This window comes from Amycolatopsis sp. cmx-11-51, assembly GCF_047608665.1.
GTDB lineage: Bacteria > Actinomycetota > Actinomycetes > Mycobacteriales > Pseudonocardiaceae > Amycolatopsis.
Map to the genome: position 1 here is coordinate 227,442 of NZ_JADNQO010000008.1, position 55,174 is coordinate 282,615.

At 67.9% G+C, this 55,174-nt stretch carries 56 protein-coding genes and 1 riboswitch (2 of these 57 only partly in view); of the genes, 34 read left to right on the plus strand and 22 right to left on the minus strand.

The features are described 5' to 3' along the window. On the minus strand, positions 1–910 hold the 5' portion of the coding sequence (locus ACM6LU_RS26065; protein WP_414940387.1) for a P1 family peptidase. The gene continues 155 nt to the left of window position 1, outside the view; 910 of the gene's 1,065 nt are visible here — the first part of the coding sequence; its start codon is at positions 908–910; its stop codon lies off the left edge, out of view. Next, on the minus strand, positions 907–1,518 hold the full coding sequence (locus tag ACM6LU_RS26070) for a TetR/AcrR family transcriptional regulator (protein WP_414940388.1): 612 nt from the start codon (positions 1,516–1,518) through the stop codon (positions 907–909). The genes ACM6LU_RS26065 and ACM6LU_RS26070 overlap by 4 nt, the downstream gene beginning before the upstream one ends. Positions 1,519–1,660: 142 nt before the next feature. Between ACM6LU_RS26070 and ACM6LU_RS26075 the strand changes: the two genes are divergently transcribed. After that, positions 1,661–3,043 (plus strand): APC family permease, encoded by a 1,383-nt coding sequence (locus tag ACM6LU_RS26075; protein WP_414940389.1) that lies wholly within the window; start codon positions 1,661–1,663, stop codon positions 3,041–3,043. Here the strand turns inward: ACM6LU_RS26075 and ACM6LU_RS26080 are convergent. Next, positions 3,040–3,606 (minus strand): helix-turn-helix domain-containing protein, encoded by a 567-nt coding sequence (locus tag ACM6LU_RS26080; RefSeq protein ID WP_414940390.1) that lies wholly within the window; start codon positions 3,604–3,606, stop codon positions 3,040–3,042. The two genes, ACM6LU_RS26075 and ACM6LU_RS26080, sit on opposite strands and share 4 nt — an antisense overlap. A 68-nt stretch (positions 3,607–3,674) precedes the next feature. Here ACM6LU_RS26080 and ACM6LU_RS26085 point away from each other — a divergent pair, with 68 nt between their 5' ends. From ACM6LU_RS26085 to ACM6LU_RS26105, 5 genes are all read left to right on the plus strand, one after another. After that, positions 3,675–4,388, plus strand: a complete 714-nt coding sequence (locus ACM6LU_RS26085) for an AzlC family ABC transporter permease (protein WP_414940391.1) — start codon at positions 3,675–3,677, stop codon at positions 4,386–4,388. Beyond that, positions 4,388–4,708 carry an AzlD domain-containing protein gene (locus ACM6LU_RS26090; protein ID WP_414940392.1) on the plus strand — a complete coding sequence of 107 codons (321 nt, stop codon included), beginning with the start codon at positions 4,388–4,390 and terminating at the stop codon, positions 4,706–4,708. The genes ACM6LU_RS26085 and ACM6LU_RS26090 overlap by 1 nt, the downstream gene beginning before the upstream one ends. 194 nt (positions 4,709–4,902) lie before the next feature. After that, the gene (gene pdxT, locus ACM6LU_RS26095) at positions 4,903–5,532 is read left to right on the plus strand and encodes a pyridoxal 5'-phosphate synthase glutaminase subunit PdxT (RefSeq protein WP_414940393.1); all 630 of its coding nucleotides are present in this window, start codon (positions 4,903–4,905) and stop codon (positions 5,530–5,532) included. 51 nt (positions 5,533–5,583) lie between these two features. Further along, positions 5,584–6,333: a YebC/PmpR family DNA-binding transcriptional regulator gene (locus tag ACM6LU_RS26100; RefSeq protein WP_414940394.1), complete on the plus strand. Its 750-nt coding sequence runs from the start codon at positions 5,584–5,586 to the stop codon at positions 6,331–6,333. A 235-nt stretch (positions 6,334–6,568) separates the two neighbouring features. Then, positions 6,569–7,099, plus strand: coding sequence for a DUF4262 domain-containing protein (locus tag ACM6LU_RS26105; RefSeq protein WP_414940395.1), 531 nt, complete (start codon positions 6,569–6,571; stop codon positions 7,097–7,099). 377 nt (positions 7,100–7,476) lie between these two features. Here the strand turns inward: ACM6LU_RS26105 and ACM6LU_RS26110 are convergent, their stop codons facing one another. Further along, a complete protein-coding gene (locus ACM6LU_RS26110) occupies positions 7,477–7,923 on the minus strand; it encodes a cupin domain-containing protein (RefSeq protein ID WP_414940396.1) in 447 nt (148 codons plus the stop codon). Positions 7,924–8,009: 86 nt separating this feature from the next. Here ACM6LU_RS26110 and ruvC point away from each other — a divergent pair, with 86 nt between their 5' ends. The 9 genes from ruvC to ACM6LU_RS26155 all read left to right on the plus strand — a co-directional run bounded on the left by ruvC (position 8,010) and on the right by ACM6LU_RS26155 (position 18,001). Continuing rightward, on the plus strand, positions 8,010–8,609 hold the full coding sequence (gene ruvC / locus ACM6LU_RS26115) for a crossover junction endodeoxyribonuclease RuvC (RefSeq protein ID WP_414940397.1): 600 nt from the start codon (positions 8,010–8,012) through the stop codon (positions 8,607–8,609). Further along, positions 8,606–9,205 (plus strand): Holliday junction branch migration protein RuvA, encoded by a 600-nt coding sequence (gene ruvA, locus ACM6LU_RS26120; RefSeq protein ID WP_414940398.1) that lies wholly within the window; start codon positions 8,606–8,608, stop codon positions 9,203–9,205. The genes ruvC and ruvA overlap by 4 nt, the downstream gene beginning before the upstream one ends. An 8-nt stretch (positions 9,206–9,213) precedes the next feature. Beyond that, the gene (ruvB, locus tag ACM6LU_RS26125) at positions 9,214–10,290 is read left to right on the plus strand and encodes a Holliday junction branch migration DNA helicase RuvB (protein ID WP_414940399.1); all 1,077 of its coding nucleotides are present in this window, start codon (positions 9,214–9,216) and stop codon (positions 10,288–10,290) included. Between the two features lie 145 nt (positions 10,291–10,435). Continuing rightward, positions 10,436–10,834 carry a preprotein translocase subunit YajC gene (gene yajC / locus ACM6LU_RS26130; protein ID WP_414940400.1) on the plus strand — a complete coding sequence of 133 codons (399 nt, stop codon included), beginning with the start codon at positions 10,436–10,438 and terminating at the stop codon, positions 10,832–10,834. Positions 10,835–11,238: 404 nt separating this feature from the next. Beyond that, the gene (gene secD, locus ACM6LU_RS26135) at positions 11,239–12,939 is read left to right on the plus strand and encodes a protein translocase subunit SecD (RefSeq protein WP_414940401.1); all 1,701 of its coding nucleotides are present in this window, start codon (positions 11,239–11,241) and stop codon (positions 12,937–12,939) included. A gap of 56 nt (positions 12,940–12,995) precedes the next feature. Beyond that, positions 12,996–14,141, plus strand: a complete 1,146-nt coding sequence (gene secF, locus ACM6LU_RS26140; RefSeq protein WP_414940458.1) for a protein translocase subunit SecF — start codon at positions 12,996–12,998, stop codon at positions 14,139–14,141. 112 nt (positions 14,142–14,253) lie between these two features. Continuing rightward, positions 14,254–14,772, plus strand: a complete 519-nt coding sequence (locus tag ACM6LU_RS26145) for an adenine phosphoribosyltransferase (RefSeq protein WP_414940402.1) — start codon at positions 14,254–14,256, stop codon at positions 14,770–14,772. Between the two features lie 78 nt (positions 14,773–14,850). Further along, complete coding sequence (locus ACM6LU_RS26150) at positions 14,851–17,190, plus strand: RelA/SpoT family protein (RefSeq protein ID WP_414940403.1); 2,340 nt, start codon at positions 14,851–14,853, stop codon at positions 17,188–17,190. 31 nt (positions 17,191–17,221) lie between these two features. Continuing rightward, positions 17,222–18,001, plus strand: a complete 780-nt coding sequence (locus ACM6LU_RS26155; protein WP_414940404.1) for an enoyl-CoA hydratase/isomerase family protein — start codon at positions 17,222–17,224, stop codon at positions 17,999–18,001. A 151-nt stretch (positions 18,002–18,152) separates the two neighbouring features. Here ACM6LU_RS26155 and ACM6LU_RS26160 read toward each other — a convergent pair whose 3' ends face one another. Further along, positions 18,153–19,010, minus strand: coding sequence for a peptidylprolyl isomerase (locus ACM6LU_RS26160; protein ID WP_414940405.1), 858 nt, complete (start codon positions 19,008–19,010; stop codon positions 18,153–18,155). A gap of 156 nt (positions 19,011–19,166) precedes the next feature. Here ACM6LU_RS26160 and ACM6LU_RS26165 point away from each other — a divergent pair, with 156 nt between their 5' ends. Further along, positions 19,167–19,775 carry an MBL fold metallo-hydrolase gene (locus ACM6LU_RS26165; protein WP_414940406.1) on the plus strand — a complete coding sequence of 203 codons (609 nt, stop codon included), beginning with the start codon at positions 19,167–19,169 and terminating at the stop codon, positions 19,773–19,775. Next, positions 19,775–20,434 (plus strand): hypothetical protein, encoded by a 660-nt coding sequence (locus tag ACM6LU_RS26170; protein ID WP_414940407.1) that lies wholly within the window; start codon positions 19,775–19,777, stop codon positions 20,432–20,434. The genes ACM6LU_RS26165 and ACM6LU_RS26170 overlap by 1 nt, the downstream gene beginning before the upstream one ends. Before the next feature lie 27 nt (positions 20,435–20,461). On the opposite strand, the gene ACM6LU_RS26175 is transcribed toward ACM6LU_RS26170, so the two are convergent. After that, the gene (locus tag ACM6LU_RS26175; protein WP_414940459.1) at positions 20,462–21,862 is read right to left on the minus strand and encodes a YibE/F family protein; all 1,401 of its coding nucleotides are present in this window, start codon (positions 21,860–21,862) and stop codon (positions 20,462–20,464) included. 41 nt (positions 21,863–21,903) lie between these two features. Then, on the minus strand, positions 21,904–22,881 hold the full coding sequence (locus tag ACM6LU_RS26180) for a GlxA family transcriptional regulator (RefSeq protein WP_414940408.1): 978 nt from the start codon (positions 22,879–22,881) through the stop codon (positions 21,904–21,906). A 98-nt stretch (positions 22,882–22,979) separates the two neighbouring features. Between ACM6LU_RS26180 and ACM6LU_RS26185 the strand changes: the two genes are divergently transcribed. After that, entirely contained in the window at positions 22,980–23,687 is a 708-nt protein-coding gene (locus ACM6LU_RS26185; RefSeq protein ID WP_414940409.1) for a DJ-1/PfpI family protein, read from the plus strand. Positions 23,688–23,773: 86 nt separating this feature from the next. Next, the gene (locus ACM6LU_RS26190) at positions 23,774–26,740 is read left to right on the plus strand and encodes a BTAD domain-containing putative transcriptional regulator (RefSeq protein ID WP_414940410.1); all 2,967 of its coding nucleotides are present in this window, start codon (positions 23,774–23,776) and stop codon (positions 26,738–26,740) included. A 177-nt stretch (positions 26,741–26,917) separates the two neighbouring features. Here the strand turns inward: ACM6LU_RS26190 and ACM6LU_RS26195 are convergent, their stop codons facing one another. Next, positions 26,918–28,036, minus strand: a complete 1,119-nt coding sequence (locus ACM6LU_RS26195; protein WP_414940411.1) for an erythromycin esterase family protein — start codon at positions 28,034–28,036, stop codon at positions 26,918–26,920. 595 nt (positions 28,037–28,631) lie between these two features. On the opposite strand from ACM6LU_RS26195, the gene ACM6LU_RS26200 reads away from it, so the two are divergent. The 3 genes from ACM6LU_RS26200 (at position 28,632) to ACM6LU_RS26210 (ending at position 31,496) form a co-directional block, all read left to right on the plus strand. Further along, positions 28,632–29,489 (plus strand): helix-turn-helix domain-containing protein, encoded by an 858-nt coding sequence (locus ACM6LU_RS26200; protein WP_414940460.1) that lies wholly within the window; start codon positions 28,632–28,634, stop codon positions 29,487–29,489. 68 nt (positions 29,490–29,557) lie between these two features. Continuing rightward, positions 29,558–31,069: a CHAD domain-containing protein gene (locus tag ACM6LU_RS26205; protein WP_414940412.1), complete on the plus strand. Its 1,512-nt coding sequence runs from the start codon at positions 29,558–29,560 to the stop codon at positions 31,067–31,069. Positions 31,070–31,145: 76 nt separating this feature from the next. Next, positions 31,146–31,496, plus strand: coding sequence for an STAS domain-containing protein (locus ACM6LU_RS26210; protein ID WP_414940413.1), 351 nt, complete (start codon positions 31,146–31,148; stop codon positions 31,494–31,496). On the opposite strand, the gene ACM6LU_RS26215 is transcribed toward ACM6LU_RS26210, so the two are convergent. The 4 genes from ACM6LU_RS26215 to ACM6LU_RS26230 all read right to left on the minus strand — a co-directional run bounded on the left by ACM6LU_RS26215 (position 31,493) and on the right by ACM6LU_RS26230 (position 37,494). Beyond that, a complete protein-coding gene (locus ACM6LU_RS26215) occupies positions 31,493–32,947 on the minus strand; it encodes a DNA polymerase ligase N-terminal domain-containing protein (RefSeq protein WP_414940414.1) in 1,455 nt (484 codons plus the stop codon). The two genes, ACM6LU_RS26210 and ACM6LU_RS26215, sit on opposite strands and share 4 nt — an antisense overlap. A gap of 111 nt (positions 32,948–33,058) precedes the next feature. Beyond that, positions 33,059–35,077 carry an ABC transporter ATP-binding protein gene (locus ACM6LU_RS26220; RefSeq protein ID WP_414940415.1) on the minus strand — a complete coding sequence of 673 codons (2,019 nt, stop codon included), beginning with the start codon at positions 35,075–35,077 and terminating at the stop codon, positions 33,059–33,061. After that, a complete protein-coding gene (locus ACM6LU_RS26225) occupies positions 35,077–36,810 on the minus strand; it encodes an ABC transporter ATP-binding protein (protein ID WP_414940416.1) in 1,734 nt (577 codons plus the stop codon). The genes ACM6LU_RS26220 and ACM6LU_RS26225 overlap by 1 nt, the downstream gene beginning before the upstream one ends. Before the next feature lie 30 nt (positions 36,811–36,840). Beyond that, on the minus strand, positions 36,841–37,494 hold the full coding sequence (locus ACM6LU_RS26230; protein ID WP_414940417.1) for a TetR/AcrR family transcriptional regulator: 654 nt from the start codon (positions 37,492–37,494) through the stop codon (positions 36,841–36,843). Between the two features lie 272 nt (positions 37,495–37,766). Here ACM6LU_RS26230 and ACM6LU_RS26235 point away from each other — a divergent pair, with 272 nt between their 5' ends. The 7 genes from ACM6LU_RS26235 to ACM6LU_RS26265 all read left to right on the plus strand — a co-directional run bounded on the left by ACM6LU_RS26235 (position 37,767) and on the right by ACM6LU_RS26265 (position 43,001). Next, the gene (locus tag ACM6LU_RS26235) at positions 37,767–38,993 is read left to right on the plus strand and encodes a sensor histidine kinase (protein ID WP_414940418.1); all 1,227 of its coding nucleotides are present in this window, start codon (positions 37,767–37,769) and stop codon (positions 38,991–38,993) included. Continuing rightward, on the plus strand, positions 38,990–39,424 hold the full coding sequence (locus ACM6LU_RS26240) for a roadblock/LC7 domain-containing protein (RefSeq protein ID WP_005159022.1): 435 nt from the start codon (positions 38,990–38,992) through the stop codon (positions 39,422–39,424). The genes ACM6LU_RS26235 and ACM6LU_RS26240 overlap by 4 nt, the downstream gene beginning before the upstream one ends. A gap of 19 nt (positions 39,425–39,443) precedes the next feature. Beyond that, positions 39,444–39,827: a DUF742 domain-containing protein gene (locus ACM6LU_RS26245; protein WP_076161677.1), complete on the plus strand. Its 384-nt coding sequence runs from the start codon at positions 39,444–39,446 to the stop codon at positions 39,825–39,827. Further along, on the plus strand, positions 39,802–40,416 hold the full coding sequence (locus ACM6LU_RS26250; RefSeq protein ID WP_414940419.1) for a GTP-binding protein: 615 nt from the start codon (positions 39,802–39,804) through the stop codon (positions 40,414–40,416). Before ACM6LU_RS26245 ends, ACM6LU_RS26250 begins: the two co-directional genes overlap by 26 nt. A gap of 23 nt (positions 40,417–40,439) precedes the next feature. Continuing rightward, entirely contained in the window at positions 40,440–41,666 is a 1,227-nt protein-coding gene (locus ACM6LU_RS26255) for a styrene monooxygenase/indole monooxygenase family protein (protein ID WP_414940420.1), read from the plus strand. 119 nt (positions 41,667–41,785) lie between these two features. Beyond that, positions 41,786–42,640, plus strand: a complete 855-nt coding sequence (locus ACM6LU_RS26260; protein ID WP_414940421.1) for a Ku protein — start codon at positions 41,786–41,788, stop codon at positions 42,638–42,640. A gap of 148 nt (positions 42,641–42,788) precedes the next feature. Continuing rightward, on the plus strand, positions 42,789–43,001 hold the full coding sequence (locus ACM6LU_RS26265; RefSeq protein WP_414940422.1) for a hypothetical protein: 213 nt from the start codon (positions 42,789–42,791) through the stop codon (positions 42,999–43,001). A gap of 157 nt (positions 43,002–43,158) precedes the next feature. Here the strand turns inward: ACM6LU_RS26265 and ACM6LU_RS26270 are convergent, their stop codons facing one another. The 6 genes from ACM6LU_RS26270 to ACM6LU_RS26295 form a co-directional block, all read right to left on the minus strand. Beyond that, on the minus strand, positions 43,159–43,383 hold the full coding sequence (locus ACM6LU_RS26270) for a DUF2795 domain-containing protein (RefSeq protein WP_414940423.1): 225 nt from the start codon (positions 43,381–43,383) through the stop codon (positions 43,159–43,161). 148 nt (positions 43,384–43,531) lie between these two features. Further along, positions 43,532–43,687 carry a DUF6131 family protein gene (locus ACM6LU_RS26275; RefSeq protein WP_167480014.1) on the minus strand — a complete coding sequence of 52 codons (156 nt, stop codon included), beginning with the start codon at positions 43,685–43,687 and terminating at the stop codon, positions 43,532–43,534. A gap of 504 nt (positions 43,688–44,191) precedes the next feature. Next, positions 44,192–45,667: an adenosylhomocysteinase gene (ahcY, locus tag ACM6LU_RS26280; RefSeq protein ID WP_414940424.1), complete on the minus strand. Its 1,476-nt coding sequence runs from the start codon at positions 45,665–45,667 to the stop codon at positions 44,192–44,194. A 153-nt stretch (positions 45,668–45,820) separates the two neighbouring features. After that, positions 45,821–45,894, minus strand: a riboswitch (S-adenosyl-L-homocysteine riboswitch). Between the two features lie 31 nt (positions 45,895–45,925). After that, a complete protein-coding gene (locus tag ACM6LU_RS26285) occupies positions 45,926–46,978 on the minus strand; it encodes a DNA polymerase IV (protein ID WP_414940425.1) in 1,053 nt (350 codons plus the stop codon). Between the two features lie 9 nt (positions 46,979–46,987). After that, entirely contained in the window at positions 46,988–47,413 is a 426-nt protein-coding gene (locus ACM6LU_RS26290) for a YciI family protein (RefSeq protein ID WP_414940426.1), read from the minus strand. A gap of 61 nt (positions 47,414–47,474) precedes the next feature. Next, a complete protein-coding gene (locus ACM6LU_RS26295; protein WP_414940427.1) occupies positions 47,475–47,741 on the minus strand; it encodes a DUF3040 domain-containing protein in 267 nt (88 codons plus the stop codon). A 258-nt stretch (positions 47,742–47,999) separates the two neighbouring features. On the opposite strand from ACM6LU_RS26295, the gene ACM6LU_RS26300 reads away from it, so the two are divergent. Then, complete coding sequence (locus ACM6LU_RS26300; protein WP_414940428.1) at positions 48,000–49,058, plus strand: cobalamin-independent methionine synthase II family protein; 1,059 nt, start codon at positions 48,000–48,002, stop codon at positions 49,056–49,058. 23 nt (positions 49,059–49,081) lie between these two features. Here ACM6LU_RS26300 and ACM6LU_RS26305 read toward each other — a convergent pair whose 3' ends face one another. Further along, the gene (locus tag ACM6LU_RS26305) at positions 49,082–49,708 is read right to left on the minus strand and encodes a LysE family translocator (RefSeq protein ID WP_414940429.1); all 627 of its coding nucleotides are present in this window, start codon (positions 49,706–49,708) and stop codon (positions 49,082–49,084) included. Between the two features lie 9 nt (positions 49,709–49,717). Continuing rightward, entirely contained in the window at positions 49,718–50,272 is a 555-nt protein-coding gene (locus ACM6LU_RS26310; protein WP_414940430.1) for a GNAT family N-acetyltransferase, read from the minus strand. 51 nt (positions 50,273–50,323) lie between these two features. Between ACM6LU_RS26310 and ACM6LU_RS26315 the strand changes: the two genes are divergently transcribed. Continuing rightward, complete coding sequence (locus ACM6LU_RS26315) at positions 50,324–50,695, plus strand: alpha/beta fold hydrolase (protein WP_414940431.1); 372 nt, start codon at positions 50,324–50,326, stop codon at positions 50,693–50,695. Between the two features lie 137 nt (positions 50,696–50,832). Then, complete coding sequence (locus ACM6LU_RS26320; protein ID WP_414940432.1) at positions 50,833–51,060, plus strand: alpha/beta fold hydrolase; 228 nt, start codon at positions 50,833–50,835, stop codon at positions 51,058–51,060. Positions 51,061–51,423: 363 nt separating this feature from the next. On the opposite strand, the gene ACM6LU_RS26325 is transcribed toward ACM6LU_RS26320, so the two are convergent. Together ACM6LU_RS26325 and ACM6LU_RS26330 are read right to left on the minus strand one after the other, a co-directional pair. Beyond that, positions 51,424–52,239: a MerR family transcriptional regulator gene (locus ACM6LU_RS26325; RefSeq protein ID WP_414940433.1), complete on the minus strand. Its 816-nt coding sequence runs from the start codon at positions 52,237–52,239 to the stop codon at positions 51,424–51,426. A gap of 45 nt (positions 52,240–52,284) precedes the next feature. Then, the gene (locus ACM6LU_RS26330; protein WP_414940434.1) at positions 52,285–53,439 is read right to left on the minus strand and encodes an epoxide hydrolase family protein; all 1,155 of its coding nucleotides are present in this window, start codon (positions 53,437–53,439) and stop codon (positions 52,285–52,287) included. Positions 53,440–53,572: 133 nt separating this feature from the next. Here ACM6LU_RS26330 and ACM6LU_RS26335 point away from each other — a divergent pair, with 133 nt between their 5' ends. Further along, the gene (locus ACM6LU_RS26335; RefSeq protein WP_414940435.1) at positions 53,573–54,400 is read left to right on the plus strand and encodes a hydroxypyruvate isomerase family protein; all 828 of its coding nucleotides are present in this window, start codon (positions 53,573–53,575) and stop codon (positions 54,398–54,400) included. Then, positions 54,397–55,174, plus strand: partial view of a 2-hydroxy-3-oxopropionate reductase gene (locus tag ACM6LU_RS26340; RefSeq protein WP_414940436.1) — the 5' portion only. Its footprint extends 110 nt past the window's final position; the window shows 778 of its 888 coding nt (coding positions 1–778); its start codon is at positions 54,397–54,399; its stop codon lies beyond the right edge, outside the window. Before ACM6LU_RS26335 ends, ACM6LU_RS26340 begins: the two co-directional genes overlap by 4 nt.

A 55,174-nucleotide genomic window follows, 5' to 3' on the forward strand; every position in this document is an offset into this window, starting at 1 on the left:
GGAGGTTCTCGTACTCGGCTTCCTCGGTCCGGGGGAAGCGGCTGGTGAGCGAGCCAGGGTTCGCCGTGCTGAACGCGAGGAAGAGGTCGCCGGAGAAGTGCGAGCCCGCGGTGCCGGTGCGGGCGAGGCCGAGCGGGACCCGGCGCGCGAGCGAGGTGCATTGGCCCGGCAGCAGGGGAGCGTCGGTCCCCACGATCACGATCACCGACCCCGCGCCCGACGGCGCCGCCCATTCCTCCTCCATCGGGTTGTCCGCGCTCAGTTCGAGTCCGACCGGCTCACCGGCGACGGTGAGTTCGCGACGAGAGCCGAAGTTGGCCTGTACCAACACGCCCACGGTGTACTCGTCGCTCCCGTAGGACACCAGCCGGGAGGCCGTGCCGGTGCCGCCTTTGAAGCCGTAACAGGTCATCCCGGTTCCGCCGCCGACGGAACCCTCGTCGACCGGCCCGGTACGCGCGGCGTCGATCGCGTCGATGGCGTGTCCATTGTGGATGGTCGGCGCGGTGCTGTCGTTCAGGTAGCCGTCCCAGGTTTCGGCGACGACCGGCAGCAGCCACTCGGCCGCCACGTCGGGCCGTTCGCGCACTACCCAGTCGATCACGCCGCGGTGGCAGGCGCCGACCGCGTGGGTCGAGGTGATCAGCACCGGCAACGTCAGCGAACCGGTCTCGGCAAGCCAAGCGGTGCCGGTCATCTCGCCGTTGCCGTTGAGCGCGTACGTCCCGGCCGCGCACGGCACGGCGAAATCCTCGCGACCGCGCGGTAGCACGGCGGTGACGCCGGTGCGCACGGACTCGCCTTCGACGAGCGTCGTGAAGCCGATCTCGACGCCGGGGACGTCGGTGAGCGCGTTGTGCTCGCCGGTCCGGCCGGGCAGGGGGACACCCAGATCGCGGGCGCGGGTCATGAACGTTCCTCCAGGGGGTTCGTGGTGGCGGTACGGGCGTAGGACAGCAACATCGCTTCGGCCGTCGCGGTTTCCAGTGTCGGCACGGCTTGGGTGAGGTGCAGGCCGTAGCCGTCCTCCAGCGCGACGAGGTTCCGCGCGATCGACACCGCGTCCGCGGTCAGGGCGAACTCGCCGGTGGCCGCGCCGGCTTCGAGGATTCCGGTGTAGATCCGCACCTGCTGCTCGTAGAGCGTGATGTGCCGCGCGGCGTATACGGGATCGCGGCGGGCGATCGTGCCGAGTTCGTAGAGCAGCACGCAGAGTTCGTCGTCGGGGCCGGTGGGCAGGCCGCTTCGGATCATCGAGAGCAGTCGCTCGCCAGGGGCCGTCTTCGCGCTCGCGGCCTGTTCCCTCGCCGAGCAGAAGCGTGCCACCGCCTCGCGCTGCACCTCCTGGAGCAGATCGGTGAGGGTGGGGAAGTAGTACAGGACCGAACCCGACGACAATCCCGCGCCCTCGGCGATGTCCCGCAGCCGCAGGTTCAGCACACCGCGTTCGAGGACGGCACGTCTGGCCACCTCGATCAGTTCGGCCCGTCGCTCCGGTGCCTTGCTCGGTCTCGCCATACCCTCATTCTTCGAACCTTCTTCAAAAAACGCAAGGCCTGATCCGGATCAGGCCTTGACGTCACACCGCCAAGAGCCTTTGATGCGTGCTCAACAGTTCTTCGAAGGAGACTCAAAGAACACACCTTCCAGGAGGTCGGCCGTGTCCACTCCCGCCCTACGCCGCGGTCTACGCACCCTCGGCACGCTGCTCATCACGCTTTCCGCGATCAGTCCAGCCTCTTCGGTTTTCATCATCGCGCCGGGGGTGATCTCCGGCGCCGGGACGGGCGCCTTCTACAGCTTCGTGGCCGCCGCCGTCGTTGGCGTGTTCATGGCCTTCGTCTACGCCGAACTCGCGTCGGCCTTCCCGCTGGCGGGCGGGGAATACGCGATCGTCACCCGCACGCTCGGCCGATTGCCGGGGTTCGCCGTACTGGGCCTGATGATCATCACGCAGGTGCTCATCGTGGCGGTGATCGCGCTCGGCGTCGGCACCTACCTCGGCGTGCTCATGCCCGGCGTGCCCGGCCCGGTGATCGCCGCCGTGACCTGCGTGGTCGCGGCCGTCGTCGGGGTGTTCGACATCAAGCTCAACGCCTGGGTGACCGGTGTCTTCCTCGCCATCGAGATCCTCGCGCTGATCGTGGTCAGCGCACTCGGGCTGGTCAATCCGGCGCGGTCGTTCAGCGAACTGCTCGCGCATCCGGTCGCCTCCGACGGGAGCCCGGCGACGGTCGGCGCCATCGCGATCGCCACCTCGATCGCGATCTTCGCCTACAACGGCTACGGCTCGGCCGTGTACTTCGGCGAGGAGACGCAGGACGCTTCCCGCGGGATCGCCCGCGCGATCCTGTTCGCGCTCGGTATCACGGTGCTCGCCGAACTGATCCCGGTGACCGCGGTTCTGCTCGGCGCGCCCGACCTGAACGCGTTGTTCGCCTCGGAGAACATGTTGTCCTACTTCATCGACTCGCGCGGCGGCGGAACGCTCGACACCGTGCTCGGCCTGGCGGTCGCGCTCGCGATCATCAACGCGGTGCTGGCGATCGTGCTGATCAGCTCGCGGATGCTGTTCAGCAGTGGCCGCGACCGCGCGTGGCCGTCGCCGGTCAACCGGGCGCTGGCCGCGGTGCACCCGAAGTTCGGGACGCCGTGGGTGGCCACCGTCGGCACCGGCCTGGTCGCCGCGCTGCTGTGCTTCGTCGACCCGAAACTGCTGCTCGTGGTGACGAGCACGTCGATCGTGGCGGTCTACGCGGCACTGTGCCTCGGTGCGATCGTCGGCCGCCGCACCGGCGCCACCGCCCACGCCAAGTACCGGATGCCCTGGTTCCCGGTCGCGCCGGTGCTGGCGCTCGCCGTGCTGGTGTTCGTCGTCTACCAGAACCTGCTCGACCCGGCGGTGGGACGGCCGAGCCTGATCGTCACGGCCTGCGTCGCCCTGCTGTCGATCGGGTACTACCTCCTGGTGCTGCGGCGAAAGGGTGGTTGGAAACTCGCCGATGTCACCGAAGAGGCCGAGCCCGCTGAGGTGCGTGACTAGGTGTACTCCGCGATCTCGACGCCGTACGTGCCCGGCTCGAGCGCCTCGAAGATGTGCGGGATGTCGCCGGGGTAGCAGATGTAGTCGCCGGGCAGCAGTTCGACCGGGTCGTCCCGCGGCCCGACCCTGGCCCGCCCGGCGCTGAGGATCAGGTGCTCGACGATGCCGCTCATATGCGGATCCGAGAGCCGGGGCTTCCCGGGCTCGGCGCGGATCAGGTAGACGTCGCGCCGGGCTCCGGGCGGACAGGAACTGAGCAGCGTGCACGCGTAGTCGGCGTGTTCGGCGAACACCGTCGGCCCGCTGCCCGAGCGGATGATCTGCACACGGGGGCGCTCGGGCTCGACCACCCGGGAGAACGGGACGTCGAGCGCGACACACAGTGCCCAGATCGTCTCGACGCTCGGGTTGCCTGCCCCGGACTCCAACTGGGAGAGCGTGGACTTCGCGATGCCGGCGCGTTTGGCGACCTCGGTGAGGGACAGCCCGGTGCGGGCGCGTTCCCGGCGCAGTGACGTGGCGATGACGTCCAGTGGTGCGCCTTCGGACGCGGTCGGGGACATGCGTTCGCTCCATCGGTCGTTGCGTTCGCCTTGACGAACGCGGGTACGTTCGTTCATTGTATGATGCTATGCGTTCGATATGGCGAACAACCACCCGTGTCCTGGGGCGCGATCTTCTCCGTGACATCGGACTGGTCTGCCTCGCCGACACCATCGTCGGCGTCTCCTACGGTGCGATCGCCGTGAGCTCCGGCTTCCCGATCTGGGCACCGATGCTGCTTTCGGTGCTGGTCTTCGCCGGTGCCTCGCAGTTCATGTTCGTCGGCATCATCGCCGCCGGTGGCAGCCCGGTCGCGGCCGTCGCGGCCGGGCTGCTGGCCAACGCGCGGCACCTGCCGTTCGGCTTCGCGATCGGCGACGTCCTGGGAAAGCGGTGGTCTTCGAGGGTCGTCGGCAGTCACCTCATGATCGACGAATCGGTCGCGTTCGCGCTGGCCCAGCGTGACGAGGCCCGTCGTCGCACCGCCTACTGGGTGTGCGGGATCGGGCTGTTCGTGTGCTGGAACGTCGGCGTCCTCGCCGGGGCGTTCGCCGGGACCGCGATCAGTGACACGGACGCCTTCGGTCTCGACGCGGCCTTCCCCGCGGTCCTGCTCGCGCTGGTCCTGCCGTCACTGCGCGACCGCGCCACCCGGCTGCCCGTGTTCGTCGGGGTGGCCGTCGCACTGGCCACGACGCCGTTCTTGCCCGCCGGCCTCCCGGTGCTTCTCGCGCTGGTCGGCGTGCTGGCCGGAGTGGCCGCGAAGGAACCCGCCGAACGTGAACCCGAGGGAGTGCGCTGATGGATCCGCTCGAACTGATCATCGCGGGCGGTGTGCTCGCCGTCGGAACCTTCGCCTTCCGGTTCGCGGGACCGGTACTGAAAGCCCGGTTCACCGTGTCGCCCAAGGCCGAGAAACTGATGGCGCGTTCGGCCGTCGTCCTGCTGGCGGCGCTGGTCGCGGTCGCCGCGCTCACCGAGGGGCACGAGTTCGCCGGGTACGCCCGGCCCGCCGGTGTCCTGGTCGGCGGCGTGCTCGCCTGGCGCAAGGCGCCGTTCGCGCTGGTCGTCGTGGCCGCCGCCGCGACCGCCGCCCTGCTGAGGCTCGCCGGGGTCCCCTGACCTGGTTGTTCCCCGGGACTGTTCGCGGTCTTCGCGCCCAGGTGATCCCTGACGGCACGGGCGGATGCGGCCGAGTACGACCCGGTACGAGGCCGATCCGCCCGCACCGTCAGGAACCACCTGGATCACGAAGCCCATCGAACAGCCTTATCGGACACGGCCTAAGCTGGGGGGAAGGTCTTTCGGGAGGTCGGGTGGCGATCGCGACGGGGGCACGGCCGGTGGTCGGCGTGCTCGCACTGCAGGGTGACGTGCGGGAGCACGCCGAGATGGTGGAGCGCGCCGGTGCGCGGGCCCTGCCGGTACGCCGACCGAGCGAACTGTCCGAAGTGGACGGTCTGGTGCTGCCCGGCGGCGAATCGACCACGATGTCGAGGCTGCTGGAGACCTTCGAACTGCTCGAACCCCTGCGCGAGCGCATCGCGGACGGACTGCCCGCGTTCGGCTCCTGCGCCGGGATGATCCTGCTCGCCCGTCAAGCCCTCGACGGACGCCCTGACCAGCGGCAACTTGGCGGGCTCGACGTCGTCGTCCGGCGGAACGCGTTCGGACGGCAGGTCGACTCGTTCGAGGCCGACCTCGACTTCACCGGCATCGAAGGCGGCCCGGTGCACGCTGTGTTCATCCGTGCCCCATGGGTCGAAAAGGCGGGCGAGGGGGTGGAGGTACTCGCCAGCGTCCCCGAAATGCCGGGATCGGACGACACGGCCGCTAGGATCGTCGCGGTCCGGCAGGGGGCGGTACTCGCCACGTCGTTCCACCCCGAACTCACCGGGGACGAGCGCGTGCACGGGCTGTTCGTCGACCTCGTGCGGCAGGCTTAGGCAAAACCGACACTGTGCTCAGCGGCGGGCACAGGAGTAGATGGAGGAGAGATGAGCGGCCACTCCAAGTGGGCCACCACGAAGCACAAGAAGGCCAACCTGGACGCGAAGCGCGGCAAGCTCTTCGCCCGGTTGATCAAGAACATCGAGGTGGCGGGACGGACCGGCGGTGGCGACCCGGATGGCAACCCGACGCTCTACGACGCCATCCAGAAGGCCAAGAAGAACTCGGTCCCGCAGGACAACATCGAGCGCGCGCGCAAACGCGGCGCCGGTGAAGAAGCGGGCGGCGCCGACTGGCAGACCATCACCTACGAAGGCTACGGCCCGAACGGTGTGGCCGTGCTGATCGAATGCCTCACCGACAACAAGAACCGCGCCGCCATGGAGGTCCGGACCGCGCTCACCCGGAACAACGGCTCGCTCGCCGACCCGGGTTCGGTCTCCTACATGTTCAACCGCAAGGGCGTCGTGATCATGCCCAAGGTCGACGCCTCCGAGGACGACGTCCTCATGGCCGTTCTCGACGCGGGCGCCGAAGAGGTGAACGACCTCGACGAGAACTTCGAGATCGTCTCCGAGGCCACGGACCTCGTCCCGGTCCGGAAAGCCTTGCAGGAGGCCGGTTTCGAGTACGAGTCCGCGGATCTCACGTTCCTGCCGTCGGTCAGCGTCCCGCTGGACGTCGAGGGTGCGAAGAAGGTCTTCAAGCTCATCGACGCCCTCGAAGATTGCGACGACGTGCAGAACGTTTACGCGAACTTCGACGTCTCCGACGAGGTCATGGCCGAGGTTGGCTGACGGTTGTTCGTGACGACGTGCGGAACGTTTACGCACTGTGCCGGATTCCGCGTCTCCGACGAGGTCATGGCCGAGGTTGGCTGACGGTTGTTCGTGACGACGTGCGGAACGTTTACGCACTGTGCCGGATTCCGCGTCTCCGACGAGGTCATGGCCGAGGTTGGCTGATCGTTTTTCCCGCCATGCCGCGGAAAATCCGTGCCGGGACTAGGTGCAGACGCGGACGTGGGGCAGAATGTCGCGCGTGACGACCTCCGAAGCCGATGCCCTTACCGCCGAAGAATCCGAACTCATCCAGTGGATCGAGTCGCAGGCGCAGGCGAGAGGGAACGCGGTCATCGCGGTCGAGGGGGACGAGGAGGAAGCTGCCTTCTGTTTCACCGCGTGCGCCTGGGCGCTGCACGGTGTCGCGGAAGCGGTCGTGATCGGCCTGCCCGAGCACATGGGGCCGGTCCTGCTCGACGCTTACGTCGACCGCGCGGCCGCCGGTGAGATCTTCGAGGTCGGCAGGCGCTACGACGATTTCTTCGAGGGCGCGCCGGTGCTTTTCGAACGGGTCGCGAAGGGGCACTATCCCGAGTACTTCGGGAGCGCGTTCCTGATCTACCCGGACGGGGACTTCCCGGCCCTGCAGATGATCGTCGCCACGCCCGACGGGCACTTCCCGTGGCACCCGGACGCGCCGGAGGGCTTCGCGCGGTACCAGCCGGTGCTGACCGAATCCGGTGACCCGGAGAGCTGGACGCCGGGCGTCGACGGTCCCTGAGGTTCGCGGTCCACCTGTCGCGAGTGGCGATTCGGGTGGCTGCCGGCATCGACGGTGGAGGAATGGGAACGTTCAGTGTCCCCATTCCTCCACCGTCGCGAGGCCGCTCCGGTGGCGGAGCTTCGTGAACAGAGGTTCAGGGACATATCCCCCGGCACACGCCCGAGCGGGGAAGATTCCGGACGTTGAACGTCCCAAATCCTCCCCACTCGGCCCCTCGCAGGCACAGGCGATGCCAAGCCCGGACCGCCACCAGCGGCTGCTGGTGCTGCTGGTGCAAAAGTGACGTTTCAAGGCGAGTGGAGGGGAACCTCGAGGGACTCTGGGTCCCTCAAGGAGTCCTTCACGGACTGGCGTGCGACCAGCCGCACGCGGGCTCAAGCAAGCCAGGGCGCCAGGTCCTCGGCGGCCCCCGGCCACTCCGCGGCCAAAGCAGCGGCGGAACGGAACTCCACACAGTCGTCCGTATAGGGCGGCACCACGACCGTCCCGAGCAAGCTCCACTCACCGGTACTCGTGGACGCCTGCCACACCCCGGCGGGCACCACCACCTGCGGACGCTGACCGGCCGCGACGTCCAGCCCCAGCACCGGCCGGGAGATCCGTCCGTCCGGGAACAGCAGCAGCATCCGCACCGGGGCGCCGGTGTGATGGGCGTAGATCTCCAGCCGGTCCAAACGGTGCGGCGCCGAGGTTTCCGGCGGCTCCAACAGATAATAGATCGCGGAAGCGGTCTCGTCGCGCCAGCTCTGTGCCCAGCGGCCACCCTCCACGGGCAGCGGCTGGAGACCCAGATGTGCGGTGATGTCGGCAGGCCTCGGCATGTCTCCATCCTGCCGTCGATCGCTCCGGGTAGCCTCAGGCTCGAACTGATGTTCGCCGTAGCGGCCGGAGCAGCGGAGGGAAACGCGTGCGGGTACTCGGGGTCGACCCCGGTCTGACCAGGTGCGGGTTCGGAGTGGTCGACGGCGGCACGGGTCGCGTCGTCCGCGCCGTGGCCGTCGACGTCGTGCGGACGCCGCCCGATGCCGACCTTTCCGTCCGCCTGCTGGGGATCTCCGACGCCGCCGAGCGGTGGATGGATCGCTACAAGCCCGAGGCCGTCGCGGTGGAACGTGTCTTCGCGCAGCACAACGTGCGCACCGCGATGGGTACCGCGCAGGCGGGCGGTGTCGTCGCGCTCGCCGCGGCCAAACGCGGGTTGCCGGTCGTGTTCCACACGCCGAGTGAGGTCAAAGCGGCCGTCACCGGCTCCGGCCGCGCGGACAAGGCGCAGGTCACCGGTATGGTCATGCGGCTGCTCGGCCTCGAGGTCAAACCGCATCCGGCGGACGCCGCGGACGCGCTCGCGCTCGCCATCTGCCATCTGTGGCGCGAACCGATGCGTGTCCGGCTCGCCGAAGCCGAAGCCAGGGCGGCCGAGCTCGCCAAGAACCACAAGGCCAGGCTCGCCGCCGCGGCACAGCGCGCCAAAAAACACGAAGCCAAAACGCAGGGAGCGGCTCGATGATCTCCTCGGTACGCGGAGGAATCCTTTCCATCAGCCTCGACCACGTCGTGATCGAAGTCGGGGGAGTCGGCTTCGCCGTGCAGGCCACCCCCGCCACCCTCGCGACGCTTCGCCGCGGCGAAGAGGCGATGCTGCACACCGCGCTCGTGGTCCGCGAGGATTCCTTGACGTTGTTCGGTTTCGCCGACGCCGACGCCCGCGAACTGTTCGGCCTGCTGCAGACGGTCTCCGGGATCGGCCCGCGGCTCGCGTTGGCGACGTTGGCCGTCCTCGATCCGGACAAACTGCGGTCCGCGCTGGTCGAAGGCAACATCACCGTGCTCACCCAGGTTCCCGGCATCGGCCGCAAGGGCGCCGAGCGGCTCACGCTCGAACTGCGCGACAAGGTCACCGCGCTCGCCGGCCCCACCGACGGCTCACCGGTGGTCACCGCGCCCGGAGCGCTGCGGGGAGAGGTCATCGAGGCGCTCGCGGGTCTCGGGTTCCCGGCCAAACAGGCCGAACAGGCCGTCGACAAGGTGCTCGGCGAGGGCGACGGGCACACGACGTCTTCCGTGCTGCGCGCCTCGTTGGCCACCCTCGGGCGTAAGCGGTAGCTCGCCACATGGACTATGAGGCCGTGACGGATTTCGAGGCCGACGACGAGACGCTTTCGGCGCTGCCGCAGACCGGCGAACGAGAGGTCGAGACCACGCTGCGTCCGCGCAAACTGGACGAGTTCATCGGTCAGCCGCGGGTGCGTGAACAGCTCGAACTCGTACTGGAGAGTGCGCGACGCCGGGGTGTGCCGCCGGATCACGTCCTGTTTTCGGGCCCGCCAGGACTGGGCAAGACGAGTATGGCGATGATCGTCGCGGCCGAACTCAACGCCGCCATCCGGATCACCTCGGGTCCGGCGCTGGAACGGGCGGGCGACCTCGCCGCGATGCTGTCCAACCTCGCGCCCGGCGATGTCCTGTTCATCGACGAGATTCATCGGATCGCCCGCCCCGCCGAGGAAATGCTGTACCTCGCGATGGAGGACTTCCGCGTGGACGTCGTCGTCGGCAAGGGCCCCGGTGCCACCAGCATCCCGCTGGAGATCGCGCCGTTCACCCTGGTCGGGGCGACCACCAGGTCCGGTTCGCTGACCGGCCCGCTGCGTGACAGGTTCGGGTTCACCGGCCAGATGGAGTTCTACTCCGACAGCGAACTCGAACTCGTCGTCCGCCGGGCGGCGACGATCCTGGAGATCCCCATCGATCGCGATGGCGGCGCCGAGATCGCGCGCCGCTCGCGGGGCACGCCCCGGATCGCGAACCGGCTGCTGCGCCGGGTGCGCGACTACGCCGAGGTCCGCGCCGATGGGCACGCCACCCGCAAGGTCGTGCGCGCCGCGTTGGAGGTCTACGACGTCGACGAACTCGGCCTCGACAGGCTAGACCGCGCGGTGCTGACAGCGCTGGTCCGCTCCTTCGGCGGCGGCCCGGTCGGTGTGTCGACACTGGCCGTCGCGGTCGGGGAAGAACCGACTACCGTCGAAGAGGTGTGTGAGCCCTACCTGGTCCGCGCCGGTATGCTCGCCCGCACTCCTCGCGGCCGGGTCGCCACAGCGGCCGCGTGGGAACACCTCGGCCTCCCGGCCCCGGCCGGTGCCACCCGCGGCGAGCAGGGTGGCCCGAACCTGTTCGACCAGGACTGACCGGACCGGTAACGCCGTACGAGGCCCATGGTGATGACGGGTGGTGGTGGAGTTTCCGCTGGCACCTGGCACACTCGGGTAGAGCACACCCCGCCAAATCGGACATAACAGCGCACCGCGCGGCGTCCGCTCGAAATGGAGAGTCATGAACCAGTTATTGCTGCCGCTGCTCCTGATGCTCGTTGTGGCGATCCCGCTCGTCATGGGCACCCGTAAGCAGAAGAAGGCGGCGGCAAAGCAGCAGGAGCTGCTCTCGAGCCTCGCTCCCGGTGACCGGGTGATGACCACCTCTGGTCTCTACGCGTCCGTCGCCGACGCTTCCGCCGACACCACGATCGATCTCGAGATCGCCCCCGGCGTCGTGACCACCTGGCTCCGCCAGGCCGTTCGCGAGAAGATCGAGCCGGTCGTCGAGACGGACGAGGACATTCTCGACACCGATGAGGTCGTCGAAGTGCCGGTCGTCGAGTCGAAGGACGAAGAGCGCGTCGAGGAGAAGTCCGGCGCGCAGATCGCTCCTCCGCTGGAGCACGGCAAGAAGTAGCACCGGGACATCCGGTGAACCCGCGACCGCGATCGACGTCGCCACGGCGCAGTCTGGACTGTCCGCCCACAGTCGGCGGACAGGGCGCCGTGGCACCGCGATAGCGGGGCCTTCGGCCGGGGCGGGTTCGAGTCCGGTCACTTCTGGTGGGGCCGTTTCAGCTCCGCCGGCAAGGGGCCAAGGCCATCCCCGACACCAGACTTTCGTAGGTGCGGGGGCAACGCCGGGCTCACGCAGCACCGAGTACTGTCTCGGTGCTGCGTGCGTGTCCGTCGTCATAGTCGTGCCCGTTCACCGGGCATCGTCGTCGAGGCAGGTTCGCGGTACCACCGGACTCCCGTCCGGTGAGTGAACAGCCAAGTCCATTGGGGAACACCCAGTCCGTCCGAGGAGACCGAAGCACAGTGGCCGCACCGGCCGGGCATCTCCGCCCGGGACGCTATCTCGCCTTCTTCGCCCTGATCGTGGTCGCGCTGTACGCCCTGGTGTTCTTCACCGGAAGCGGCAAGCCGACGCCGAAGCTCGGCATCGATCTGCAAGGCGGCACGAGGGTCACCCTGTCCGCCCGTAATCCTGACGGCGGCGACCCTCCGCGAGAGTCCCTCGAACAGGCACGCTCGATCATCGAGCGCCGGGTCAACGGTATCGGCGTCAGCGGCACCGAAGTGGTCCTCGACGGCAGCAACGTCGTGATCACCGTTCCCGGTGAACAGGGCGACCAGGCCAAGACCCTGGGCAAGACCGCGAAGCTGGGCTTCCGAAAGGTCGTGACGTCGCAGCCGGTGACCCCGGCCCAGCAGCCGTCGCCCCCGCCCACTTCGGGCGCGCCTTCGTCGGCGCCGCCCGCGTCGTCGGGTGCCCCGGGCGCGAGCGCTCCGCCGAGCAGCCCGGCCAACGGTGGCGGTGGTGCCGCCGGCGCCCCGCAGCAGCCTGGTGATTCCGACGAGCAGACCAAGAAGGAGATCGAGGACGCCCGGAATCTCCGGCAGAGCCCCGATCTGCTGTCGACGGACCAGGCGAAGCAGGCCGCGGCCGCCGAGAAGGCTTTCGCGGCCCTCAACTGTGACCCCAAGGTGTCGGACCCGTTGGTCGGCAACGACCTCGGCGACCGGCCGCTGGTCGCCTGCGGTGACAAGAACACCATGAAGTACCTGCTGGAGCCGGAGTTCCTCCCCGGTACGGAGATCTCCGACGCCTCCTCGGCCTACGACACCCAGAACTCCCAGTGGGTCGTCAACCTGAACTTCAAGGGTGACGGCTCCCGCATCTGGGGCGACTTCACCTCGAAGAACGTCCAGAAGCAGGCGGCGTTCGTCCTCGACACGCAGGTCGTTTCCGCGCCGACCATCCAGTCCGCGATCCTGGGCGGTCAGACCCAGATCACCGGCCGGTTCAGCCAGTCCGAGGCGAAGGACCTGGCGGACGTGCTCAAGTACGGTTCGCTGCCGCTGTCGTTCGAGTCCTCGGACGCGACGACCGTGTCCGCGACGCTGGGTCTCGCGTCGCTGCAGGCGGGCCTCATCGCCGGCGGTATCGGCCTGCTGGCCGTGTTCATCTACTGCATGTTCTACTACCGGCTGCTCGGCGTCCTGACGATCTTGTCGCTCGGCTTGTCGTTCATGATCGTGTACGGGGTCCTGGTGCTTCTGGGGCGGTGGATCGGCTACACCCTCGACCTCGCGGGCGTCGCGGGCCTGATCATCGCGATCGGTATCACCGCGGACTCCTTCGTCATCTACTTCGAACGATTAAAGGACGAGATCCGCGACGGCAGGTCGTTCCGCTCCGCGGTTCCGCGTGGCTGGTCCCGTGCCCAGCGCACGATTCTCGCGGCGGACGCGGTCAGCTTCCTCGCCGCGGCGGTCCTCTACTTGCTGGCCGTCGGTGACGTGAAGGGCTTCGCGTTCACTCTCGGCATGTCGACGGTCCTCGACCTCGTCGTGGTCTACCTGGTGACGCACCCGCTGGTCGTGATGGTGTCGCGGTCGAAGTCGAAGTTCCTGTCCAATCCCAAGAACCTCGGTCTCGGCGCCGTGCAGCAGGTGGGTTCGGACCTCAAGGCCGCTCGCCCCGTCCCCGGCCGTCCGAACGTGAAGGAGGCGTGACCGTGGTCGACGACAAGAACACCACCGCGACCAAGCGCGAGAGCGTCTTCCGCCGCATGTACGTGGGCACCGGCGCGTTCGACGTGGTCGGCGCACGCAAGCGCTGGTATCTGTTCTTCGGCGCACTGGTGCTGGTGTGCATCGCATCGATGGGTGTCAAGGGCTTCAACCTCGGCATCGACTTCGAGGGCGGCACCCAGATTCAGATGCCCGCCAACGGCAAGAACGGGCAGATCTCCGAAGAGCAGGCCAAGGAGGTCTTCGGGGACGCTCTTGGCAAGCCCGCGAACGAGGTGCAGAAGGTCGGAACCGGCGCCGCCTCGACCATTCAGCTCCGGTCGGAGACGTTGGACGCGGCCTCGGTCGGCAAGGTCAAGCAGGCGCTGTTCGAAAAGCTCGGGCCCATCGGCTCCGACGGACAGGCGAGCGTCCGCGCGATCAGCGACAGCGCGGTGAGCGCTTCCTGGGGTGGGGAGATCTCCCGGCAGGCGTTGATCGCGCTCGGCGTGTTCCTGCTGGCGGTCACGTTATTCCTGGCGTTGTACTTCGACCCCCGGATGGCGGCCGCGGCCTTGGTCACCCTGCTGAACGACATCGTGGTGACGGCAGGTGTGTACTCGCTGATCGGCTTCGAAGTCACTCCGGCGACGGTGATCGGTCTGTTGACCATTCTCGGTTTCTCGCTGTACGACACGGTGGTGGTGTTCGACAAGGTCCGCGAGAACACGCGCGGCCTGCTCGGCCTGACCCGCCGGACCTACGGGGAAGCGGCCAACCTGGCGCTGAACCAGACGCTGATGCGGTCGTTCAACACCTCCCTGATCGCGGCACTGCCGATCCTCGGCCTGCTGGTGATCGGCTACCTTCTGCTCGGCACCGGCACGCTGCAGGAACTCGCGCTGGTGCAGCTCACCGGCACCGTGGTCGGCGTGCTGTCGTCGGTCGCGCTGGCGACGCCGCTGCTGGTCGACTTCAAGATGCGTGACCCGAAGTTCCGGCAGCAGGCCGACAGGGTCGCCGCGCGGCGCGCGAACCAGGCCCGCAAGGCCGTCGATCGCGAAGACGCGGACTTCGACCCGAACGACGAGGACGCCCTGTCCGCCGAACTCCGCAAGGAGAAGGCGTACGCCGCCGCGGCGAGCGTCCCGGCGCGGAACCAGAAGGCCCACAAGGGCCGTCCGCAGGGCAAGCGCAAGAGGTAATCGGTCGCCCGGGGCAGGAGATGAACGGGACTTTCCTTGCAAAATTTGCAAGGAAAGTCCCGTTCATCTCGTCCGGGGGCAGGCTGACGAGAACGCGAGAGCAGGGAAGTACATGGAGCTGGACAAGGCACTCGACCTGATCGCCGACGTGCCGGACTTCCCGGAGCCGGGCGTGCTGTTCCGGGACCTGAGTCCGTTGTTCGCCGACGCCGCCGGTTTCAAGGCCGTCACCGACGCGCTGGCGGCCACCGTCGATCCCGAGGTCGACCTGCTGGCAGGCGTGGAAGCGCGCGGGTTCCTGCTGGCCGCCGCCGTCGGGTACTCCCGCGGTCTCGGCGTCGCGGTGATCCGCAAGCCCGGCAAGTTGCCCAGGGTCGCGGGCAGGGTCGACTACAAGCTGGAGTACGGCACGGCGACCGTCGAACTGCCCGAAGGCATCATCGAGCCCGGCCAGCGTGTCGTGGTCCTCGACGACGTGCTCGCCACCGGCGGCACGGTCGCGGCGACGTGCACATTGCTGGAAGATGCGAAAGCGCAGGTCACCGGGGTTTCGGTGGTGATGGAACTCGGCGCGCTCGGTGGTCGTTCCGTGCTTGAAGGGCGTCGTGTGGAGGCCCTCCGGGTGTGTTGAACGGGCATACCAAGTGGGCCGCGAGGGGGAGCGGTTACCCTTGACGTCCGAAGGCCGCACGAAGCGCAGGAGGTGCGGGTGAGCCAAGAGCTCGATGCCGCGGTGTCCTCGAAGGACGGCACTGAGCAGAACGGTGCGGCGCGACAGGGGGCAGCGCCGACGCCATCCGCGACGCGCCGCGTCCGTGCCCGTCTCGCCCGCCGGATCACCGCACAGCGTGCCGCCCCGGTGAAGCAGGTCCTCGAACCGCTCGCCGTCATCCACCGCGAGCTGCATCCCAACGCCGACCTCGCGCTGCTCCAGCGCGCCTACGACGTCGCCGAAGAGCTCCACCGCGAACAGCGGCGCAAGTCCGGCGACCCGTACATCACGCACCCGCTCGCCGTAGCGACCATTCTCGCCGAACTCGGCATGGACACCACGACGCTGGTCGCGGCGCTGCTGCACGACACCGTCGAGGACACCGGATACTCGCTGGAGAGCCTGAAGACGGACTTCGGCGAGAAGGTCGGCGAACTGGTCGACGGCGTCACCAAGCTGGACAAGGTCAAACTCGGTACGGCCGCCGAGGCCGAGACCATCCGCAAGATGGTCATCGCGATGGCGCGTGACCCGCGGGTGCTGGTCATCAAGCTGTCCGACCGGCTGCACAACATGCGCACGATGCGCTTCCTGCCGCCGGAGAAGCAGGCCCGCAAGGCTCGCGAGACCCTGGAGGTCCTCGCCCCGCTGGCGCACCGGCTCGGCATGGCGACGGTCAAATGGGAGCTGGAGGACCTGGCTTTCGCCATCCTGCAGCCGAAGAAGTACGACGAGATCGTCCGCCTGGTCGCTGATCGCGCGCCTTCGCGGGACACGTACCTGCGGTCCGTGATCACCGAGCTGACCGGAAACCTCGAAGGCTCGCGGATCACCGCCAAGGTCGAGGGACGGCCGAAGCACTACTACTCCATCCACCAGAAGATGATCGTCCGCGGGCGCGACCTCGACGACATCCACGACCTGGTCGGCGTACGGATCCTGGTCGAGGACGTCCGCGACTGCTACGCCGCGATGGGCGTCGTCCACGCGCTGTGGCAGCCGGTCCCCGGCCGGTTCAAGGACTACATCGCGCAGCCGCGCTTCGGCGTCTACCAGTCGTTGCACACCACGGTGATCGGCCCGGACGGCAAGCCACTAGAGGTCCAGATCCGCACGTACGAGATGCACCGCACCGCCGAGTACGGCATCGCCGCGCACTGGCGGTACAAGGAAACCCGCGGCACCCACAGCGGCAACGGGGCCAACGCGGTGGACGTCGACGAGATGGCCTGGATGCGCCAGCTCCTCGACTGGCAGCGTGAAGCCGCGGACCCGGGTGACTTCCTCGAATCACTGCGCTACGAACTCGCCTCGCGCGAGATCTTCGTGTTCACGCCCAAGGGTGACGTGATCACGCTGCCAGTCGATTCGACCCCGGTCGACTTCGCCTACGCCGTGCACACGGAGGTCGGCCACCGCTGTATCGGCGCCCGCGTCAACGGCAGGCTCGTCGCGCTCGAGCGCAAGCTGGAGAACGGTGAGGTCATCGAGATCTTCACCTCGAAGGCCGAGACCGCGGGGCCGAGCCGCGACTGGTTGCAGTTCGCCGGTTCACCGAAGGCGCGCGCGAAGATCCGGCAGTGGTTCGCCAAGGAACGCCGCGACGAGGCGATCGAAGGCGGCAAGGAGGCCATCACCAAGGAGGTCCGCAAGGTCGGCCTCCCGATCCAGCGGCTGGTCTCCGCCGAGTCCATGGGCGCGGTCGCCACGGAACTGCGGCATCCCGACATCAGTTCGCTGTACGCCGCCGTCGGCGAGGGTCACACCAGCGCGAGACATGTCGTGCAACGACTGGTCGCGCTCATCGGCGGGGTCGACGAGGCGGAGGAGGAACTCGCCGAGCGCGCGACTCCGTCCACGGTCACCCGTCGCCGCGGCTCGAACGACGTCGGTGTCGTGGTGAAGGGTGCCGGCGACGTCTGGGCCAAACTCGCCCGCTGCTGCACGCCGGTGCCGGGCGACGAGATCCTCGGTTTCGTCACCCGCGGCGGCGGTGTCAGCGTCCACCGGACCGACTGCGCCAACGCCGACGACCTGCGGGCCCAGCCCGAGCGGCTGGTCGAAGTCCAATGGGCACCGTCGGCGTCGTCGGTCTTCCTCGTCGCGATCCAGGTCGAGGCGCTGGACCGGCACCGCCTGCTCTCCGACGTCACCAAGGTGCTCGCGGACGAGAAGGTCAACATCCTGTCCGCGTCGGTGACCACCTCGCGCGACAGGGTCGCGGTCAGCCGGTTCTCCTTCGAGATGGGCGACCCGAAGCATCTTGGCCACGTGCTGAAGGTGGTCCGAGGTGTCGAGGGCGTCTACGACGTGTATCGGGTCACTTCGGCTTCGTGACCTCAGGTGGGGCCCCGCTAGGGTTCGGGTCATGACTGACGGGTTCGATTTCACTCGTGACGGCGAGATCGCGCGGCTGACTTTCACCAGGCCGGAGAAGATGAACGCGATCACCTACGGGATGTGGTCGGCGATCCCGGAAGTGGTCGCGACGGTAGCGGCGGACCCGGCGATCAAGGTGCTGGTGCTGACCGGCGACGGCAAGCACTTCTCGGCGGGTGCGGACATCAGCGAGTTCCAGGACCTGCGGTCCACCGCCGACGCCGCGGAGACCTACGACAAGGCCGTCGACGGTGCCGTCGCGGCCCTGACGGCGTCTCGGAAGCCCACGGTGGCGATGATCCAGGGGAACTGCATCGGCGGTGGCTGTCAGATTTCGGTCGCGTGCGACTTCCGGTTCGCGGCGGAGGGCTCGCGCTTCGGCATCACGCCGGCGAAACTCGGCATCGTCTACCACTTCGACTCGACGCGGCGGCTTGTCTCGTTGGTCGGCCCGGCGCACGCGAAGTACTTCCTGCTCTCGGGTGAACTCGTCGACGCTCGGCGGGCTCGGGAGATCGGGCTGCTCAACGATGTCTTCCCGGTCGACGAACTGGAGGTGTCGACGGCGAAGTTCGTCGAGACGCTGGCTTCGCGGTCGCAGGCATCGGTGCGCGGGATGAACCGGATCATCGAGAAGATCGTTGCCGGACAAGAGGATTCGGACGCCGAGGTGGACGAGATCCGGCTCGGCGCCTTGCACGGCGAGGACTACGCGGAAGGGGTGGCCGCGTTTCTCGCGCGGCGGCCGCCGAAGTTCACCTATCGCTGAGGTCGGAGCTGAAGGGGACTTTCCCCGCATCGCACGCGGTGAAGGGCGCTTTGCCTGCATGCCATGCGGGGAAAGTCCCCTTCAGCCATAACCGAACGTGCCCGCCCGGTCTTCCGACCGGGCGGGCACGCCGTTGAACTCCAGCTTCACGTCAGGCGTTGACGGTGACTCCGGTGAACTTGACTTCGGTGTTGGGCGGGCCGGTGCCGTCGCCGTTGCCTCCCTGGGTGTTGGCGCCCGCCTTGGCGACCTTGTCGAGCACCTTCAGGCCCTCGTCGGAGATGCTGCCGAAGACCGAGTACTCCGCGGGCAGTTCGGCTTCGCCGTAGACCATGAAGAACTGGCTGCCGCCGGAGTTCGGCTGCTGCGTCTTCGCCATCGCGAGGAGGCCGCGGCCGTACTTGATCTCGGGGAACGCCTCGTCCGGCATCGTGTAGCCCGGACCGCCCATGCCGCTGGCCTCGGGGTCTCCGCACTGCAGCATCTGCAGGCCGGTGGTGCCGAGCCGGTGGCATTTGGTGTCGTTGAAGTAGCCCTGCTGCGAGAGGCTGATGAAGCTCTGCACGGCACACGGGGCGAGCGCCTTGTCGAGCGTCAGCGGGATGTCGCCCGCGGTGCTCTTCAGCACTACGTTGACCGTGCCGTTCGAAGCGATGTCCTTGCCTTCCGGCTTGTTCACCTGCTTCGAGGACTTCTTGGCGGCGTCGTCCTTGAAGTCACAGGCCACCGGGTTCGCCAGCGGCGTCGCCCGTTTGGGCATCGGCGCGCGTTCGGTGGGGATGGTGACCTCGGGGGTCGGAGGAGCCGAACTCGGGGAAGCGTCGGAGGCGGCGTCGTCACCACTGTTACTGCTGACGATCCACCACACCGCGCCCGCCACGATCGCGACGACGCCGACGACCGCCACCGAGCCGACGATCCGGCGACGCTTGGCCTTTTCGGCCCGTCGCACGATCTGTCGCTCGAGCTTGCGCTTCGCGGCTTCGCGGCGCTGCTGGTTGGTCGGCACCCGCCCTCCCGGTTTCCACTCGATGTCACACGTCTGAGGTAGCGGAAGTCTATGGGCACAGCCTGTGAGACCCCCGTACAGGGGCCGCTACCCTTACTTGATCGTGATCAGGGCCATCCTGTCACCTGTTCGGTGGAAGATCTGAGGAGGCGTTTCGTGCTGGTTGTCGGTTTCCCGGCAGGCCCCCTCGAAGCGAACTGCTATCTGCTCGCTCCGGCCGACGGTGGGGAGTGCGTGATCGTCGATCCCGGCGAGGACGTCCTCGAACCGCTCGAGGTCGCACTGGCCGCCCATAGGCTGACGCCGGTCGCGATGCTCGCGACGCACGGACACCCGGATCACGTCGCTTCGGCGGGCGAGGTCGGTGCCCGACACGGAATACCTCTCTATCTGGACGAGGCGGACCGGCCACTGGTGGCCGGGGGCGCCGGAGAATGGAAGGACGGGATCGTGCCACTCGTCGATGGCCCGCTCAGGCTGGCCGGACTGGAGATCACGGTGTCCCGCACGCCAGGTCACACCGCCGGTTCGGTGGTCTTCGGGCTGACCTCCGCCGAGGGCGGCCGGATCGCGCTCACCGGGGACAGCCTGTTCGCCGGTTCGATCGGCCGGTCTTCCGGCGAAGACGGCGAACTCGTGCGGTCACTCGGTACCAAGGTGATGACGCTGCCCGACGACACCGTCGTCCTGCCGGGGCACGGCCCGGCCACCACGATCGGCCAGGAGCGCGCGGGTAACCCGTTCCTCGCGGGGACGGGCGTGTGATGGCCGAGCCGACTGGGACGCCGGAGGCCCCCGAGCGTCTCCCGCTGTTCCACGACGACCCCAAGCTCCGCCGCAGGCGTGGCTGTTCCGGCATCGCCGGTGTCGTCATCTTCGCCGCCGCGTTCGGCGGGATCGCCGGGCTGATCGGTGGTGAGATCGTCGGGCTCGTCGTCGCCGGGGTGATCGCGCTGCCGCTGCTCTACATCATGTTGTACAACCTGCGCCGCCGAGTCTGGCTCGAAGGCGACACGCTCATCGTGCGGACCTGGGGCCTGCGGCGGATCGGCCTGACCGAGGCCGAGCGCATCGACCTCGTGATCAGCGACGTACGCGGCACCCGGACGGTCAGCCTGCTGGTCAACGCGGGCAAGCGCCGCAAGGTGGCGAAGGTCGACCTCGCCGTCTACTCGGGCGCGGGTGGCCGGGAACTCGGCATCCTGCAGCTGCGCAAACTGGCGAACGCGCTGCTGAACAACACCGACGCGAACGGCCTGGTGTTCTCGGAACTGCTGGTGGCACAGCTGAAATCGGAGGCGCGCGGGGACGCCGCGGCGGAGCGGCCGCTGTACCGGCTGGCTTCGGTGGCTCCGTCGGGCAAGTACATCCAGCGGTTCACGATGGAAGCGGTCAGCAGGTTTGTGGCTACGCTGGAAAGTTAGGGACGCGGAGATCTTTCGGGCTCGTGACTACAGGGAGTCTTGAGGCTCCCGCGAGGCGATCAGCGCCGCCAGCACGGTGGTGACCGGCACCGCCGCGACGATGCCGACGCTTCCGGCCAGTGTCCGCACGATCTCCTGCGCGATCTCCTCCGCGCCGAGGATCGAGCCGAGTCCGACGCCCGAAAGCGACGTGTACAGCAGCACCGGCAACGCCGCGCCCGCGTACGCCATCACGAGCGTGTTGACCGCCGAACCGACGTGGTCACGCCCGATCCGCAGGCCCGCGCCGTAGAGTTCACGCCAGCCGAGCGACGGGTTCGCCCGCCGCAGTTCCCATACCGCGCTCGTCTGCGTCACCGTGACGTCGTCCAGCACACCGAGTGCGCCGATCACGACGCCCGCCAGCAGCAGCCCCCGCGCGTCGATGCCGTGCCCGAGCGAGCCGATCAGCTGCGAGGTGCTGTCGTCCAGCCCGGTCAGTGACGCCGCCGCCGAGAAGATCGCCGACAGGACGCCGATCAGGATCAGGCTCACCAAGGTGCCCAGCACCGCCACCGAGGTTCTCGCGGACAGCCCGTGCGTCAGATACAGCGCGACGAACATGATCGCGCCCGCCCCCGCGATCGCCACCAGCAGCGGACTTTCCCCGGCGAGGATCGACGGCAGCACGAACAGTGCCAGTACCAGGAAGCTCAGCCCGAGCGCGATCAGCGCGGCGAGACCCCGCCAGCGGCCCAGCACGATCACCGCGAGCGCGAACAGCCCGGCGAGCAGCAGCAACGGCGTACCGCGCTGGAAGTCGACGATCTGGAACGACGCGGGGTCCGCGACGTCGCCGCCGTTGTAGGACAGCACCACCTCGTCGCCCGCGGTGAACCGAGGCGTACTCGGTTCGATAGGGAGGGTCAGTTTCAGCGGTTTCCCGACGCCGGGACCGTCGGTCATGGTCAGTTCGCTGGTGAGACACGGCTTCGCGTCCGGCGGTGGCTCGCCGACCTGGACCTGGCCCTCGGCGAGACACGGTCCGGTGATCGTCGCCGTGATCGTGGCGCTCACCGGGGTTCCCTGTGGGAAGACGCTTTTCGCCGGATCCTTACCCCACGGGTAAAGCAGGATCATCCCGGCGACGGTCGTGACGGCGAGCGGGATCAGCAGCCACATCAGCAACTGCCGGACGCGGCGCGACGCGGGCGCCGCCGGGCCGTGGCCGTGCGAGTGCCCGTGACCGACCGGCTCGGGCTCGGGTTTCGGTTCGGCGGCGCGACGCCTGCCAGGTTCGGCCGGACGCGGCCGCTTCACCGACGGACGCGTGCCTACCGGCGGTGGCAGGCGCGGCGTACGGGACGTTCCGGGCGAACGATCGGACGGAGTGTCCGTGACCCGGCGGATCGGGCCGGTGTCGTCGTCGGAGATGTCGCGGCGGTTCACCCGCACATCCTCCACAGCGCCGATCGCCGCCCGCATTCGGCCTAGCCGAAGGCCTGCCGCAGATGGACCCGGCGGTAGGCGGACGGCGGTGTGTCGAAGTGGTCGAGGAAGGCCTGGCGCAGTGTCTCGGTCGAGCCGAAACCGCACCGCCTCGCGATCGACGTCAGCGGGAGTTCGGTGCCGCACAACAGTCTCGCCGCGTTCTCGGTCCTCGCCGCCCGGACGTACCGGCTGGGCGTGGTGCTCAGATGCGCGTCGAACAACCTCGTCAGCTGCCGGGTGCTGATACCCGCCCGCTCGGCGAGCACGGTGGTGGCGAGATCACCGGCGAGATGCTCGGCGACGTACGCGGTGATGTCGCGGACCAGCCGGTTCTCCGGCGGCGGTCCGGACAGGAACATGCTCACCTGCGCCTGGTTCCCCGGCCGCTGCAGGTAGGTCACCAGCATGCGGGCGACCTCCCTGGCGACGCTCGGGCCGTGGTCCTCCTCGACGAACGCGAGGGTGAGGTCGATCCCGCTGGTCACCCCGGCCGCCGTGTAGACGTTGCCGTCGCGCACGTACAGCGGCACCGGGTCCACGTTCACCCGCGGGTAGTTCACCGCGAGCCGGTTCGCGAACCGCCAATGGGTGGTGGCGCGGCGCCCGTTGAGCAGCCCGCACGCCGCGAGCACGGTGGCGCCGGTGCACACCGAGGCCACCCGGCGGCTGTCCTGCGCGAGCCTGCGGATGTGGGAGACCATCCTCGGGTCGGCCGCGGCGGCCTCGTGTCCGGTGCCGCCCGCGACGATCAGCGTGTCCAGCGCGCCGGTCACCTGGTCGAGCCGGTGCTGTGCGTGCAGCATCAGCCCGGACTCGCAGCGGATGCCGCGGCCGTCGACGCTGGCGAGCATGATCTCGTACCCCGGCTTGCCACCGAGTTTGGTCGCGGCGTCCAGCACGTCCGCCGGGCCGGCGATGTCGAGCATCTCCGCATTGCTGTAGCCGACGATCAACACTCGTCTGGGTGAACCCGGCATGATCGAACGCTAGCAGTAACGACCGGCCGTCGGACGTAGTTCGCAGGAATCCGGACATCCGGCTCATCACGGTCTCGTCCTTACGACACGGTTGTCCCATGACTGACGACAAGAAGACCATCGCGTTCGTGGTGTATCCGGGGATGACCCCGCTCGACATGGTCGGACCGCTGACCGTGCTGGACGGCATGGCGAGCTCGGCCTCGGAGTACCGGACGGTCGTGGTCGGTGAGACGAAGGACCCCATCACCACCGACAACCCGCTGAAGGTCGTGGCGACACACACCTACGACGAGGTCCTCTCGCCGTACGCGTTGCTCGTTCCCGGCGGCGCCGCGCCGACGCTGAAGGCACTCGCCGACGAGAAGTTGATCGACTACCTGCGGACCGCCGCGGGGAACGCGGAACTCGTGACCTCGGTGTGCACCGGATCGCTGTTGCTGGGGCAGGCCGGTCTGCTGGAGGGCAGCCGGGCCACGACGCACTGGATGTTCCGCGAGCTCCTGCGCGCGTTCGGCGCGGAGCCGGTCGCCGAGCGCTGGGTCGAGGACGGGAACCTGATCACCGCCGCCGGGGTGTCGGCGGGGATCGACCTGGCGCTGCACCTGGTCGAGCGGCTTGTCGGCACCGAGATCGCGCGGACGATCCAGTTCGTCATCGAGTACGACCCGGAGCCGCCGCTCGGCGCGCTCGACTGGTCGAAGCGGCCGTATGGGGACCTCAAGCCGTTGCTGGAACACACCGTGAACGACGCACTCGCGGACGAGCCACTCCTGCGGGACAAGCTGCTCGCGCACACTGGGTAGGAGGGGCGGCCATCCGGGTGAGAAGCGCCAACCCCTGGACTGTGCCGGGTTAGATTCGGGTCATCCGTCCAGGTGATAGGTGGTTCGTGGAGTTCAAGGTGCTCGGCCCGCTCCGGGCCTCGGTCCCGCTGCCGTCGGCGGCCCAGCCCCGACGGGTGCTCGCGGTGCTCTTGACCCGGCCGAACGAGTTCGTCCACCGGGACGTCCTCGTGGACGAACTCTGGCCGCAGGAGCCACCGTCGAGTGCCGCGGCGGTCGTGCAGATGGCGATTTCCAAGCTGCGCAAGGCGTTGTCGCCCGGATTGCCGGTGGACGACGTCCGGCAGCGGCTGCGATCCGGCACCGGTGGCTACCGGCTGACCGTGTCGGACGGCGAACTGGATGTCTCCGGTTTCTCCAGCCTGACAACGGCGGCCTCGACGGCGACCGGTGGAGAGCGCCGGGCACTTCTCGAACGGGCGCTGGGATTGTGGCGTGGCGCGGCGTTCGCCGACGTTCCGGCCGGGCCGCTGGTGGAGGCGCACAAACTGTGGCTCGAAGACCAGCGGTGCTCGGCACTGGGCAAACTCGTGGAGCTGGATCTCGCGGCCGGTGACCACAAGGCGGTCGCCGACCGGTTGGGACCCGAACTGGCCGCCCGGCCGGGCGACGAACGTCTCGCCGGATGGCTGGCCGAGGCTTTGCACGGGCTCGGGCGGCGGGACGCCGCACTAACCGTCCTCGACCGATGCCGTCACGCGCTTTGGGAGCACGCAGGTGTTTCACCGGGGGAGGACCTGCTCGCGGTCCACCGCCGGATCGCCGGAACCGGCTGGTCGGCGGGCGGCCCGCCCAGCCGTCTCCCGCAGGCGACGCCGGATTTCTCCGGCAGGGCGGCGGAACTGGCGGAAGTGGCGCGTGCGCTGCGAAGTCCCGCGCCGGTCGTGCTGCACGGCGCGGCGGGGGCGGGGAAGAGCGCGCTGGCCGTCCAGGCCGCTTGGCGGGCGCGCAAGCGGTTCCCGGACGGCCAGCTGGTCGCCGACCTGCGTGAGTCCGGCGATGTGCTCCCCGGGTTCCTCCGCGCGCTCGGCCTTGCGGAAGCGGAACTTCCCACCGACCGAGCCGGGCTGATTTCGGTGTGGCAGAGCCACACCGCGGACCGGCGGCTGCTGGTGATCCTCGAGAACGGCCGGTCCGAGGCCGAGGTGCGGCCGTTGCTGCCGAGCGGTCCCGGCTGCGCGACGATCGTCACGACGAGACGACGGCTGGCCGGGCTCGTCGGAGCCAGACCGGTCGAGGTCGGTGAACTGTCCGACGCGGAATCGCGAGTGCTGCTCGGCACGATCGTCGGAGAAAGCCGGTTGTCCGCCGAACCCGACGCCGTCCGCCGTGTGCTGGCCTGCTGCGACGGGCTCGCGCTGGCGGTGCGGGTGGCGGGCGTGAAACTGCTGCAGCGGCCGAGACTGAACATCGCCGACTTCGCGACCCGTTTGGAGAACGAGCGCCTGCGTCTCGACGAACTCGCCGTCGGCGACCTCGCTGTCCGCCCAGCGCTCGCCGAGGTCCTCGCCGAGCTGTCGCCAAGGCAACGGACTTCCCTGCGGCTGCTCGGTTCTTCCGGTGCCGCCGAGATGGCGGACTGGTTCGCGACGGCCCTGCTGGGCTGTTCGTCCCGCGAGGCGGCCGACCTGCTCGACGAGCTGGTGGACGATCATCTGCTCCACGCCGAGCCGGATCGGTCCGGTTTCCTCCGATACCGGCTGTCCGGCCTCGTCCGCCTCGCGCTCCGGGAACCACCGGACCAGGCTGCCGTCAGACGCGCGCTGACGCTCATGGCGGCCTTGGCCGAACACGCCTCCGCCGCGCTCGGCGCCGAATACCCGCCCGCTCGCCGGGCTGGCGCCCCGGCGGCGGCCCTGGACCGCGTCGAGGCCGATCCGATCGGCTGGCGCACCGTGGAAACCGCGAATCTCGCGCTCGCCGTCCGGACCGCTCGCGGCCACGGTTGGGCCGCGCTGACCGAGCGGCTGGCCGACGCCTACAGCGATCTCGTCGGCCCCCGGCACGGCGGTTCCGTAGCCTTGCTCGGGTTCGAGATCGTGCGTGACCGGCTCGACCGTCCGGCGGAGGCGGCGAAGTTGCTGAAGCTCGGCCAATCCCACGCCGATTCGGGGGACTTGGCGCGAGCGAGGACGTGCTTCGCGCTGGCTGAAGCCAAATTCCGTTCCTCGGGCGATCAGCGAGGCACCGGGGCCGCGCTCGTCGCGCTCGCCGACGTCGACGCGGACTCCGGCCGGACCCACTCGGCGGTCGACGCGCTGCGAGAGGCGCTGGATCTGTTGCGGGACTGTGGTGACCTCTCCGGGCAGGCGATGGCGTCGGCCCAGTTCGGCTCGCTCTGGGACGACCTCGGCGACTTCCGGCTGGCGAAGGAATGCTTCGACGCGAGCCTGCTGCTTTCGCTCCATTGCGAGGACGGGTGGCAACACGACCGGACCGCCAAGCGGTACGCCGACGTCCTGCGACGGTATGGCCGCATCGACGAGGCCGGTGAACTACTGACGAGCGCGCTGACCGGCACCCGGAGTTCGCATGAACGCCACTGGGAGGCGCACGTTCTCCGCAGCCTCGGCGATCTCCACGCGAAGGCGGGCGACGCGCGGGAGAGTGAACGCTGTCATTCGCGGTCGCTGCGGTTGTTCGAGCACGTCGGGCACCGGCACGCCGCCGCCTACACACACCGGAGTTTCGGCGAATCACTGCGTCTCGCGGGCGAGCACGGCCGGGCCGCGGAGCACCTGGGACTCGCGATGAGCACGTTCCGCGCGCTCGGTGACCGGCGGGGCGGCGGATACGCCTTGCTCAGCTATGGGCGTCTACGGGCGGACGAAGGCGTCGCCACCGAAGCCGCCGAAGGGCTCCGTACTGCGGCCGGACTGTTCCGGGAGCTGGGATTCCCGGTATGGGAACTGCGTGCGCTCAAGGATCTTTCCGCCGTCGACAATGGCGGACGCCAGCGGGACCGGGCTCGTGAAGCCTTGACGAAGATTCGCTTCGGGGCGACGCCGGGATAGTCCGGCGGGGGTGCACCGGCCGCGGCGTTTGGCGAAGTTATGGCGTCGGAGTGTTGACTCGGGTTCGGAACAAAGGACTTCGCGCCGTCCCGGAACTGTGCGGGACTGGGGGTGACGGCGCGTGCTCGTGGCCGGGTGACGCCTTCCGAGGGCAGGAGGCGTCACCCGGTTCGAAGGTCAACCGCCGACGTGCAGGATCGCCTCGGCGTCGTCGAGGATCACCTGGTCGAGCGGGAAGTAACCCTGCCGCGGAGTGGGGTCGGTCCGGACGCGGGCGGGCGGGATCTCGGAGGTGGGGAGCAAGCCCCAGGCCGTGGTGACGTGCTTCTGCAGGAACCCTTCGTAGGTGTCTGCATCTGGCTCGTGAAGCGCTATGGCCTCGCTGCGGCCGAGGCTGGTCGCGACGAAGGTGTAGCGATCGCCGAGCAGCGGGGCCACCAGCGCGCCGGCGGGGAACATTTGGATCTCCTTCCCAGCCACCCGCATCGTGCCCGCCTGGCGGCGCAGATGGAGATTGTGGGCGAAGACCAGCGTCGCACCGCGACCGGCTTCGGCGGACCGGATGTCGAGCAGATTCCGCGCCATGATGGCATCTCTGACGGCGCTCAGCGGCGCGTACCGCTCGTGCGGTTCGAGCGGCTCGGCGCATTGCCGGTGGTAGCGCAGCAGATCAATGCCCGCCATGAGGTGGATCTCCGCCCTCGACCACGCGGCCGTGACCGGTTCCGGTTTCCGGGAGCGGAGCGCGGCGAGCAGATCGGTCGCGATCGCACGCAGCCGGTAAGCCTCGGCCGTGGCGCCGATCGACGATGCCGCGTCCATGACCGCTTCCGTTCGGCCCCAGCGTTCGTCGTCGCCCGCCGGGCCCGCGATGTCCACCTCGAGTCCCAGGAAGTCGCGGGCGTACTCGAGATAGCGTCGCGGGCTGGGCGCGGAAGTGATCTCGGTCTGGGTGTCGAAGCCGTGGAACGAAAGCCGTTCCGCGGGGCGGCGGGTCTCGTTGTACTCGCGCATCCACGCGATCAGCTGCCGGTTCGCGTCCATGGCGCCGAAAGTGTGGGTGAAGCCCTCGCTCATGGCGAGGTCGAGGGTTCCGCTGCCGTCCTGGACGAAGTCGTTCGCGACGAGCGCGGCCACGCGATCGGTTTCGAGGACGATCGAGCGAAAGCCACGGTCGACGAGCTGGGCGAACAGTTCGTTGCGGACCTCCGCGAAGACCGGGGTGGAGTGGGTCGGCTCGCCGAGGGCGAGCAGGTCGCAGGAGGGGGTCACGAAGTCTCGAATGTCTTGACTCATGGGGTTCAAGCGTATCGTTGATACCTCAGTTGAGACTTTGAACGATTTCTCGTGAGGAGGCGCGGAAAAGCTTCAAAGCATTTATCAGCCGTCGGCGCGAGCCACAAGTCCGTGAGGGCCTCCTTAAAGGACCCAGGGTCCCTCAAAGTTCCCCTCACCGTCCTGGAACGCGTCGGCATCACGCGGCCCGCGCCGAGTCTGCCCCGGCGAACGCAGACCGCAGGTCGGGAAGGCCTCCTTCCCTACTCTCAAGGTAGGGAAGGAGGCCTTCGCGACCCACAGCCGCCAGGCGAGAGGCGGCAGGCGGTCGGCCTGAGTACATGAAGGCCGCCTTCCTGTACCGACACCGAGCGGGGCGCGAGGCAGCGGGCAGCGGACTCTCGCGCCCTGTCGCCTTCGCAACAATTCCACTTCCGAATTACTGGCCTCCATTTCCTTCTTGCGGTATAAACTTAAAGAACCCTTCGCGTGCGAAGGTGCTTCGCTCGCGAAGCAGTACTTCGCAGGAATGCGCGAGCGCAAGTTATCAGCAGTTGAGGTGAATTACCGCGTGGCAATCACTGCGCGGCCGGAGTTCGGCCCTACTTTGTGCCGCATGGTTGAGAAGGATTCGACGGCGCGGACCCGGGAGCTGGGCCACCGCATGAAGGCGTTCCGGCAGCGCAGGCACTTCAGCGGAGCCGACGTCAGCCGCCGTAACGGCTGGTTGCAGAGCAAGGTCACGAGGTGGGAACAAGGGTTGCGGGAGCTGTCCGTGGTGGACGCGGCGCTGTATCTCGCGACCTGTGGAGAGGCGGAGCCCGAGCGTGACCTGCTGATGGAACTCACGCAGCCCGGCAGCGACCTGTACTGGGTGCGGCCGTACTTCGACGAACTCGTCGATCCGATGAAATCCCTGGCGATCCAAGAGAATCTCGCGCACACCGTGGTGCGCTACGAGTCGTTGACGCTTCCAGGACTGCTGCAGACCGAACCGTACGCCCGCACCACCTACGAACTGATCGGCAACCGCGGCCAGGCCCAACTGGACCAGGCCGTGAACGCCCGGATGGACCGGCAGAAGCTGCTGCGACGGGACCGCCCGCCGCGGTGCCGATTCTACGTGCACGAGCGCGCGCTGCGTTCGGTCGTCGGCGGTCCGCGGATCATGCACGAGCAACTGCTCCACCTCGTCCTGTCGGCGAATCTCCCTTACTGCTCCATTCGTATAGTCCCCGAAAGCAACGAAGTGAGCAGGGCGATCGAAAATGCGTTCACCATTATGGAATTCACGGAGCATCCGGCGGTGGTGTACACGGATTCCTATGCGGCCGGAGTCTTCATCGACGATCGGGTCGCGGTCGAGGCGTACTATTCGCTGATCGCGCGGCTGGAAAGCGATACCCTGACCGAGGAGAAGTCACGCCAAATGCTCGCCGAATGGGCGGACCGGTACGACCGGATGGGGGAGTGACCCGAAGGGGGTTTCCCAGGGCCTCTTCCTGGGGTAACCCCCCAAGGTAGCCGAGGAGAAGGAGTTTCGTGGTGACGAAGACGCAGGGCGGTGCCCCGGTCGCCGAGACGGAGATCGAGCGGAAGTACGACCTGGCGGCCGACCGGCCCATCCCGCCGCTGACCCCGGCCGGTCCCGTGACGAACCAGGCCGAGCCGAGGGTCGACGTCCTCGACGCCACGTACTTCGACACCCCGGACTTCCGGCTCGCACAGGCGGGCATCACGCTGCGGCGGAGGCTCGGCGGAGGCGACGAAGGCTGGCATCTCAAACTCCCGGTCAGCGCGGACAAGCGTGAGGAACTCCGCCTCCCGCTGTCGGGCAAACCGGAGAAGGTGCCTGGAGCACTGGCGAAACTGGTCCGCGGGCACACCCTCGGCGGCAAACTCGGCCAGGTCGCGCACCTGCGCACCGAGCGCACTTCGTACGCCCTGCTCGACGCGAAGGGCCGCGAGCTCGCGACGCTGACGGACGACGTCGTCACCGGCGAGGCGGGCGGAGAAAAGGCGCACCTCGACCGCTGGCGGGAGATCGAGATCGAGCTCTCGCCCGGCGCCGATCCCAAGGTGCTCGACAGTCTGGACCGGGCCGTCGTGAACGCGGGGGCGGAGCGGTCGAGGTGGCCGTCGAAGCTCCGGCGGCTGACCGACGAGCTCGTGCCGTCGGCTCGGGGTGCGTCCGGTTCGGTGCTGGCGGACTACTTCGCCGAGCAGCTGGACGCGTTGCGCCGCAACGATATCGGGGTTCGTCGGGACGTCGAGGACTCGGTGCACCAGATGCGGGTCGCCAGCAGGCGGCTGCGAAGTGCGCTTCGGACGTTCCGGCGTTCGCTCAACGCCGATGTCGCGAACGGGCTCGCCGCCGAACTCCGCTGGCTGGGCGGCGAACTCGGTCCGGCGAGGGACAATGAAGTGATGGCCGAGCGGCTGCACGACGAGGTCAAGACGCTTCCGGCCGAACTGGTTTTGGGCAACGTCGAGCAGCTGATGACCCGGCATTTCGCGCGTGAGGCCGAAGAAGCCAAGACGCGGGCGATCCGGGCCCTCGACAGCAAGCGGTACACGGATCTGTTGCGAACACTGGAAAAGCTTGCCCGTAAACCTCGGAAGATCAAGGATGACAAGACGGAGCTGCGCAAGGCGGTCGCGCGGTCCGATCGGAAGCTGCGCGAGGCCGTGGCGGTCGCGAGTGAGTTCGAGCCCGGCCCGGAGCAGGACGTCGCGTTGCACGAGGTGCGCAAGAAGGCCAAACGCGCCCGGTACGCCGCGGACACCGTTCGGCCGGTGACCGGCAAGAAGCTTCGGAAATGGGGAAAGAACGTCAAGGCGGTGCAAACCACGCTCGGCACGCATCACGACGTCGTGGTCACCCGGGAGGTCTTGCGGCTCCTCGGCCTCCGCGCCTACGCCGAAAGCGAAAACGCTTTCACTTATGGCCTCCTTTATGGTCGTTCCGTCGCGACCGCCGAGGCCTCGCACCGGCGTTTCACCGGCGAATGGCAAACGGTAAGTAAAGGTTCCCGCCCGAAATGGCTTAAATGACGGGCGCCGGGGTTGACCTCTCGCCGTCGCCGGGTACCGTCGAAGGGACTTGGTGGTCTGGAGAGAGGCGCCCCCAATGTTGCCTGGCCAGCGCGTATCCGGCGAACCGCCGCCCCTGGCCGTGACCACCAGCCGCGATGACGACGTTGTCGTCCTCACCGCCGTCGGTGAGATTGACGCGGCCACCATCGGACGGTTCCGCACCGAACTCAGCGGTGCGTGTGTCACGGGAAAACGAGTGATCCTCGACCTCTCCGGCGTCGGCTTCCTCAGTTGCGCCGGTCTGCACGCCCTCGAGGAGGCCAACGCCGCGTCGCCCCGGTTCTCGGTGATCGTGAAGACCGCTCTGGTGTCTCGGATTCTGGACGTCAGCGGGGTCGGCGCCGACCTCGATGTGTGGCGTGACGTCGAAGACGTGCTGATCTAGCCGTCGAGTTCGACCTCGTCGGCGGTGACGTCCGGCAGCAGGCCGCGCCAGCGCGGATTGCGCAGGCAGCCCCCGTCGGTCCAGCCGCCGAAGACGACCTCTCCGACGATGGTCGGGCGTGACCAGCGTGCGTCCCGCGCTTGCTTGTCCGGTACGGAGTGGAACGGGGATGACTTGCGCTCCAAGCGGAACAGCCGCTTGGAGAGTTCTTCGAGTTCGTTACCCGCGAAGCCGACGCCGACGTTCCCGATGTATCGCAAGCCGTCCTCGTGCGGGACGCCGAGCAGCAACGAACTGAACGTGCCCGCGCGGCTCCCGCCACCTGGCCGCCAGCCGCCCAGTACCACTTGCTGGACCCTTGCCCCGGTGATGGCCAGCCATTCCCCGGTCCGCCTTCCCGGGCGGTACGCGGAGTCGGCGCGTTTCGCGACGATCCCGGCGAGCCCGTGTTCGCGGGCCGCCCGGGCGACCGCCCCGCCGTCCCCTAGGTAGTACCGGGGGACCTGCCAGTGCGGTCCGGCGAGACCGAGTCCGTCGAGGAGGTCTCGCCGTTCGACATAGGGTGCGTCGAGGCAGGAGCGGCCGTCCAGATGCAGGAGATCGTTCACCAGGTAGAACGCCGGATATCGCGAGGTGAGCCGTTTCGCGGAGCTCTTCGTGGCCCGCGCGCGGTGCCCGAGCCCTTCCGCGCTCGGCTTCCCGCCGTCGAAGACGACGATTTCCCCGTCGAGAAAGGTTTCCGTGGCACCGAGTTGTTCGCCCAGTCCGCGGAATTCCGGGTACAGCCCGGTCACGTCGTCGCCCGAATCGTCGTAGGCGGTGATCCGGCCGCCGGACACCCGGATCAGGGTTCGGCGCCCTGACCAGTCGAATTCGTAGGCCCATTCCGCGTCTTCGCCGGTCGAGGGGAGACGCCCTGGCTTCAACAGCATCGGGGCGAGGAATGGGGGGAGTTCCGTTCGGCCGGGATCGGCGGGGTCGAGCCGTTTGAGCAGCCAGCCGCGGTCGTTCCCGTCCTTCTTCACATTGAGGAACAGGTATTTCCCACGCGCCCGTTTCCCGTGGAAGACGACCTCGACCTTGTAATTGTTGAAGTGCAGCGTTTCGTACCGGCCGGTGTCCCAGATTGTCATCGTGCCGCCGCCGTATTCGCCGGCGGGGATCTCGCCTTCGAAGGTGAGGTATTCCATCGGATGGTCTTCGGTGTGCACGGCGAGGCGCTCGAGGTCAGGTGACATCGGCAGGCCTTTCGGCACCGCCCAGGAGACCAGTACCCCCTTCCGTTCGAGGCGGATGTCCCAGTGCAGGCTGCTCGCGTGGTGTTCCTGGATGACGAAGAGATCGTCGGATCCGGCTGTCGCCTCGCGTTCCGGAATGGGTTCGGGGGTCCGCCCCCGTCTGCGCTTACGGCGGTATTCGCCGAGTTTCTCCGCCATGGTCGGCCAGCGCACCCCTCTCCGGATCCGGATACGCAAGCCTAGCGCCGTTCACCACCCGTACGTGTGGTGAAGGCCCCTTTTCCCACTGTGAGAGTAGGGAAAGGGGCCTTCGCTTCAGTGCGTTCAGTCGGTTTCGGCCAGGGCCTCGGCGAACTGGGCGGCGTAGAGCCGTGAGTACGCACCGCCGGTGAGCAGCAGCGTTTCGTGGTCGCCCTGTTCGACGATCGAGCCGTCTTCCATCACGAGGATGACGTCCGCGTCGCGGATGGTGGAGAGCCGGTGCGCGATGACGAAACTCGTCCGCCCCTCGCGTAGCGAATTCATCGCCCGCTGGATCAGCACCTCGGTCCGGGTGTCGACCGAACTGGTGGCCTCGTCGAGGATGAGGATCGCGGGTTTCGCCAGGAACGCCCTCGCGACGGTGATCAGCTGTTTCTCGCCGGTGCTGACCGTGCCGCCCTCGTCGTCGATGATCGTGTCGTAGCCCTCCGGCAGGGTGCGGACGAACCGGTCGACGTGGGTCGCCTTGGCCGCCGCGACGATCTCCTCGTGCGTGGCGTCCGTGGAACCGTAGGCGATGTTCTCCGCGATCGTGCCGCCGAACAGCCAGGCGTCCTGCAGCACCATGCCGGTCTTGGACCGCAGGTCCTCGCGGTCCATCGCGGCGATGTCGACGCCGTCGAGGGTGATCCGGCCGCCGTCGAGTTCGTAGAACCGCATGAGCAGGTTGACCAGCGTGGTCTTCCCAGCCCCTGTCGGGCCGACGATGGCGACGGTGTGCCCCGGCTCGACGGTGAGCGACAGGTCCTCGATGAGCGGAGTGTCCGGGATGTACCGGAACGACACATGCTCGAACTCGACCTGGCCGCGCACGTTCTCGACTCGCGCGGGCTCGGCGGGCTCGGCCTCCTGCTCGTCCGCGTCGAGCAACGCGAAGACCCGCTCCGCGGACGCGATCCCGGACTGGAGCAGGTTCGCCATGCTGGCGATCTGCGTGACCGGCTGGCTGAACTGCCGCGAGTACTGGATGAACGCCTGGACGTCGCCGAGCGACAGCGTCCCGGACGCCACCCGCAGCGCGCCGATCACGGCGACCAGCACGTAGCTCAGGTTGCCGATGAACATCATCGCGGGCTGGATGGTGCCCGAGATGAACTGCGCCTTGAAGCTCGCGCCGTACAGCGTGTCGTTGTGCTCGCGGAAGACCTCTTCGGCCTCGTCACGGCGGCCGAACACCTTGACCAGCGAGTGCCCGGTGTACATCTCCTCGATATGCGCGTTGAGCCGCCCGGTGGTGGACCACTGCTTGATGAACTGCGGCTGCGCCTTCTTGCCGATCTTGGCCGCGACGAGCACCGAGGCAGGAACCGAAAGCAGCGCGATCAGCGCCAGCAGGGGCGAGATGACGAACATCATCGCGAGCACGCCGACGACCATCAGCACCGACGACACGATCTGCGCGAGGGTCTGCTGGAGCGACAGCGCGAGGTTGTCGATGTCGTTGGTAGCCCGGCTCAGCACCTCACCGCGCGGTTGGCGGTCGAAGTAGCTCAGCGGGAGTTTCGCGAACTTCTCCTCGATCTTCTCCCGCAGCTCGAACACCGCCCGCTGGACCAGGTTCGTGGTCAGCCGGGTCTGCAACAGGGAGAAGAACGACGCGACGATGTAGAGCAGCAGCACCCACATCAGCACCTGGCCGACGGCGTCGATGTCGATCCGCTGACCCGGTACGAAGTCGATCGCCGAGAACATGTCGGCGAGGGTGTTGTCGCCCTTCGCGCGCAGTCCGGCGATGACCTCTTCCTTGCTCACCCCTGGGGGCATGTCCTTCGCGACGACGCCCGCGAAGATGAGGTCCGTCGCCATGCCGAGGATCTTCGGGCCGATGACGCTCAACGCGACGCTGACGACACCGAAGATCAGGATGCCGTACAGCAGGGCCCGCTGCGGTTGCAGCAGACGCAGCAGGCGTTTCAGCGATCCCTTGAAGTCCAAGGCCTTCTCGGCGGGCTGTCCGCCCATGAAGGCGCCGGGGCCGCGGCCGAAGCCGCCTCCTCCGGGGCCGGGTCCCCGTGCCGCGCTAGCCCGCTCGCCCGCGGGTTCGGCCGGGGTCGATTCTGTGGTGGATTCGGGCGCGCTCATCAGGCGGCCTCCTGCTCGGTCAGCTGGGACAGCACGATTTCCCGGTAGGTTTCGTTGCCGTCCATGAGTTCGGTATGCGTGCCGGCGCCGACGACGCGGCCCTCGTCGAGGACGATGATGCGGTCGGCCTGGCGGATCGTGCTGACCCGCTGCGCGACGATCACCACGGTCGCTTCGGCGGTCTCGGCCACCAGCGCCCGCCGCAGCGCGGCGTCGGTCGCGTAGTCGAGCGCGGAGAAGGAGTCGTCGAAGAGGTAGATCTCGGGGCGGCGCACCAGCATGCGCGCGATCGCGAGCCGCTGCCGCTGGCCGCCGGAGACGTTGGTCCCGCCCTGGGAGATGGGTGAGTCCAGACCTTCGGGCATCCGCTCGACGAAGTCCTTGCCCTGCGCCACCTCCAGCGCGTGCCACAGTTCCTCGTCGGTGGCGTCGGCCTTGCCGTAGCGGAGGTTGCTCGCGACCGTCCCCGCGAACAGATACGGCTTCTGCGGCACCAGCCCGACGGCGTCGGACAGCACGGTCGGATCCAGTTCCCGGACGTCGACGTCGTCGACGCGCACCGAGCCGTCGGTGGCGTCCATCAGCCGGGGGATCAGGTTGAGCAGCGTGGTCTTCCCACTGCCCGTGCTGCCGATGATCGCGGTCGTCTCACCTGGCCTCGCCAGCAGCGAGATCTCCTGCAGTACCGGCTTTTCCGCGCCGGGGTAGCGGAATTCCACATCGGACAGTTCGAGCCGCCCGTGCACTTCACCCTTGCTGATCGGGTTGGACGGCAGGACGACGCTGGTGTGCGTGTCGAGGACCTCGGTGATGCGCTCGGCACTGACCTCGGCGCGCGGGATCATCATGAACATGAAGGTGGCCATCATGACCGCCATCAGGATCTGCATCAGATAGGACAGGAACGCGGTCAGCGCGCCGATCTCCATACTGCCGTCGTCGATGCGCAGCCCGCCGAACCACAACACGGCGACGCTGGAGGCGTTCATCACGAGCATGACGATGGGGAACATCAGCGCCATCAGCCTGCCGACGACCAGCGAGACGTCCAGAAGTTCGGTGTTGGCCCCGGTGAACCGCCGCCGCTCGTGGGTGTCCTTGACGAAGGCCCGGATCACGCGGATGCCCATGATCTGCTCGCGCAGGATCTGGTTGATCTTGTCGATACGCACCTGCATCAGCCGGAACGCCGGCCGCATCTTCGCGATGATGATCCCGACCGCGACACCGAGGATCGGGACCACGACCACGAGCAGCCACGAGAGCGTGACGTCCTGGTTCAGCGCCATGATGATGCCGCCGAAGCACATGATCGGCGCGGACACCATCAGGGTGAACGCCATCAACGTCAGCATCTGCACCTGCTGGACGTCGTTGGTGGTGCGGGTGATCAGCGACGGCGTCCCGAACTGGCCGACTTCGCGGGCGGAGAAGTCCTGCACGCGATGGAAGATCGCGCCCCGGACGTCGCGGCCGACCGCCATCGCCGTGCGGGCACCGTAGTAGACGGCGCCGATCGAGCAGGCGATCTGTACCAGCGACACCGCCAGCATCACGCCGCCGACGCCGAGGATGTAGTCGATGTCGCCCTTGACGACGCCGTCGTCGATGATGTCGGCGTTCAGCGTCGGCAGGTAGAGCCCGGCGAGGGTCTGGACGAACTGCAGCAGCACGATCAGCCACAGGTCTCGCCGGTACGGGCGCAGGTGAGTGCGCAACAGCTTCGTCAGCACAACGGTTTCTCCCCAGTGGTGGGTAGGGTGTTACTTCTTCTTCGGTTTCTTCACCGGCCCGGGGCCGGATCCGGTGAGCGAGGGGATGCCCGCGGCGGCTTCGTGCAGGAGAACAGCGAGCGTCTCCAGGAAGGGCCCGGCGCCCTCGTAGATCAGCCAGCTGAGGAACGCGGTCTTCACCGCGGACTCCACGATCGCCGCCATGAGCCGCGCGTTCAACGCGTTTTCCGCGCCCGCGCCCGCCCGGTCCAGAATGGCGTCGGCCAGCACCCGCTCGACCTTGGCGTGCGCTTTGAGGAACTCGCCCTGCACCGCCGGGTGCAGGAGCAGTGACCGCGCCAGCGTGACCGAGTCGCGGTTCGGTTCTCCCAAGCTGCTGTAGGCCTCCAGCGTCGCGGCGCTGACCGCCTCCCACAGTGTCTCTTCCGACGGCCGTTCGCGGAGCGCCTCCCGCAGTCGTTCCTGCCGTTCGACGATGAACGAGCAGATCGCCTCCTCCTTGCTGGAGAAGTAGTTGTTGAACGTGCGCGGGGAGACTCCGACGGCGTTGGCGATGTCTTCGACGCGGACCTGTTCGACGCCCTTCTCGGCGGCGAGTCTGAGCGCTGCCTCGCTCATCGCGCGCCGGGCCGCGCGCTTTTTGCGTTCGCGCAGTCCGAGTGGCGCGGCAGGGTCGAGTGTCACGACGGCAAGGCTAGTCAAATAGTGCGGGGCACGCAAATTTATGCGCACTCCGCACTTTTCGGGCATCCTCCGTGTCGCGGAACACTCAAGATGAGCCGAATGGCCTAGTGCACACCGCTCACCAGCCGCAACGCTTTCGTGATCACGTCACTGCCAGCGGTTGACCGGGAACCGACTGTGGACACGGATAGTGACTTCTGCTTGCATGGCCGTCGTTGTGCTGGGGAGTGCGACAAGGGTCCGGGTATGCGAAGAGAAAGAAGTGGAAGCACATGGTGACGCGGGCTCGAGGCTTGCTTGACCGCTCACGGGTTCTTCTGGACCGTTCCAGGGTCGCCGCGGCGCAGTTCCTCGCCGCCCCGCCCCGGCACGCTCCGTCGGCTCCGCCCGCCGAACCGGCGGTGGAACAGCGGCCTGCCGTCGAAGCGCCGGACGCCGGTGCGCTCGCCGGTGTCTGTTCCAATGTCGCGCTGCGCGACCTCAATCTGCTCGACCAGCTGCTCGCGCAGCTGGAGACGATGGAGGCGGGGGAGGAGAACTCCGATCGCCTTGCCGAGCTGTACCGGCTCGACCACCTCGCGACCCGGTTGCGGCGCAACGCCGAGAACCTGCGAGTGCTGGCCGGCCGCGACGCCGACGACACGGCGGCCGGAATCTTGTCCGTGCTCGACGTGATGCGGGCCGCGATGTCGTCGATCGACCACTACTCGCGGATCACGATCGGCCGTGTCGTTTCACTCGGCGTCGCCGGCTTCGCCGCCGAGGACGTCAGCCGGATCCTCGCCGAACTGTTCGACAACGCGGCGAACCAGTCGTCGCCGAGTTCGCCGGTCAGTGTCAGCGCGCACCTCACCGAACAGGGGAGCGTACTGATCCGCATCGCGGACGAGGGCATCGGCATGCCGCCGGAACGCCTCGCGGTGCTGAACGAACGCCTGGCCGCCGGTCCCGTGCTCGACGACGATTCGGTGCGGCACATGGGACTCGCCGTCGTCGGCAGGCTCGCCGACCGGCACGAGATCACCGTCAAGCTCGACCGCCGTACCCCGCACGGCACGGTCGCCACCGTGCTGCTGCCGGTCCCGGTGGTCTCGGAACTGGCCGAGAAACAGTGGTCCGGCAGCCAGACGGTGGTGCTGCCGCAGACGAGGATCACCAACGGGGCGCCAACGGGAAGCCCCGTCGCGACGCCGTCCGGGCTGCCGAGACGCCGCCCGGCCGCGCCGGCGGAACCGGAGCCGGAACGGAAACCCAGCCCGCGTCCGCGTACGGCCGTCCCGCCGCCCGCCGACGGCGGCACCACGACCAGCGGCCTGCCGCGCCGGGTTTCCCGCAGTATCAGGACTTTGCCCGACGAACCGGCCTCGCCCGCCACCTCGCCCGCCGACGTGGCGGACGGGCACGAGGCGCTGCTGGCCGACCTCGATGCCTTCACCGACGGCGAGCGCGCCGCTCTCGATGACCGGCACGAGCGTGAGACCGGAGGAAACCCCCAGTGACCGCCCAGGACGCGACCACGGATTTCACGTGGCTGCTCGACGACTTCGTGCGCAAGGTGCATGGCGCCAGCCACGCGCTGATCATGTCCGTCGACGGTTTCCCTTTGACCGCTTCGGAATCGGTGTCCAGCGACGACGCCGAGCAACTCGCCGCCATCGCGAGCGGCCTGCTCAGCCTCGCGGGCAACAGCGCCGCGCTGTTCGGCAAGGGCAACTGCGAGCAGATCATCATCCGGCTCACCCGCGGGTACTTCCTGTTCATGGGGATCGGTGCCGAGGCAGGGCTCGCGGTGCTGACCGAGCCCGACTGCGACATGAAAGTCGTCGCCTACGAGATGACCCAGTTCATCACGAACGCCGGTCACGCCCTCACCCCCGAGGTGCGAGCGGGACTCCGGCAGGTCCTGACCGCCCGACGGCCGCAGGCCTGAAAATCCGGAGAAGGAAGGGATGACCGTGTCCAGCGACCAAGCTCCGGACCGGCCGGTCAAGATGCGCAGCCGCAGAATCCGGCCGTACGCGCTGACCGGCGGCCGCACCAAGAGCAGCCACCTGTTGCTGGTGGAGACCCTGATCTCGGTCCCGCGCTACGACCCGGCGCTGGCCGAGGCGCTGATGCCCGAATCGCGTTCGCTGTACGAGCGCGCCCGTGAGCGCTCTTCGATCGCCGAACTGTCGGTGGGACTCGACCTGCCGCTGGGCGTGGTCCGCGTGCTCATCGGCGACCTCGCCACCCAGGGCGCCGTCTTCGTGCACCCGACGGCCCACGCCTACAACCACGATACGAACGTGCTCGAGAGGATCCTCGATGGACTCAAGCGCCTCCCGGTCTGACGATCTCTTGGCGATCTCCGCCAAGATCGTGGTCGCCGGTGGATTCGGCGTTGGCAAGACGACGTTCGTCGGCTCCGTCTCCGAGGTCCCGCCCCTGAGCAACGAGGCCTGGATGACCGAGGCCGGCGCCGGAGTCGACGAGCTGGTGCCCCCGGGGACCAAGTCCACCACCACGGTCGCGATGGACTTCGGCCGGATCACCCTGCGCGACGACCTGCTCCTGTACCTGTTCGGCACGCCAGGTCAGGCCCGGTTCTGGTTCCTCTGGGACGACCTGTCGCGCGGGGCGCTCGGCGCCGTCGTCCTGGTCGACACCAGCCGGATCGACCAGTCGTTCGCGGCGATCAACTACTTCGAGAACGACTCCGAGCTGCCGTTCGTCGTCGCGGTCAACCAATTCGAGGGAATGCCGGTGCACGACCTCGACGAGGTCCGCGACGCGCTGGCGCTGTCCCCGGACATCCCGCTGGTCACCTGCGACGCGCGCGACCCGAAGTCGGCGGTCGTGACCCTGCAGGAACTGGTGACGCATACGTTGTCCCTCGCGGTGGTCTCCGGGCCTGGTCGCGAGTTCGCCTCACTCAGCTGACGGTTCTGGGAGGAATGTCGAGGATGCGCAAGGTTCTGATCGTCGGTGCGGGGCAGTCGGGGTTGCAGCTGGCACTGAGTCTGCTGTCCCACGACTACGACGTCACGGTGATGTCGGCGCGGACGCCGGACGAGATCCGGTCCGGCAAGGTGATGTCGACCCAGTGCATGTTCCACTCCGCCCTGCAGCACGAGCGGGATCACAGGCTGAACCTGTGGGAGGACGAGACGGTCCGGGTCGAGGGGCTCGGGGTGTCGATCGCCGGACCGGATTCGATCCGGGTGCTGGACTGGTTCGGGCCTCTGGAGCACTACGCGCAGTCGGTGGACCAGCGGGTGAAGATGGCGAGCTGGCTCGAACTGGTCGAGGAGCGCGGTGGCAAGGTCGTCATCCACGGGGTGACGACTTCGGACCTCGCGCCGCTGGCGAAGCTCTACGACCTCGTGGTCGTCGCGGCCGGCAAGGGCGAGCTGGTGCAGCTGTTCGACCGCATCCCCGAGCGCTCGCCCTATGCCGAGCCCCAGCGGGCGCTCTCGCTGGCGTACGTGCACGGCCTGGAGCCGCGGCCGGAGCATCCGGACAAGGCCGCGGTGCGGTTCAACATCATCCCCGGTGTCGGCGAGCTGTTCATGATCCCCGCGTACACGCTGAGCGGGAACTGCGACATCCTCTTCTTCGAGGGCGTCCCCGGCGGGCCGCTGGACTGCTGGGGCGACCGGCCGTCGCCGCGGGCGCATCTCGACCGGATCCTCTCGCTGATGAAGCAGTTCCTCCCGTGGGAGTACGAGCGCTCGCGCGACGCCGTGCTGACCGACGAGAAGGCGACGCTCGCCGGCGGCTACACGCCGGTCGTGCGGAACGCGGTCGGCAAGCTGGACTCGGGCACCGTGGTGCTGGGCATGGCCGACGTCGTCGTCGCCAACGACCCGATCACCGGCCAGGGCTCCAACAACGCGAGCCATTGCGCCGCGTCCTATCTGGACTCCATCCTCGACCGCGGGGACAAGCCGTTCGACGAGGCGTGGATGACGGCCGCGTTCGAGAAGTACTGGGAGTACGCCCAGCACGTGACGACCTGGACCAACGCGATGCTGCAGCCGCCGCCCCCGCACGTGCTCCAGGTCATCGGCGCGGCGGGGGAGAACCCCGCCGTGGCGAGGCGGTTCGCGAACGGGTTCTCCGATCCGACCGATTTCCAGCACTGGTTCCTCGACCCCGCGAAGGCGGAGAAGTACCTGGCCGAAGCGTGATTTTCCCACCGTGAGGGTCCCGCGATCGGGTTCGCGGGACTGTCGCGGTGCGCCGTTTCGGGCTACCGTTGTTACCGAGCGTGAGTACGAGTCGGTGACGGCGGTGGAGGTGCGACGCGATGCGTTCGATGTGGAAGGGCTCGGTGTCCTTCGGGCTGGTGAGCATCCCGATCCAGCTCTACGCGGCCACCGAGAACAAGAACGTCTCGCTGCGCCAGGTGCACGAGGCCGATGGCGGCCGGATCCAGTACAAGCGGTTCTGCACGATCGACGGCGAGGAAGTGCCGTACGCCGAGATCGCCAAGGGCTACGAACTTCCCGACGGCGAGATGGTCGTGCTCACCGACGAGGACATGTCCGAACTACCGCTGGCGTCGTCACGGGCGATCGACGTGCTCGAGTTCGTGCCGCTGGAGTCCATCGACCCGATCCACTTCGACAAGACCTACTACCTCGAACCGCAGAAGAACGCCGTCAAGCCGTACGTGGTCTTGCGTGACGCGCTGCAGAAGGCGAGCCATGTGGCGATCGCGAAGGTCGCCATCCGGCAGCGGGAGACGCTCGCGATCCTGCGGGTGCACAGCGACGTCCTGATGATGACGACGATGCTGTGGCCCGATGAGGTCCGCGTCCCGGACTTCGGCTTCCTGCACGACGATCCGCCGCAGGTGCGGCCGCAGGAACTGACGATGGCGGGTTCGCTGATCGACTCGCTCTCGGAGCCGGTGTTCGAGCACGAGAAGTACAACGACTCCTACCGCGAGGCGCTGGAAGCGATGATCGAGGCCAAGGCCGCCGGGAACGAGACGGCGAAACCGAAGGCAGTAGGCGCGAAGGCCGACGTCGTCGACCTCATGGAAGCCTTGCAGGCCAGCGTCAGCGAGGCGAAGAAGAGCCGGAAACCCGCGACGGCCAAGAAGGCCACAGCGGCCAAGAAACCCGCTTCCGGCAAGCGAGCCCCGAAAAGCGCCTGACCGTCCCTTGTGGACTTGTGCCCGGCATCACCCCGCCAGGTCCGACGACACGCCGCGCGTATGTCAGGATCTGTCGTCCCTCGGTGGTAGTAAGGCAATCGAGGAGAACTTTTCCGAAGCGATCTTCGACCTGATCGCGGGAGGCGGCATGAGTATGGAGTGCGCGTTCTGCGCCGGTGGACTCGACCACTGTCACGGAGCCCTGGTGGTCCACCTCGGGGTTGGTTTCACCGAATGCAGCGAGGACGGCTGCGTCCATCTCGACTTCGCCCGGCACACCGTGACGATCGACTGCCTCGACGTCGACGGCGGCTGCTCGTGCGCGGAGGTCGAGGCCCGGCCGCTGCTGCGGGCTTCTTGACCGGCGGCCAACACACCGGCCCGACCCGATCCGGGTGCTCGGAACCGATTGCCACCCGAAGGTGTATGCATTCGTGTACATCGTCGACGAAAATGTGTTAACTATGACGGGGCCCTCCGGCTCTCCCTCCCCCTCGGAGCCGGGGGGCCCCTTCATGTCACGGTGCTTCCTTCGCGGTGTTGTGGATCGATGACGCGCCGTCGCAGGCACGTACCGCCCGCCAGACCCCGTCTCCGTCCGCGTAGTCGCTCGCGGGAAGTGCCCCCAAGGGGCCGAGGATGTCGTCGCCCGCTCCCGCCGCCGCTGCCACCCAGAGGAGTTCGTCGCGTCCGCAGGGATAGTTCGCCTCCACCAAGTACGGGCGAGGATCCGTTCCGTCCATCGGCTTCTCCTCCTCCCTTTCGTCCGGACCGGATACCCGGCGGGCGAGGGGTGGAAACAGACCGAGCCCCCGGCGTGAGGGGAACGCCGGGGGCTCGGTTATTTCATCGCTGGTACCGGGGACTCGGTACCAGAAGGTCCGGAGTTGCTCAGAACCAGTGGGCGCGACCGCCGATGGCCTTCCCGGTGTTGCCGAGAACGGCCAGGATGATGCCGATTACCGCGAGTGCGATCCCGATCGAGTAGAGAACGGGGATGCTGGCGATGACACCGATAACAATCAGGATGACGCCGAGAATGATCACGGGGGCACCTTCTCCTTCGTAGTCGCCCGGCGAATGGAGCCGCCGGGATGGGGCTGCTTAAAGAGTTCCCGGTTCACCCGAAAGAAAACATGGCATCCGGCTGTATTTTTCACGCATTCGGCCTAGTGCTGGAGAGTGGTGCGGTAGGCGTCACAGTAGGAGCGGGTGCGGCGCGGCGAGTCGAGCCCGGGGTTACGTCTGACAAGTGGTATGAGCGAGTGGTTCTGCCGGAAGTACATGGAGGCCCCCTTCCTTGCGCTGGGCGTCTGGGTCCCGGCAAAGTCGAGGTCTTGCAGGTCGAGCGTTATTCGTCGCGGGGTCACACCGGTTACGAACCTTGATCAACAAGGGTTCAGGGGGACACGCCCCGGGCCTGGCAGGCACTAGCGATGCCAAGCCCGGATTGCCAACAGCAGCGCTGACCAGCAGCTCTGCGACTTTGCCGGGACCCTGCGCTGGGCGCAAGGAAGGGGGCCTCCATGTACTTGGGGAACGAGGCCTGCCTCAGTACCGGTAGTGGTCCAGCTTGTACGGACCCTCGACGTCCACGCCGATGTACTCGGCCTGGCGCTTGGTCAGCTTCGTCAGCCGGACGCCCAGCGCGTCGAGGTGCAGGCGCGCCACCTTCTCGTCGAGGTGCTTCGGCAGCACGTGAACGTCGGTGGCGTACTCGCCCTGCTTCGTGAACAGCTCGATCTGCGCGATCGTCTGGTTGGTGAAGGAGTTCGACATCACGAAGCTCGGGTGGCCGGTGGCGTTCCCGAGGTTCATCAGCCTGCCTTCGGACAGCACGAGGATCGAGTGCTTCTCACGGCCGTCGGTCGCGGGGAAGACCCACTCGTGCACCTGCGGTTTGATCTCGATCTTCTCGATGCCCGGGATCTTCGCGAGCCCGGCCATGTCGATCTCGTTGTCGAAGTGGCCGACGTTCGCGACGATCGCGTTGTGCTTCATCTTGGCCATCTGGTCGGCCATGATGATGTCGAAGTTGCCGGTGGTGGTGATGAAGATGTCGCCGCGCTCGACGACGTCGTCGAGTTCCACGACGTCGAGGCCCTCCATCGCCGCCTGCAGCGCGCAGATCGGGTCGATCTCGGTGACGACCACGCGGGCACCCTGGCCGCGCAGCGACTCCACCGCGCCCTTGCCGACGTCGCCGTAGCCGCAGATGACGGCGACCTTGCCCGCGATCATCACGTCGGTGCCGCGGTTGAGACCGTCGATGAGCGAGTGACGGATGCCGTACTTGTTGTCGAACTTCGACTTCGTCACCGAGTCGTTCACGTTCATCGCCGGGAACAACAGTTCGCCGTCCTTGGCGAGCTTGTAGAGCCGTTTGACGCCGTTGGTGGTTTCCTCGGTGACCCCGCGGACCTCCTTGGCGATGCGGGTGAACCGGCCGGAGTCGCGCGCGATGCTGTCGGTCAGCGTGCGGAGCACGAGGGTGTACTCCTCGGGGTCCTCTTCGGTCGCCTGCGGGACGGCGCCGGCGGCCTCGAACTCGACGCCCTTGTGGACCAGCAGGGTCGCGTCGCCGCCGTCGTCGAGGATCATGTTCGGGAGACGGCCGTCGCCGAAGTCGAAGAGCTGGTCGGTGCACCACCAGTACTCGGCGAGCGTCTCGCCCTTCCACGCGAAGACCGCGGAGCCCGAAGGCGCGTCGATGGTGCCGTTCCGACCGACGACGACGGCCGCGGCCGCCTCGTCCTGCGTGGAGAAGATGTTGCAGGACACCCAGCGGACTTCGGCACCCAGCGCGACGAGCGTCTCGATCAGCACGGCGGTCTGGACGGTCATGTGCAGTGACCCCGCGACCCGCGCGCCCTTCAGCGGCTGGGAGTCGGCGTACTCACGGCGCAGCGCCATCAAGCCGGGCATCTCGACCTCGGCAAGGCGCATCTGCTTGCGCCCGGCCTCGGCGAGGGAGAGGTCGGCGACGGCGAATTCGATCCCGTTGACCTTGGACAGGGTGGGGCTCACAGGTTCTCCAATCGAAAGGAAGGCAAGGTGAAGCGGTCCTTCTCGCCGGCGGCGGGAAGAACTTGGTCTGTGCGAGGGGTTCAGCGTTCGACCTCGACGGCCGGGAAAGTGTTGCGACGCGCAACGCGCTGAAACAAGAAAAGGCACCTCCGCAGTGGGAGGCGCCCTTACGTCTGTCAGCGGGCCGAGCGTGGCGGAAGAATTCCGTCGCAGCGCCTCTCGGCCCGCGACCAGAATGGCAAAGCGCCGCGAGCGCTGTCAAGGCGTCGCGGATCCCGCCGCCGCCGAGGAGAATTCCGCGCGGACACCCAGCAGGCGGACCGGTCTGCCGAGGTCGAACATGTCCAGTACGGCCAGCGCCGCCCTCTCGATCTCGGCCGGATCCGCGGTCGGCGCGGGCAGGGTCACGCTGTGGGTGTGGGTCAGGAACGGCGCGAACCGGACCTTGACCGCGACTCGCGCGGCGGGCCTGCCTTCCTCGTCGACGTCCTGTGAAACGCGCTTCGCCAGGGCGGCGACCTCGACGGCCATAACCCCGGGATCGGTCAGGTTCCGCTGGAACGTCGTCTCGCGGCTGCGGGATCGCGCCACATACGGCGTCGCGGTGACCTCGGCGTCGCCGATGCCCCCGGCGAGGATCCGGTACCACGGGCCGAGCTTCGGGCCGAACCGCGCGGCGAGATCCGCCGGGGCGGCACCCGCCAGTTCCAGCACGGTGCGATAGCCTGCTTCGGCGAGCTTCTTCGTGGTTTTGGCGCCGATGCCCCAAAGCGCGTCCGTCGGCTTCTCGGCCATGACGTCCCACCAGTTCTCCTGGACGAGACGGAACATCCCGGCCGGTTTGGCGAATCCGGTGGCGAGTTTGGCGCGCAGCTTGTTGTCCCCGATCCCGACCGAACAGGACAGCCCGGTCTCCTCGGTGACGACTCGCCGGATGTCGGCGGCGAGCGCTTCGGGATCGTCGGTGGTGGCGCCGAGGAACGCTTCGTCCCAGCCGAGTACCTCGACGACGACGGGTAGCTCCCGCAGCGTCGCCATCACCCGATCGGATACTTCTTGGTACGCGGGCGCGTCCGTGGCCAGGAAGATCGCTTCAGGGCAACGTTTCGCGGCGGTCCGCAACGGCATCCCGGACCGGATGCCGAATTCTCTCGCTTCGTACGACGCCGTCGCCACCACGGCCCGTTCGGCCGGATCGCCCGTGCCGCCGACGACCACGGGCTTGCCGCGCAGCTCAGGCCGCCTGGCGACCTCGACCGCCGCGATGAACTGGTCGAGGTCGACGTGGAGCACCCACTCCCGGACGGCCATCAGGCGAGCCTAGGACCGTTCCGCGATCTCGTCGCGCATCCGCTGCTCGTTCTCCTGAAGCTCCGGCGTGAAGTTCTCGCCGAAGTCTTCGGCTTCGAGGATCTTGCGGACCTCGAGGATGGTGTCACCGTGCGGGGGAGTGGGACAGCGTTTCGCCCACTCGATCGCGTCGGCCCGCGACGGGACGTCGACGATCCAGAAGCCGCCGACGAGTTCCTTGGCTTCGGTGAAGGGGCCGTCGGTGACCGTGGACCCGGCGGCGTTGAGCGTGACTCGCGCGCCCTTCGAGCTTTCCTGCAGACCTTCGCCGCCGACAAGTACCCCGGCGTCGAGCATGTCCTGGTTGAACTTCGCCATGGCGGTCAAGGCCTCCATCGGCGGCATCTTCCCGGCTTCGGAATCGTCGTCCGCCTTGATGATGATCATGAACCGCATGGTCTTCCTCCCAGTGAACCGGACGTTTCGCCCGGACTCTACCGGTGTGCGGGGAAGATGATCAGCCGCGCCCGAAGCGGGACAGGTGCACGATCACGGCCGAAGTCACGGTGATCATCCCGAGCAGCAGCAAGACCGGACTGTTCGTCACCATGCCCAGCAGCATCAGCAGACCCGCGGTGAGGTCGAGGCTCAGAACGACCGCCAACCGGAGCAGGGGAGGCCGTGCGGGCCTGCCGGAGCGGAGCTGGGCGGCCAGCGCCGGCTCGGTCAGCTCGAACCAGCGCTCGATCTTCTCCAGCTCTCGCCGATCGTGATGGCTCAGCATCGGTTTCTCCTTCGGCGCGCTCCGCCCGGTCGACAGTCGGGGAATACCCAGGACCAGGGCCGGATATGCGGCTGATTTCGCCCGAATTTTGTATAACGACCTATACGGATTGGCGATTGGATCATCCTTTGTGGACCGAATGGTTGGGCCATTAGTGGTTTCGGCACGCGGAAAGATCGTCAAAGAGGCGGGAAATCGGTAGTTTCTCCGATTGTGGCCAGGGTGGCCGCGGTTGCTCCACCTGGGAGGATACGAGCGATGACCATACCCACCGAACCGATCGGCAGCATTCCCCGTCCGGGCTATCTCATCGAAGCGCTCGGTGAGCACGCTTCCGGGCGGCTCGACGCCGACGGTCTCGGGGAGTTGCAGGAGAAGGCGCTCGTGGACACCATCAACCGCCTGGAGGAGACCGGTTCCCCGGTCATCACCGATGGTGAACAGGGCAAGCCGAGCTTCGCCACGTATCCCTTGGCGGGCCTCACCTCACTGGCGCCGGACGGCGTCGTCATCCCCTTCGCCGACGGTCACACCCGGCAGTTGCCGAGGCTGACCGCCGGCCCGTTCCGTTATCAGACCTACGCGGACTCCTATCTGCGTGAGGCCAAGAAGCACGCCACCAAACCGGTGAAGCAGGCGGTGATCGCGGCGTCGGCGATCGGGCTCATCTATCCCGGTGAGGAATTGTCCGGATATGACAAAGAACAGTTCGTCGCCGACCTGGTGAACGAAGCCGAGGCGGATATCCGCCGCAGTCTCGACGCGGGCGCCGACAGTGTTCAGATAGACTTCACCGAGGGCAGGTTGTCGCTGAAGCTGGACCCGTCCGGCGGCCTGTTACAGTCCTTTGTGGACTTGAACAACGCGGTGCTGGACCGGTTCTCCGAGGAGGAGCGCAAGAAGATCGGGGTGCACACCTGCCCGGGTGGTGACCAGGACTCGGTGCACAGCCTCGACGTCGACTACGCCGGGCTGCTGCCGACGTTGTTCCAGCTGAAGGTGGGCAACGTCTACGTCCAGCTGGCCAGTGAGACTGATCCCGAGCGGGCGTTGCAGGTGATCGCCGAGCACTCCCGGCCGGAGCAGCGGATCTTCGTCGGCGTGACCGACCCGATCGACCCGCGCGTCGAAACCGCCGAAGAAGTCCGGGACAGGGTGCTTCAGGCGGCGCGGTTCATCTCGCCCGACCGGCTGGGCACCTGTGACGACTGCGGGTTCTCGCCGTTCGCCGACGACACCTCGACGTCGCGGGACACCGCGTTCGCCAAGATCGCCGCCCGCGTCGAGGGCACCCGGCTCGCCGCCGAAGCCCTCTGACGTCGCGTGATGGGCACCTTGGGTCAGCTCTGGACGGCGACGCGGATGCCGAGGCCGATCAGCAAGGTGCCCATCACCGCGTCCATCGCGCGCCGAACGCGGCCGGCGCTGAAGAACCGCCGCAGTGAACCGACCAGCGTCGCCAGGACGAAAGTCCACACGACGGCCACCATGGTGGCGAGCGCAGCCAGTTGCAGGGTCTCCGCGGTCGTGGCCGAATGCGGCAGGAACTGGGGGAGCAGTGCGAGGAAGAACACCGCCACCTTCGGGTTGAGCAGGTTGGTGAGCAGTCCGTGCCGGAACGCCGCCCGGGGCGCGACCACAAGTGCCACCTTGTCCTTGAGCTCGCTGTAGTCACCGCGGCGCACCGCCAGCCACGCCTTGACACCGAGGAAGATCAGGTACGCGGCGCCGATCAGCTTCACCACGGTGAAAGCGATCGCCGACGCGGTGAGGATCGCCGCGACGCCGAGTGCGATCGCGACCACCCAGACGAAGACGCCGAGGGCGATACCGAGTCCGGCGGCGATCCCGGCCTCGCGCCCGCCGAGGATCGCGCTGCGAGTCACCACCAGGAAATCCGGGCCGGGTGCCATCGCGCCGAGCAGGCAGACCAAGACGAACGAGAGTGCGGTAGCCCCGGAGATCATTCTCCGATGCTATCCGGCCCGATCGACGCCGCGGGCCATGACGGCACCCGGGACGTCGACCCCGTCGGGCGTCGTCACCGTCACCCGTTCGACCTCGGTGAAGCCGAACGACCGGTACAGCGGGACACCGGGCAGGGTCGCGGTCAGCGTCAGCGAGGTGAATCCCTCGGCTTCCGCCGCGAGACGACACGATTCGAGGATGGCGCGCCCGAGCCCGCGCCGGGTCCAGTCACCGCGGACGAACATGGCACGGACCCGCGCGGGCTCGGTGGCCGGGTCGAGCGGACGATCGTCGTCCGCCGCATCACCGGAACCAGCGTGCGTCCTGTTGCGTCTGCTCCAGCCCCCGCAGGCAACGATCTCGCCGTCTGCCTCGTGCACGAAGTAGGTGCCGTCTTCGATCAACTGCAGATCGAGATGCGCGATGTGTTCCGCCGCGCTCGCGGTCTGCCGCTCGTCGTAGAAGCGGGGGAACAACTCCAGCACCGAGGCCCGCATCAGCGCCGAGATTGCGGGCGCGTCGGCGAGGGTGGCCGTCCGCTGCGGTGGCGTGTACGTCGTCATGTCGCGGAAGATAGCCAACGGCGGCGATCGCGCCTACCGGATAATCGCCCGATGATCACCGACGACGGCCGTGAGCTGTGGACCTCGGCGACCGGACCGGGCGAACCGATCCTGTGCTGCCACGGCGGCCCTGGTCTGTGGGACATGTTCGGCACGCTCGATCCCGGTCCGGGTTTCCGGTTGATCCGGTGGGACCAGCGCGGTGCCGGGCGATCGGAACCACGCGGTCCGTACACCCTCGAACGGATGGTGTCCGACGTCGATGCCGTCCGTCAGTGGCACGGGCTCGACCGTGTCACCGTGCTCGGGCATTCGTGGGGCGCGCATCTCGGTCTCCTTTATGCCCTCGCGCATCCGGAGCGGGTGAGCGCGCTCGTCTACGTGTCGGGTGTCGGCCGAACTCCGCGCGGCCGGCCACGATGAAAGCCGCGAACTCGCGGTGCTGCAATGGACGGCGGACTTCGTGACGGACGGCGAGCGTCATGCCGAGGCGATGGCGACACCCTGGTTCCCGGTCAACTACGAGGCGAACACCGCGTTGAGCGAGGAAATGCGGACGGGTGCCGGAGGAAGCGCTGATCGAGGACTGCCGGGCGCTCACCGTGCCGACGCTGATCATCGACGGGATGGCGGACAACCGGCCGCGGTGGGCGGTCGACTCGCTGGAACAGGCCTTGCCGTCGGTGACCCGGGTGCGGCTCCCCGGCGTCGGCCACGTGCCGTGGCTGGAGGCGCCGGACGCAGTCCGCGGTGCTTTGGTCGACTTCCTGACCGTCTCAGGCTCGTGAGTGGTAAGGACGGTTCGAGCGAACCGGTGTTTGACTACCCATGTGTGACCAGGATCGTCACGGCGTTCCATCGGTCTCGGCCTTGATCAACGGAGGATCGGGGACGTTGAGCGTCTCCGATCCTCCGTTGATCGAGGCCCGACCACCCCGGCGCAGCCCCTCCTGTATCACCTTTCCGGCGCGAGACTCAGATGAGTCCGGTGGCAGTGGTTCGATAGCTGTCAGGTCGTGAGGTCAGGTCGGTTTCGGAACCCGGGCGCCCGCCCACGCTCACGAGGGCCACCCGATCAAGGCCTCGAGCGCGATGATCGAAGCCAGTAGGTAGGCAAACGCCGGTCCCTGCTACTCGCGAGACGGGTGCGGTCACGCCTTGGTGATCGGCTGTTGCAACTCGGTGACCCACTTGTCCCCGTCGGCCGGGCACTCGACGTAGTACTCCCGCGCCGGGCCGCTCGCGCGGTAACCGTGCGCGTCGACCCACTTCGCCAGCGCTTGGTAGCTGGAAAGCACCGTCTTCATCGAGCCGCGGTGCAGAATCGTCGCCGCCGCCGGGACTTCGGCGAGGCTCACCGTCGAGAACCCTTCGGTGCCGTTGGTTTCGGCCGCGATCGGGACGGCGGCGTGGATCAGCACCCGCTCCCCATCGGGCTCGTCTTCGTAGTAGGCGATGAGGGGGCCCGACGGGGTGATTTCGCCGAGTGCCGGGAACAGCTCCTCGTACAGCCGCTGCACCACCGGCCCGATCTCCTCGTTGACGTATCCGCTCGCCGTCCCGGTCAGCTCGGCGACCCGCACGGCGGGCAGGTTTTTGACGACGACGTCTTCGGAAGGCATGCGTCCCTCGCTTTCGATCGACAGGAGCCTGGCCTCGACGGCCTTGAGCCGGGTCTCGTCGGCCGCGATGGCCGCTTCGAGTTCGGCCCGCCGCAGTCGCAGCATCCCGCGCAATTCGTCCACGCCGATCTCCGCGTCGAGGATCTCCTGCACCTGAGTGAGGGTGAAACCGAGATCCTTGAGCGCGATCACCCGGTTGAGTCTGGCCAACTGGTCACCGGCATAGGACCGGTAGCCGCTGAACGGGTCGACGTGGGCGGGCCGCAGCAGCCCGATGGCGTCGTAGTGACGCAACATGCGGACCGACACCCGGCCGTGTTTGGCGAAATCTCCGATACTGAACATGACGTCTCCCACCAGACAACCTGACACGGTGTCACAGTCAAGCGGTCACCGTACGAGCCGGAAGAACGCCCGCACCTCGTCGGTGAACACGCCGGGTTGTTCGAAGGCCGCGAAGTGGCCGCCCCGCTGCAGTTCGTTCCAGTACCGGATGTCGGTGAACCGGCGCTCGGCCCAGCGGCGGGACGGGCGCGGGGTCTCGCGCGGGAAGATCGAACAGCCGGCGGGCACACCGATCGTGTCCACAGTGGACTCGGAGAACCAGCTCGACACCTCGGCGAAACTCTCCCAGTACAACCGGGCGGACGAGGCGCCGGTGCCGGTCAGCCAGTAGAGCGTGATGTCGTCGAGCATGGCGTCCCGGTTCAGCGCGTTCTCCGGATGGCCTCCGCAATCCGTCCACGCCTGGAACTTCTCGACGATCCACGCGCACAGCGCCACCGGCGAGTCGGTCAGCGCGTAGCCGATCGTTTGCGGCCTCGTCGCCTGCTGGATCGCGTAGCCCGAGCCATCGGCTTTCGCGTGTTCGAGGTCGTCGAGCGACCTTCGTTCGGATTCGGTGAGGTCGTCGAACGTCGCCGGGTCCGGCGCCGCCAGCGGCGGATTGAGGTGGATCCCGGCGAGGCGCCCGGGAGCCGTCCGCCCCATGAGCGTGGTGATGCTGGTGCCCCAATCGCCGCCCTGAGCGCCGTACCGCTCGTAGCCCAGGCCGTCCATGAGGCGGATCCACGCGTCTGCGACGCGCTGGATCGACCAGTCCGTTCGGGCGGGTTTGTCACTGAAGCCGTAGCCGGGCAGGGATGGGACCACGACGTGGAAGGCGTCCGCCGCGGCGCCTCCGTGCGCGACCGGATCGGTGAGTGGGCCGAGCACGTCGAGGAACTCGAAGACCGAACCCGGCCAGCCGTGCGTGAGGATCAGCGGCAGCGCGCCGGGATGCGGTGAGCGGGCGTGCAGGTAGTGGATGCCGAGCCCGTCGATCTCGGTCCGGAACTGGGGGATCGCGTTGAGCCGCGACTCCGCGGCACGCCAGTCGTAGGTATCCGCCCAGTATGAGCACAGTTTTCGCAGGTAGGCGGCGGGTACACCCTGCGACCAGTCGTCGACGGTCTCGTCTTCGGGCCAGCGGGTGCGGCGGAGCCGGGCGCGGAGGTCTTCGAGATCGGCCTCCGGGACCTGGACTCGGAAGGGCGTCGCGTTCATGCCTTCCGACGCTAGCGAAGACCCCTGACATTTCCTGATCTCCGGTATACCGCCCGTTGACCGTGAGCAGGTCGGCGGTCTATTCTCGATATGCGAAAAAAAAGTTCCGCATAGCGAAATTACTGAGGTTTCGATGGTTGATCTTGCCGGTTCGCGTCATGCGCTGCCGTATGTGCTGAACCTGTCGATGGTCTTCACCGAGTTGCCGTTGCTCGACCGGGCGGAGGCGGCGCGGGCGGCGGGCTTCACCGCGGTCGAGTACTGGTGGCCGTTCGAGACGGCGGTGCCGGACGCGGCCGACGTCGACGCGTTCGTGGCGTCGGTCGAGAAGGCGGGCATCGCGGTGACCGGCCTGAACTTCTTCCCTGGCGACATGGCGGGCGGCGATCGCGGCATCGTCACCTGGCTCGGGCGCGAGGACGAGTTCGCCGCCGGTATCGCCTCCGCCATCGAGCTTGGCGAACGGCTCGGCTGTCGCCGGTTCAACGCGCTCTACGGCAACCGGATCGACGGCGCCGACCCGGCCGGACAGGACAAGCTCGGGCTGGAGAACCTGGCGCTCGCCTCGGACGCGGCCGCGCGGATCGACGCGGAGATCGTCCTGGAACCGTTGTCGGGGGCGGAGAAATACCCGCTCAAGACCGCGGGTGACGTACTGAAGGTGCTCGACGAACTCGGGCGGGACAACGTGAAGCTGCTGGCCGACCTGTATCACCTGGCGGTCAACGGTGACGACCTCGACACGGTCACGACCGTCCACACCGGACGGATCGGCCATGTGCAGATCGCCGATGCCCCAGGGCGGCACCAGCCGGGGACCGGAACGCTGGACATCGAGGGATACCTGGAAAAGCTGTGGACGGCGGGCTACCGAGGGCAGGTCGGCGTGGAGTACAAACCCGACGGGCCGAGTGCGGATTCGCTGTCGTGGCTGCCTTTCGAACGAAGGGGACGGGCATGACCAAGCTGGGATTCATCGGCCTGGGGATCATGGGCGGGCCGATGGCGGGACATCTCGCCGCCGCCGGCCACGAGGTGAGCGGATTCGACACGAAAGCGGACGCGCTCGCGAGGCTGGAAGCCGCGGGCGGCCGGGCGGCGAACGGGGTGACGGACGCCGTCGCCGGCGCGGAAGTCGTCATCACCATGCTGCCGAACCATCCGCAGGTCGAGGCCGTCGTGCTGGCGGTGGGCGGGGTGCTGGAGTCGGCGAAGCCCGGAACCCTGCTGATCGACATGAGCACGATCCGGCCGGAGACCTCCATCGAGGTGGCCGAGCGGGCCGGTGAGCGGGAGATCCGCGTACTGGACGCGCCCGTTTCGGGTGGTCAGGCCGGTGCGGTACAGGCGTCCCTGTCCATTATGGTCGGTGGCGAGGACGAGGATTTCGCTGCCGCGCTCCCGATTCTGGAGGCTGTCGGCAAGACCATCGTGCACGTGGGACCACACGGCGCCGGTCAGGTCGTCAAGGCCGCGAACCAGCTGGTGGTCGGCGGGACGTACGGGCTGATCGCCGAGGCGATCGTGCTGCTCGAAGCGTCCGGTGTGGACGCCGGGGTCGGGCTGGACGTCCTCGCGGGCGGACTGGCGGGCAGCCGGATCCTCGAACTCAAGCGGAAGTCCATGGTGGCGCGGGAATTCGCGCCGGGCTTCCGGATCGATCTGCACCACAAGGACATGGGCATCGCGCTGGCCGCCGCCAGGCAGGCCGACATCGCGCTGCCGATCACCGGGC

What these genes read in the sequence shown, in the direction of transcription:
- ACM6LU_RS26070 (WP_414940388.1), bottom strand. Translation starts at nt 1,518, where the DNA reads ATGGCGAGACCGAGCAAGGCACCGGAGCGACGGGCCGAACTGATCGAG.
- ACM6LU_RS26080 (WP_414940390.1), bottom strand. Translation starts at nt 3,606, where the DNA reads ATGTCCCCGACCGCGTCCGAAGGCGCACCACTGGACGTCATCGCCACG.
- ACM6LU_RS26085 (WP_414940391.1), top strand. Translation starts at nt 3,675, where the DNA reads ATGCGTTCGATATGGCGAACAACCACCCGTGTCCTGGGGCGCGATCTT.
- ACM6LU_RS26090 (WP_414940392.1), top strand. Translation starts at nt 4,388, where the DNA reads ATGGATCCGCTCGAACTGATCATCGCGGGCGGTGTGCTCGCCGTCGGA.
- ACM6LU_RS26100 (WP_414940394.1), top strand. Translation starts at nt 5,584, where the DNA reads ATGAGCGGCCACTCCAAGTGGGCCACCACGAAGCACAAGAAGGCCAAC.
- ACM6LU_RS26105 (WP_414940395.1), top strand. Translation starts at nt 6,569, where the DNA reads ATGTCGCGCGTGACGACCTCCGAAGCCGATGCCCTTACCGCCGAAGAA.
- ACM6LU_RS26110 (WP_414940396.1), bottom strand. Translation starts at nt 7,923, where the DNA reads ATGCCGAGGCCTGCCGACATCACCGCACATCTGGGTCTCCAGCCGCTG.
- ruvA (WP_414940398.1), top strand. Translation starts at nt 8,606, where the DNA reads ATGATCTCCTCGGTACGCGGAGGAATCCTTTCCATCAGCCTCGACCAC.
- ruvB (WP_414940399.1), top strand. Translation starts at nt 9,214, where the DNA reads ATGGACTATGAGGCCGTGACGGATTTCGAGGCCGACGACGAGACGCTT.
- yajC (WP_414940400.1), top strand. Translation starts at nt 10,436, where the DNA reads ATGAACCAGTTATTGCTGCCGCTGCTCCTGATGCTCGTTGTGGCGATC.
- secF (WP_414940458.1), top strand. Translation starts at nt 12,996, where the DNA reads ATGTACGTGGGCACCGGCGCGTTCGACGTGGTCGGCGCACGCAAGCGC.
- ACM6LU_RS26145 (WP_414940402.1), top strand. Translation starts at nt 14,254, where the DNA reads ATGGAGCTGGACAAGGCACTCGACCTGATCGCCGACGTGCCGGACTTC.
- ACM6LU_RS26155 (WP_414940404.1), top strand. Translation starts at nt 17,222, where the DNA reads ATGACTGACGGGTTCGATTTCACTCGTGACGGCGAGATCGCGCGGCTG.
- ACM6LU_RS26170 (WP_414940407.1), top strand. Translation starts at nt 19,775, where the DNA reads ATGGCCGAGCCGACTGGGACGCCGGAGGCCCCCGAGCGTCTCCCGCTG.
- ACM6LU_RS26180 (WP_414940408.1), bottom strand. Translation starts at nt 22,881, where the DNA reads ATGCCGGGTTCACCCAGACGAGTGTTGATCGTCGGCTACAGCAATGCG.
- ACM6LU_RS26185 (WP_414940409.1), top strand. Translation starts at nt 22,980, where the DNA reads ATGACTGACGACAAGAAGACCATCGCGTTCGTGGTGTATCCGGGGATG.
- ACM6LU_RS26195 (WP_414940411.1), bottom strand. Translation starts at nt 28,036, where the DNA reads ATGAGTCAAGACATTCGAGACTTCGTGACCCCCTCCTGCGACCTGCTC.
- ACM6LU_RS26200 (WP_414940460.1), top strand. Translation starts at nt 28,632, where the DNA reads ATGGTTGAGAAGGATTCGACGGCGCGGACCCGGGAGCTGGGCCACCGC.
- ACM6LU_RS26210 (WP_414940413.1), top strand. Translation starts at nt 31,146, where the DNA reads ATGTTGCCTGGCCAGCGCGTATCCGGCGAACCGCCGCCCCTGGCCGTG.
- ACM6LU_RS26220 (WP_414940415.1), bottom strand. Translation starts at nt 35,077, where the DNA reads ATGAGCGCGCCCGAATCCACCACAGAATCGACCCCGGCCGAACCCGCG.
- ACM6LU_RS26235 (WP_414940418.1), top strand. Translation starts at nt 37,767, where the DNA reads ATGGTGACGCGGGCTCGAGGCTTGCTTGACCGCTCACGGGTTCTTCTG.
- ACM6LU_RS26245 (WP_076161677.1), top strand. Translation starts at nt 39,444, where the DNA reads ATGACCGTGTCCAGCGACCAAGCTCCGGACCGGCCGGTCAAGATGCGC.
- ACM6LU_RS26250 (WP_414940419.1), top strand. Translation starts at nt 39,802, where the DNA reads ATGGACTCAAGCGCCTCCCGGTCTGACGATCTCTTGGCGATCTCCGCC.
- ACM6LU_RS26255 (WP_414940420.1), top strand. Translation starts at nt 40,440, where the DNA reads ATGCGCAAGGTTCTGATCGTCGGTGCGGGGCAGTCGGGGTTGCAGCTG.
- ACM6LU_RS26260 (WP_414940421.1), top strand. Translation starts at nt 41,786, where the DNA reads ATGCGTTCGATGTGGAAGGGCTCGGTGTCCTTCGGGCTGGTGAGCATC.
- ACM6LU_RS26265 (WP_414940422.1), top strand. Translation starts at nt 42,789, where the DNA reads ATGAGTATGGAGTGCGCGTTCTGCGCCGGTGGACTCGACCACTGTCAC.
- ACM6LU_RS26270 (WP_414940423.1), bottom strand. Translation starts at nt 43,383, where the DNA reads ATGGACGGAACGGATCCTCGCCCGTACTTGGTGGAGGCGAACTATCCC.
- ACM6LU_RS26285 (WP_414940425.1), bottom strand. Translation starts at nt 46,978, where the DNA reads ATGGCCGTCCGGGAGTGGGTGCTCCACGTCGACCTCGACCAGTTCATC.
- ACM6LU_RS26290 (WP_414940426.1), bottom strand. Translation starts at nt 47,413, where the DNA reads ATGCGGTTCATGATCATCATCAAGGCGGACGACGATTCCGAAGCCGGG.
- ACM6LU_RS26295 (WP_414940427.1), bottom strand. Translation starts at nt 47,741, where the DNA reads ATGCTGAGCCATCACGATCGGCGAGAGCTGGAGAAGATCGAGCGCTGG.
- ACM6LU_RS26300 (WP_414940428.1), top strand. Translation starts at nt 48,000, where the DNA reads ATGACCATACCCACCGAACCGATCGGCAGCATTCCCCGTCCGGGCTAT.
- ACM6LU_RS26305 (WP_414940429.1), bottom strand. Translation starts at nt 49,708, where the DNA reads ATGATCTCCGGGGCTACCGCACTCTCGTTCGTCTTGGTCTGCCTGCTC.
- ACM6LU_RS26310 (WP_414940430.1), bottom strand. Translation starts at nt 50,272, where the DNA reads ATGACGACGTACACGCCACCGCAGCGGACGGCCACCCTCGCCGACGCG.
- ACM6LU_RS26315 (WP_414940431.1), top strand. Translation starts at nt 50,324, where the DNA reads ATGATCACCGACGACGGCCGTGAGCTGTGGACCTCGGCGACCGGACCG.
- ACM6LU_RS26325 (WP_414940433.1), bottom strand. Translation starts at nt 52,239, where the DNA reads ATGTTCAGTATCGGAGATTTCGCCAAACACGGCCGGGTGTCGGTCCGC.
- ACM6LU_RS26330 (WP_414940434.1), bottom strand. Translation starts at nt 53,439, where the DNA reads ATGAACGCGACGCCCTTCCGAGTCCAGGTCCCGGAGGCCGATCTCGAA.
- ACM6LU_RS26335 (WP_414940435.1), top strand. Translation starts at nt 53,573, where the DNA reads ATGGTTGATCTTGCCGGTTCGCGTCATGCGCTGCCGTATGTGCTGAAC.